We start from the raw sequence: 57,671 nt of genomic DNA, 5'->3' as shown, positions 1-57,671 counted from the left end.
GTCCCTGTCCTGGTGGCCCGAGAGCCTCTGACCAGGAGTTTTTCGCTCGTGACCCGAAGCAGGACTTCTGTCCCTGGCTCATCACTGTGCCCCTGCCGTCTTGGACTGGTCTTGGGACTCCTCAATGAGACCAATACCCACGTAGTGCCGCCGCCCGTTGCTCTTGACCATGTCCTTCGCGCTCTTCATCTTGGCCTGGCGCCTGATGGCGTTGCCGAACTCACGGACAGGAACGGGGCGCATGCCTGCGTTGGCGCACCAAGCCTCGTATGCCCGTCGCAGCTGAGCCTGCTCGGCCCTATAGGTTGTGTGCGGGCCCACCACACAGCACTCGCGGACAAACTGGCCGACGCTGTCCTCACTCTCCTCGTAGTCCTGCGTAGCCAGCCGCACGGAGTCCGGGCCAGCCAGCTTGCGGTCATCGCTGTCGAAGTAGGCCACGGCCCCGTCGACGAGCCACTGGAGAATGCCCGGTCCCTCGTTGGTCACCATCTTGGCCGCGAGGTTCTCCACTACGTCCTCATCCCTGACCGTCCGCGCGAACAGGATGATCCTCATCCTGCGCCAGAAGGAGAAACCGCCGGTTTCCACCGTCGGCCGGTGATTACCGATGAGCCAGAGCTTGTGGGTCGGGCTGAAGGTGAAGAAGTTCTGCCGCATCCTCCGGGCCTTGATTTGATCTCCGCCTGTGAGGAGCTTCAGCTTCGCCTCGTCGAACTTGGCGCCCGGGTCGATCTCGCTGCAGAAGACCAGCCGACGCCCCTGCAGGTCCGCCATCTCCGTCGGGTGGTCGGGATACAGGGGGGCCATCAAGAAGTTCGGCGGAGCCGTATCTGCGTAGTCGCCCAACAGAGCCAGTAGAACGGCAACCAGCACGGACTTGCCGTTCTGCCCCTCACCGAACAAGAAGGGCATGATCTGCGCGTCGACATCGCCGGAGATGCTGTAGCCGCAGAGCCGCTGCAGATACGCGATCATCTCGCGGCCTTCTGCATCGTCGCCGAACGTGTCGATGAGGAATTTGTCCCAGATCGGAGTTGGCATCCGCCGAGGTCCCACCGTGGTGGAGCGTGTGTGGGCCTGATCCCGGCTCGGCTCGAGGAGTCCGCCCGTGCGCAGGTTGACAATGCCCGCCGGCGTGCACAGTGCGTACGGATCGGCGTCGAGCTCATCGGACTCGAGCTGGAGGTCGGGCAGGCTCTCTGCGGTCTGAATGAGTGCCCGCACGCCAGAGATGCTCAGTGACTTCTTCTTGTGCTTCTGCAGCTCTCTGTCGGGGAATCGAACCGAGGAGTTCTGTCGAGGGTCGGGATAGGGCATTCGCTCGGCCAGCTGAAAAACCGAGTTCTGAATGGCCTTTGACTTGGCATCGAGCTGCCAGCGGTGGCCGGCCCACTTGTACCAGCCGTGTTCGGGAACGTAGCGGTACTCGTCACCGAACACCTTGAGGAACAGGTGAGCCATGCCCCAGTCCGTCAGCGAGGACGGGAGAAGAACTTCGGTGGGCGCGCACTCGGCGGGCTCTCCGGCCCCGATGAGCGCCTGAGCCGAAGCGGTGGCGCTGTAGGACTCCGGAGCCCGACTCGTCGGCACAGAACTGCTCGTGGTGCTCATCAGCGGTCTTTCGGAGTGAGGGGCTGGCGCTGTCCCGCGACCAGTCCGGATTGGATGATGCTGCGTGCCTGCCGCTCGCGCCCTGGACGGGCGTGGAGAGCGGCCTGCAAGAGGGCGGCCTCGGCCTCGGTCTGGCTGGCGATGAACCCCGCAGCTACGAGCCCGCCGAGGGTATAAGCGGCCCGGTTCACCTTGGCGTTCCAGCCACTGCCCTCACTGAGTGATGCGCAGTCTGCCACGTCGCTCAAGGCCGTCGCTGTAACCTTCGCCGCCCATGCGGAACTTGTCGCAGGGGAAGTGGTGGCCATCCGTGCCCGGTTGGGAACCTGAGAGCGTCTCTGCGCCGGAGGCCTGGCCGTGAGAAGATGCCCGGTTTTCTCAAGCGCGCCCGCTAGCCACCCGGGCAGCCGAGCAGGCCGACGGCAAGATCCCACCGGCTCGTAGCTTCCGGCAGCGACCTGGGTGCCCGGCGCGATGATGTAGCCGCCGTGGGCGCGTACGTCCAACTGCCACCCCAGCGCTACCCCCTTGAGGTTGCCGCCTGTCGAGCACCGCCACGTCGTCTGCCGAGGTGCGCGAAAGTACAGATGCATCCCGCCGCTCGGCGTACGTACGGCCAGCGTGCGCTCCCCGTCAGTGAAGTCCTCGCCGTCGAGAGCCCGGCTCAGCACACGGAAGGCATCGAGCCCGTTGCGGATAGACCTGAGCATTTCTTCGGGTACGGAGAAGGCAGGCAACAGACATGAGAGTTCCGAAGGCGGTGTGGCCGCGTGACAGTCGAGGTCAACCACTAGGAGCTCAGCAGGCCCAGTGGAGATTCCAACGCCCATATGCGGGCTTCCGCCCCACCACCGGTCGATCAGCGAGGGTTCTCGCGTCGCCGCATGAAAGCCGTGACACCAAAGTCCCCGCCTCAGACAGCCACACTCCTCCACCGAGTGAGGAACGTGATCGGGATGACTGATGCGGCAGCGGGGGCACCCTGGCATCGGGATCTTTCCCATGGGCTGCAGCGGATGTACAGGCCAACCCTGGCGCGCGCACCAGCGGGCGATGTCGATGGAGTTGGCAGCCCTCATCGAAGTGAGAGTCCTGCCGTGCCCGGGAACCGGGGGCGGCTCGCAGCCGGCCTGCAGTCCCACTGGATGAAATGGGTTGCCGTCATGATCACCAGCTCTTGAGTGTTCGACGAAAGAGAGAAGGACAGAAGGTCGACCTGGCGAACCGGTCAGTCCGTGATCTGGCTGGTAACCTCGAAGGCACCAAGCGGAGGCCCAGCCTGCGTAGGCACCCTCACTGTTTCCGGCAGATGGGGGTGCCTTTTCTCATGCCACGAGCACCCCCTCGCTCGCTGCCTCGTCCGCAGCACCCGGAACCGCAAGCGCCCACTTCCCCAACGGCAGCAGCACCAGATGCTCGACAGCCTCCCCGGTGTGCATCCACTCGGAAACCGCCTCAAGAGCGGCGGTCGCCTCGCACTTGTCGGAATGCACGACGATCGTGGTCCGGGCATCGAACTCGCCTGAGTTCAGCAGGCGCCGCACCGTCTCGATCAACTTTCGATCCCGCTCCTGTGCTGCCGCGGTCCACTCACCAGCCTGAGCGCGGCGATTGGTCGAGCGCGTAGCGCCAAGAGCATGAGCGCATCGCGCCACCACCACGTCAGCGCCAGTGAGCTGCCGTGCCGGCGGCAACAGGCCGATCCGAGAGAGATTCCGAAGAGTCTGCCGACTGACGCCGGATTGCGCGGCAACCCAGTGCTGCGACCGGGGCTGCCGCAGCGCCGCCACATCGATCATCAACTATCCCTGGTACTCGAAAAGCCACCCGGCTCCCAGAAACGACTTCGGGGAACCCCTCACCAGCCCGCAGACAGGCGGGCCGCGGCCCCGAGTGGACGAGCCTCGACCACCGGAGTTGCGACCACACTTAACTCCAGTCCCAGCACCGTGGTCAAACACGCCCCACCCGACACGCCGCAGATGAGCAGATTAGTGACCGCCTCACAACATATCCGCAGGTCAGGCAGATAGCCTCAAGGCGCCCCCGAAGCCCCAGGCATGCGCCGACATCACCCGCCCCGATGCACCTGTCCTCCCAGCGTGGGTGACCCTCGTCCAGCACTACCCGGTCCAGCTCACGCCCGGCCTAGACTTCGGTCAACGATCACCGCTGCCGTACGTCACGGACGCCCGAGAACTCGGCATTGGAGTACCCCTTCAGCTGCGTCTCGGCCCGGGTCGGCCTCATCGCAAGGGGACACCTACCTGTGGACAAGCAGATATCACCCACTCCCCTCCAACGCTGTCTCATCGCAGTCGTGGTTGTGGGTGCCCTGCTTGTCGCCGGCATCGCATTCGTCGGCTCCTACAGTGCAGTTCACCATCTCGCGGACGACAAGGGCTTCGGCACGTTCTCGATCGTGTTCCCCATCGGCATCGATTGCGGAATCCTCGTCGTCCTTGCACTGGACGTCCTCCTAACCTGGCTTCGTTGTCCCTTCCCCCTGCTGCGCTACAGCGCATGGCTGCTGACCGGCGCGACCATCGCTTTCAACGCCGCCGTCCTATGGCCGGATCCGCTGGGGACCGCGATGCACGCAGTTCTCCCACTGATTTTCACGGTGTCGGTGGAAGCAGCCCGCCATGCCGTCGGCAGACTGGCCGACATCACCGACGCAAGACACATCGAAAGCATCCGCCTGGCCCGCTGGCTTCTCTCCCCCGTGCCCACGTTCAAGCTCTGGCGCGGAATGCAGCTGTGGAACCGCCGCTCCTACCAGGCGGCCCTGAAGGAGGAGCAGGACCGACTCGTCTACATCGCCAAACTCAAGCGTCGGCACGGCCTGTGGTGGCGCTTCAAGGCGCCAATCGAGGAACTCCTCCCCCTCCGTCTAGCAGCCCTCGGTGTGCCACTCCCACACCGCGGCGAATCGGCGAAGCCCAAGACTGTTCCCTCGGCCCCGCTGGAACGCCCTGCCCGGTCCCCGGCGTTTGGTCGGCTTCCTGTGATGGCGGGGCCTGAGCCTGCCGTCAGCACGCGGCAGGACACAGGCCGCCCTCGACGTCGGATAGACACTCGGCCGCTGAAGCCATCCCCGACCTCTGGTCACGTCACGGCCCTTGGTCCCCAGGTTTCCGAGCTCGGCGAAACGTCGTCTTTTGCGACCAGGGTGGCAGTGGATCCCCCGCCCACCACGCTCGAGGCTGGTGTCTTTTCCTTCATGCCAGCGCCCGAAGTGAGGCCGCAGCCCGCGCCGGAGCACGAGCTGGGGCTGCTGCCGGAGCGCGAGCCGGAACAGGAGCCGAGGGCACGGCCCGAACCTGGGCCCGAGCGGGAGCCGGAACCCGAGCCGGAACCCGAGCCGGAACCGAAGCCGAGGGCATGGCCCCAACCTGAAGCACCTCGAAGCAGCAGCATCATCGCCGGCACGGGCGCTACTCGGGCCGAGGCCATCTACGCCGTCTTCGCTGGACTCACAGACCAGTCCGGGAAGTACCCCAGCATGCCCCAGTTGTCGAAGTTCCTTTTCGAAGAGCACGGCATCACGGGGCAGAAAGGGCGCCCCATGAGCGCCGAGAGCTTGAGGCGCTACCGCAAAGAATGGGTCGCGCGCTACGAGCGTGAGACGCCGGGCACCGGCGCTGACCTCCCCGGCTAGCCAGGTGCGGGCACTTCGTGCTTTTGTGAATTGAGCGCGACAGTGCGCAGGCGCCCGTCGCAGATGCAGGGACAGGCTTGTGTCCCGCCTCACTGGGCCGAGTCAGAAACTCAACCGAGGTCTCGGACAGGACCTGATGCAGAGGTGCCCGATGCGCGAGGGACTGCAGGCCTCGCTTCTTAGAACTCTGAGGAGACTTGCTTCGGCGGTCTGTCAAGACCTGCCTGGGTCTCCCGGCGCGGCCAGAGTATTCGCGAGCACATAGTGCCTTTGTGAAGTGCAAGCAGGGCACGTATGGGGCTCCGTCTACGTCGGCTGGCTCACGGACAGCGTTACGGGCCGCCGCGAATGAACGTGCAGACAGCAGGTGGCCCAGGGTGTTCCGAAAAGCCTGCTGGGCCTGCCCGACGTGGGATCGGTGCAGGCCCAGTACATCCCCGGGGGGGTTTCGCCGACGAAACTCCTATGCAGCAAGACGCAGATCGCGTGCGATGACCGCGCCGATCGCGTCGAACTGCTCCATGATCAGCGGATCCTGCCCCTGCATGTAGTAGTGGACGGGCTCCTGCTCCTTGACGCTCTCCGCTACTTGCACGTTCTCAGAGACGTAGGGCAGGAGCATGTCGCCATAGAAGGCCTTGAGCTCCTCGTACATCTCGACGTAGAACTTGCCGCGGTTCTTCACGTATCCGTTGAAGAGGATGTAGCGCAGGTCGGCAGCCCCGCCTGAGAACTCAAACTGCTCCTGTGCCGTACTGATCAGCGCCTTCAGCCCGTGCAGGGTGTCGTCGTCCTTGGTGTCTGGCTTGACACAGCCGACGACGTAGTCGGATGCACCAAGCTCAGTGAGCTCGAGGGTGTCGAAGGTTCCCCGGCTGTCGATCAGGAGGACATCGAGAGTGCCCGTGGGCAGTGCCTCGATGGACCTCCGAAGCCAGTGGAGCCCCGCCTTCGAGCGCGAGCCAGGACGGCCAGCATTGCGAATGTCTTCAGAGGCGATTGCCATGTCACGAGATCCCAGGATCAAGCTGACGTTGGGGATGGCTTCGAAGCACTTGTCGGTGTCCCAGCGCTCGTCATCCAGGAATTCGCCCTCCTCGCCCCGCGTGACGGGAACGACTCGGGTGCGCGCAGGAACCATGGCTTCCTTGAGGTCGCATTCACCCGTGAGGACGCTATAGATGTTGGGCATCTGCGCCAGACGCGAATAGATCAGCTCAGTGCGCTGAGGGTAGTACTTCCTGTTGGTGACGCCGTATCCGAGGTAAGTAGAGGCTGCCATCGTCTGGTCACAGTCAGCGATACCCACCTTGAGCCCCATGTTGCCAAGGCTGACCGCAGTGTTCACGATGCCAGTGGTCTTCCTCGTTCCACCTCCCTCGTTGGCATAGTCCACAACGAGCGGACCGTCCGGGTACAGACGCCGAGTGAGTGGGAGCTGCAGGGGCAGGGTGATCGATGGGCGGGACGGTTGAGTCACGGAGGCTCCAGAGCTCAAAGTTTCGTTGACGAAATTGCCTCAAGGGCTGACTGGTATCCCGTGATGTCGTAACCAGCACCGTCGTGAAGGTGCTTCAGGTAGCCGGCGGCACGGGCGTCAAGGCGATCCCCGACGCTGCGCAAGTGCAGCTCGTCGGTTGCGAGCGCGACCGCGTACGCCATGGTAAAGACGCCGCCGTCGTCTGCCGCTTCAAGAGCTGCAACATACCTGAATCGGCTGCCGTCCGTCAGCCCGACCCGCTCCGCAATTTGCACAGCAAGGTCAAATGCCTGCCGCGGTGCCTCTACAAGCGCGTGCACAGCGACCCTTCGCATGGCGGCATCCGGCATCGTCCATGTGGCAGAAGACAACACCTTCGTGCACGCCAGCAGCCGAGCGTTGACATCGGGCCCATCGCTCGAATCAGCCCTCTCCGTGGACCTCTCGGATCCTGCTGGTGCGGAGGAAGCCTGGGCAGGCGAGAGATCGGAGCCAGAGCTCTGCTGAGCCGGCACCTTGACGTCGCTGGTACCGACAGTCGCCTCGTCGGAACCCCGTGCGGAGACAGCGGGTTCGAGAGAGTCGTGCGGTGTCGGCGTGGCCTCGGGATTCCCTGCCTCCTGTCCCTCACCACCGCCCGGTACGGCCTCATCCTGCTGCTCGGCAACCTTCTCCGGAATCCCACCATCGTCACCAGAGGCTGGTGCAGTGGGACCCCCTTCAGGCAGCTCATGTGCCAGGTCCGAGGTCCCCGTGTTCGAGTCGGCATCACTCGCGTCCTGGGCGGGCACCCGCGTCTTGCCCAGCAGGGAGTCACAGGCAACCTTCGCCGTGACCTCGTCCTCTTGCATCAAGGCCCAGCCCTGCTCGATCAGCTCGGGCTCCTTCAAGCGGCTGACCAACGTGTATGCCGGCTCCAAGCCGATCTTGCCCTGACGGATCGCGCGCCGCAGGGGGCCGTCCTGCAGCTCAAGGAGCTTCATGCGCTTGGAGATGTCAGAACGCCGCTTGATAGCACTCTGCTCTCCGCCGAGCTTCTCCAAGATCTCGTCGTAGGTAAGGCCTTCCTCCCGCCGGATCCGATCCAGAAGCATGGCCTCCTGAATCGGGTCCCAACCCTTCCGGAAGTTGTTCTCGCTGAGAAGGACAAAATCCCCCTTCTCCAGGAGTCTGTCGCGCAGCACGACAGGCACGCTCTCCGTGAGGGCCTTCTTGCCAAGCAGCGCCCTGTAGCGCCGCTCACCAGCCAAGAGGACCCACTCCACTGTCGGACCGAAGTCGTTCGCGTGCTCCGGGTACTTCGCGACGAAGGCGTCGACTGAGCAGACCGCAGGGTCCTGAATCAGTTCGGTGTTCTCAACGTTGTTCGAGAACTCTTCAAATTCCTCAGTCTGGTACTCCCACTCCTCACGTAGGTTGCGAGGGTTGGGGGCAATCGACTGGAGGGGGGTGAGGAAGCGCTGGCCTTCCTGTCGTCGGTTGAACTGGCCGCGAGGAGCCATGGAGGGATTGCCCGCGCCCGCTGCTCCCGCCGAAGCCGCTGCTGGCGGTGGGGGCGGGGGCGCTGCTGGGGTCCTGCTCTTGTTCCTGTCGCGTGGCATCCAGACTCCAAACTCGACGTGATGCGGATCGCCAGCACCATAGCGTGTTGATCACGACGTCGGCGGCAGACTGCCCTGGCTCCGCATCGCAGAGCTTCACATAACGGTCTTACGAGCTCAGGTCAGACACGCATTCCGGCACTGCGGGTTTCGTTGACGAAACCAGGTGCGGAGCGCAGCGCAGACGCTCGCTTCCCTGGCTCGCTCAGGTAGCCGCTGTCTCAACGAGGTTGTCACCGTCAGTCGACCCTTCGGATGCGACTGGATTCTGAGGTGGGACAGCACAAGTGCGGCAGGGGGTTACTGACACGCGCCCGTTGGTTTCGCCGACGAAACTACAACCGGGTTGGATCCGTAACGCCCGTAGCGCCTCAACGCCTACGCTCATAGGGATCCCGGGGGAGGGACGGACAACAGCGTCCGAGGTCCATCAAGGCTTCATTGACGAAGCTGCTCTTATCGGTCGCAGGCTTGAACGAATGCTCCGCCGGGTGGCCGACCGCCAGGGTAAGTGTCCGCGGGTGTGTGACGTGCCTCCTCGATACCTACGCTGCTGGCCTGCCCTGGCTACAGGGGCGAATCCATCTTGGGCTGCCCTGGGCCATCATTGCCATCCGTTCTCCCTCCACCGGTCCACACTGCTCTCCGCTAGCAGTACTACGTCGATGCTTCCGCTGACGGTGGCTGTGCAGGCCTCGCTAGATGCCGTCGGGCCGCAGGCTGGACCAGGTCCTGGTCATGGACTGAATCGACCTCCTACCGACCCAGCGCAGTAGCCTGCAACCGCGGCGCCGAAGAGAAGTGCCTTCGAGAGGCCTTCTAGTGCCTGTCGTTGACTGTCCTGTCTCTACGAAGCCAGACGCCCCAGAGATGCTGCCCAGGACGGGTGAACCTCGATGAGACCGATGCCCTGGAGCGAAGACACTCATTGAGGGGCGTCGGCCCTGCGACGACTGGATTCGATGAGACGAATCGGCGGACGACTCGGTTCGCTGAGACAGGACACTGAGGCTGGTCAACGCAAAGGCTCCCGCCATGCAGGCGAGGGTGAGTTTCGTCAACGAAACTCCGGTCTCATCACGCGCCAACCTTGTGAAGCAGCAAAGGAGCCCTTTCATGCGGTTTCGCCACATATAGACAAGATGCGATGCTCGCCCTCTTGGCTGGTGTGAGGGAGGTTGGTTTCGCCGGCGAAATTCGCTGGCGAGGCGAGCGTCTGCCTTCGTGGAACACCGGCGGTGGGCGACGGAGATATGCCCCAGCTCCACACGAGCGTGGCCACGAAAGGCGCGTATGACCTGCCGCTTTATCGTGTGGGAAAGAGAAGAGTGGGAGAAGATTGACGGGCCAACCAGAGCCCCCCGGCAACAGAGTGTTGCCCATTCTCTAGGACCCTCATGGAGCAAAAGAGGCCCCCCAAGCCGCTTCGGCCTACGCCCGCGGACACCAGGCGCATCATGGCACGGTTCGAGAAGCGGCACACGACAGCCGACAATCCCCGCCGGGACGAGTTCCCAGATCCCGAGGCCCCAGGAGCCGAACTAGCTGTCGTGATCTTCGCACGCAACCATAAGAGGGCCCTCCCGCGCCTTGCCCGGCGTGCAGAGGCCATTGACCGCCTGGTCCTCATCCAACAGCTTCGCCTCCTACTCGATCGCGAGGAACTGGCTGCGCTTCAGGACGGAAACGAAGCCGGAGCCACGTGGAGGCAGTTGGGGGATCCACTCGGAATCACCACGAAGAACGGCACGGTCCAACGGAAGCAACGACTTCAGGTCGCCGTGGAGCTTGGACCCTCGGCCCTGCGAGCACCACACGTACTGAGGGCACACGAGAGAGGGGAGGCCGCCGAAGAGGACAGCCGCAGCAACTGGGTCCAGCGGAACTACGAACGGGTCCGCCGAACCTCCGCCGAACTCCTCCTCCACCGGGCCGCACTGACCACTGACGAGGATGCCGTTGAATGGCTCGATGACCTGGCGGACCTACTCGAAGAACCAGTGAGCCCAACCTGCGAGGCCAGCATCATCACCCATCTCCGGTTCGCCGTGGAGGAGATCGACCGAGCCGCCGAGGAGAACGGCCAAGCGCCTGCGCACTCACCCGAAGCGGCGGAGGCGCTGAAGGCCGTGCGAAGCCTAATCGGGGGATACAGACGCCGCAGCGCCCCGTAAAGCGGCATCACGTGGCCATGTTCTTCTCCTGGCGCTCGGCCCGGGCACGGGCCAGAGCGAGTCGATGCGTCCGTTCCGCCTGCCGCCGCCGCAGCACCTCTACGCTCGGCTGAGGCGGCTCCGCCGGCTCGGGCGCCCGGAGCGTATTGCGTGTCGCAGCGAATGGATCAGCTCCCTCACTCTCTTCGGCCACCTGAGGCAGACGTAGAGCACGCAGTGCTTCCCGGGTGCGGCGGTACTCCTCGGAACCTGGCCGCCGCACGGGCGCAGCCGCAGGGGTGCGCAGTGCCTCAGGAACCAACCCTGACAGGGACGGCTCCACACTGGACGCCGCCCGCACGTCCGGCGAAAGCACCTTCAGGCCTCGCACCTGATCACCCGAGGCGTCGGCGAGAACTGAAAGCAACTGCCGCTCATGAAGTCGAATGTGTGCCGCAGCCGCCCGGGTCAGGGGCTGCAGTACGAGAAGGCGCTCATCTGTGTCGAAGCCGGCAGCAACGGCGTGCTCCTGGAGCGCGGGGAAGAGCTCTGCCCAGAGATCCCGGACCCGCTCGCCAGCGAGGTCGTCCAGCCAGCCGTGGCTGGTTGCCAGGGCACCCACGGCGACGCCCAGTCCGACGGGGTCACGTCCGCTATCGGCTTGCGACGAACGCGGAGGTCGCCTGCGCGTAGCGGCTGGGGGAGCAGACCGGGAGGCGGCAGCCCATTGACGCAACGCTATTCGGGCCAGATCGGGGCCGCTGGTGGAGGCGGTGCTCGGCTCATGGTCCGGTGCTTCTGTCAAGCCTGCGATGGACTGCGAGGCTGCGTCGTTCCCGAGGGCAAGTGGCGAGGCCGCGGTGCCAGTCATGAGACCCCTGCTCCGCTGGTGGTTGCCAGTGCCGCCTCGAACGCAAGAGCGGTGGCGTCCCAGTCACCTTCGGGGACCGGAAGGCTCAGGTCCGGGGACCGGGGGGCCGCAGGGTCGAGTACGTCCAACCCGCGATGGGTCTGCTGCAGGACGAGCTTGGCACGGCCGCGGCGAATGCCGTCGGCAACGAGTGACACGAGGGTGCTCGGCAGGTGCTGTCTGTCGCTCAGGAAGCCGTAGTCGGCCTGACGGTTGCGCCTGGACCTTGCAGAGTCGCGATCGGCCTCGACGGCACCCCGGCGACCGGCCTCCGTCGGCCAGATGACAGTGGCGCCCTGCAGCCGACGGGCGAGGAATCCGGAAGGGCGCGTAACGCGTTCCGGCGGGGCCTGGAGATTGAGCCACGCCATGACCTCGTCGACCGTCCAGCCGGCATCTGCAACCTCACCGACAACCCAGGCGACGCGGGGGAGAGGGGCACGGTGGAGCCAAGGGATGCGCTCGATGAGCTGAGCTGCCAGTCGGAATCGTCGGCGCACGGGAGAGCCCGAGGAGCGTGAAGAGTTCTTGGGTGCTGTGGGGCTGGCTCCCTTCAGAGGGCTACTAGTAAGTCCCGCAGAAGAAGATCTTCCAGTAGTACCTCCCATTGGGGTGCACGGCCTGCGGCGACGACGGAGCCAGCGCTTTGCCTTCGTTCCCAGCTTGCCCAGGAGCTCGCGACCAGGCTCCGAGCAGCCGGTCACACGCCGCTCGAACCCGCGGCCCGTCGTCATGACACCTACTGCGTGATCGAAGGCAGGAGGGATGGACCAGCGGAACTCCGACGCCAAGGGAGACATTCCTCGCCGACGGGTCCCCTTGACGACATAGACCAGCAGACCGGTCTCTCGAAGGCAGTTGAGGTGGTATTGGACGCAGCGACGTGAGCGGTTCAGTCGGCGCATCAGGTACTCCACGCCGGGTCGGCAAGGAGTCAGCTCGGCGAGTACTGCGGCAAGTTGCACGGTGAGGTCGTTGAAGCGGGGGTGGAGACGCGCGGTCCGGGCCCACAGAACGGCCTGCATCCACGAGTAGGGCGAGCGGGCATCTCGACAGGGACTCTGCGCGAGCCACTGGGAAGGCTCAGCGATGCCGTGATCAAGGCTGGTCGGGGGAACTGTGACACCTGGCGTCCCAGTTGCCCGCTGGATTTCATGAAGTTGGGCAGGGAAAGGGTGACAAGGGGCAGCACTCTGCTGCATAGTGATGTTCACCTGATTCGAGTCGGGATCAGGGCAGCACGAAGCCCCGCCGGGCGCGTACTGCATTTGAGGTGATGTTCGCCTGTTAGTCCGGTTCGCACCCGGACATCAGGACTCGCACGGTCGGCAAACCGGGCGATTGCACGGGGTCTGCGATCTCACAAGAGGTGCTCGCAACACCGAAGTGAGGTGCAGGCCGGCGGCATGAGCGTCTCGCAAACGCCCGCCGCCACGCAGCGGTTACATGCAACACCTCCCAACGACCACGTGGATGAATCCCGTGAACCCCGCACCAGACGGGGACATCTCGTTGCCTAGCCCCAGGGGCATTAACGGGCAGGTCTGGAAGCCGAGCCCAGATATCAGTCGACTCATGCGCACACCAGCTCCAGGTGACTTTGAGGGGAGACCGGACCAAGGGACTGGATGGCCTCACGCAGAAGCCGCCCGTAGGAAACGTTCCGCGGGCTGTTCGCGGGCACCAAGAGGCTGACCGCACCGCTGATGGGGCTCACAGCCTCAGGGGTCGTTCCAGACTGGGGAGGGACCGCGGCAGAGACCCAGTTCCAGCCCGGTAGCGGTGCGGCAGACCGTGCAATACCGGTCTGCCGGATCACCTTGAACTCGGGCTGGTCGGCATCGGGCCCAGCCATGTGAGCCAGGATGACGCGGCCGGGCGCATCCGAGTGGAGTGGCGCCTCTCGCAGTGCGGAAGCCCCGGCAGGATCGCGCAAGACGGCGCGGCGAAGCGCCAGGGACTCGCCCACCAGGTCTGTGCAGACCCGGGTCGCGCCGAGCGACAAGAACGCGTGGAACATGACCACTTCGCCGGTTTCCGCGTGGAGGGACTCCAGAACGCTCTGGACCTCGGCAGCGCCTGAGACCGGCGCGATCAGGCTCTGCCCACGATGGATGTGCAGAGCGAGTGGCACCAGTTCGTAGTGGCCGTACAGACCGGGGGAACGGCGGACGAGACCAGCCTCAATGAGCTGCTGCAGGCGTCGGTACACCAGCCGGCGCGGCAGACCACATACCTCCACGATGTCTCGTGGCTGATGTGGGCCGTGCCCAAGCCGGATCATGGCACGCAGAACCCCGTAAGTCCGCTCGACGGCGCTGTGTTGAGAGGAAGCCAGCTGGCCGACGGACATCGAATGCAACCCCCTGACACTAGATCCTGTGGCGGTGCGGAGGTTGTGCCCGTCATACCTCGTAACAGCCTGAGAACTGATCAGTACCTGACGTCATTGGGACCTGACCAGGAAGTTCAACTTCCGGTGGAGCCCGTCGACCTCTTGTCACAGAGGCAAAGTTACGGCCAGTGCAGGTCTGACCTGCAGAAATAACGGTCAAGCGTTGATGTGTACCAACTTGAAATTTTCCTGAATGAATGTCGACACATCGTCACGAGTCGAGGCGCCCTTACGAACCCTTCACCTGAGAGACCTCGCAGGTCAGGAGCAGATCGGGCGGCAGCGATGTGGCCGCGCGACACAAGGATCGCTTGTGATCAGGGGTCTAGCCCACTGATGACGTGGTAGTCGGGGTCCATGGCACCTTTCTCGTGCTGGCTCACCAAGTCCGATATATATCGCAGTACGTGAAATTCCCCCTACACCAGCATCCGGAAGTTCCGGAAGCGGACGGTAGAAAGATCATGGCGGGTGAGTAAGGCTCAGAGGGCCAGACGGCTCCAGGCTCAGGCCAGGAGTTGGTCAGCAGCCGTCAGGCGGTGAGGCGCAAGGTCAGTGCCCGGACTGCGCGCCTCACCTCCAATGTCGGACCGCCGGTCCTGCTAACGCGCCTGGGCGACGATCGGCCCTCGTGCCTGGACGAGCTCGACGGCTCAAAGAGCGTTAGCTTCGTGTGCCTCTTGATGTCTCAGATGGACTACTTCTTTCTCAGCACACCGACGGGGCCCTGACCAAGGAGAACCTGGCCCGGGAGGCGAAGGTCAGCCACGCGACCGTCCACCGGGCCGAGGCCGTCCTGGCCGAGTGGGACGCCAAGGTCGCGCGCCCAGTCCTCCGCACACGGGCGAAGTGCAGCGAGACGAGACGATCGCCGAGCTCCGCAAGTAGCTGCGGGAGACCAAGGCCCAGGTCACCGAGACCCGGGGCAAGTTGGACGTGCTGGCCACGGTGACCGCCAGTCTCCACTACGAGAACCTCGCGCTGAAGAGGAAGCCCGACAGCAGCCGGCGCTCAGCCGTCATCCCGGCCCAGGACACTGACGCGCCACCGGTTCGAACAGACGGCTGATCACACAAGTCCGTACGCGATGGTGCACGAAGAGGTCGGACACGACCGGACAACGTCCGCCGGTACTTCCCCCTCCTCGAGGAGGGGGAAGTACCGGCTTAGGCGGCGATGCCGAGTTCGGTGCGGGTGCGGTGGAGGTACTCGCGGACGGTCGGCTCCCTGCGCCAGGGGGCGAGGGCGGTGTTGAATTCACGGACGTAGTCCTTTGCCCGGGAGGACTGGACCCGGCCGAGGATGTCGACGGACCGGTTGCCGAGCTCCAGGCCCTGCTCGAGGTCGCGGGCCTGGAGGTGGGCGGTCCCCACGATTGCCAGCCGCATCCCGACCGAGCGGGTGAACACCCCGGTGGGCATGGCTGCGGCCTGCTGGTTCCAGGCCAGGGCGGCCTTGGGGTTCTTGAGGTCGCGGAAGACCTCGGCGGCGTCCGCGGACGGCGGGCATGGTGATAGAAGTCGATCCAGGCGGGCTCCAAGCCGCTGGAACCCTCCGCCTGACTCAGGAGGTCCTCGGAGGCGGCCAGGGCCAGGGAGGCGGCCCTGGAGTCCCTGTCACGGGCATGGGCCCGGGCCTCGATCAGCTTGGTGAACGCCAGCACTCTGGGGGCAGACTGGCCCTTGGCCCGCTCGAAGGCGCCCTGGGCCATGTCGACGGCCTCGGAGGCGAAGCCCCGCAGCAGGGACTGCATCGCTATCGTGGTCAGCACAAAGCAGCCCAGCTGCACGTCCCCGCCCGCGCGGGCCAAGCGGAGGGCCTGGATTAAGTGCCGCTGGGCGATGTCGTGCTGGCCGACGTCGAACGCCGTCCACCCCGCGAGGCGGGACAGTTCCGCGGTCACGGAGAACAGCTCGCGGCCGACGGCGTCGGTGAAGGAGCCCCGCAGCAGTGGGGCGGCCCGTTCGGTCAGGCAGGTGGTGACGGAGTTGGCCTTCCAGTTCCCGCCGCCGTATTTGGAATCCCAGCGGCGGGCGTCGTCGGCCGCGTCGCGGAGTTCGTCGAGGTCGGCCCGGCCGACCTGCTTGCCGCCGGTGTGGGCGGCGGCCTCGTCGGCGGGGGTGACCAGCCAGCGGGTCATGGGGGTGGTGAAGGCGGACACGCCGAAGCCGGATCCGGTCAGGAAGTCACGGCGGTTCACGGAACTCAAGAACGAAGTGGCCACTTGGACCGCCTCGGCACGGTCTCGCGGGAAATCCAACCCCACATTCGCGTCCGGTGTCTCCGCCTCCGCCATGCCGATCTCTGCCAGTGTCACCGGTCGGCCGAAGCGTTCGCCGAGGGCGGCGGCGATCAGCTTGGGCACCGGCCACTTCGGGGTCATTCCGCGCCGGCACCAGTTGGCGACGGAGGTATGCGAGTAGTCGGTTGTCGCCGAGCTCGCCGACGCCCTCGGCCACGACATCCGCATCGGCCGCCGCAGCATGCGGCCCGGCCTCGGCTTCGGCTTCGGCTTCGGCGGAGGCTGCCTGCCCAAGGACCTGCGTGGCTTCATCACCCGCGCCGACGAGCTCGACGCCGGCCAGGCCGTCGGGATCCTCCGCGAAGCCGACGCCGTCAACACCCGCCGCCGACAGCGCGTCGTCGATCTCGCCCGCGAGGAACTCGGCCCTGACCTGCGCGGCAAGCGGATCACCGTCCGGGGCGCCGCCTTCAAGCCCGAGACCGACGACATCCGCGACTCTCCCGCCCTCGCAGTCGCCCAGGCCCTGCACGACTTCGGCGCCACTGTCACCGTCACCGACCCCAAAGCCCTCGACAACGCCCGCAAGCTCCACCCCCAACTCGACTACATCGAAGACTCGATCGCCGCCGTCCAGGACGCCGACCTCCTCCTGCACCTGACCGAGTGGCCTCAGTTCACCCGCATCGATCCCAAGCGCCTCGTCCACCGGACTGCCAGGTCATCGACGCCCGCGGCACCCTCAACACAGACCAGTGGCGCGACGCCGGCTGGATCAGCCGAGCACTCGGACGCGCCTGACCACCGACGCCTCTCACGCGGAAGGGACCGGCCTCAAGGGCCGGTCCCTTCCGGTCGTCCACCGACGGACCCGCCTCACCCCTGAGCCCTTCGTTCTGCAAGGGATCTGCCAGCGAACCTGTCGAGCCGCACGTACGCGCCAAATGTCGGAGGGGCAGCTACCAGCGGGCAGGTAGTTCCTGCAGTCCTCGCTTGTGGAATGACGGCCACCACCTGAGCTCGTCCGGCTGCACGGCCAGGGTCAGGTCGGGTCGCCTGTGCACGAGAGTGGTGAGGGCGATCTCTGCCTCAAGACGCGCCAGGGACGCCCCAAGGCAGTAGTGAGCACCATGCCCGAAGCTGAGATGACCCGGGTTGCGATGTGGGTTGAAGACGTCCGGAGCTTCGAATTGGGCTTCGTCACGGTTCGCGGAGATCAGCGCAATCCAGACACGTCCCCCGGTAGGGATGTCGGTCCCGCCGATCGTGACGTCCTGGAGAGCGAAACGCCGCACTCCAAGCGCGGAGGGCGGGTTCCAGCGCAGTGTCTCTTCGATGACGAGGCGCGATGGAAGGTGCCCGTCGGCCAGACTCTTCAGGTGGTCGGGATACAGAAGCAGGCCTAGGACGCCGTTCCCGATCAGGTGTACGGCGTTGTCGTAGCCGGCGAAGAGGAGGAGGAAGCTGAGCGAGACGAGTTCGGCTGCGGTGAGCCGGTCGTGCTCGTCGTGGGACTCAAGGAGGTCGGACAGGAGGTCATCTGTCGGGTGGCGTCGCTTGTCCTCCAGGATGCTTGCGAGGAACTGGTACATGTTTTTCATGGCGGCTCGCGACTCGGACGCGGCGCCAGGACGCGGGGACATGAGCGAACTGGTCCAGGCGCGAAAGTCGCTCCTGTCACCCGCGGGGATGCCAAGTAGGTCGCAAATCACACCCATAGGCAGCGGTTCGGCCAGAGCGGCAATCAGGTCGACCTCAGGACCTTGTGCTGCGTCGAGGAGATCGTCCACGTGCCTCTGGATGTGGGGCCGTAGCGCTTCTACTCGCCGTGGCGTGAAAGCCCTTGAGACTAGGCGGCGAAGGCGCGTGTGATCAGGGGCGTCCATGTTGAGAAGATGAGCGTCGAGTTCCGGAGGCATGGACGACTGGTACTCGCCTCGTGTACGCGCGTTGGCTTTATTCAGCGACAGCCGTGAGTCGGCAAGCGCGTCCCGCGCTTCCGCATAGCGCGTGACGACCCACACTGCCTCGCCGTCCGGGGTGACACTCTCATGGACGGCCCCGGCGGCGCGCAGATGCCTGAAGCCCTCATGGGGGTCCGTCATAAGGGCTTCGCTGAACAAGTTGGACGTCTTCATGCCGCAACAGAGTCCGTTGGCTGGCCGTCTGCGACGGGCTGATAGTCCTTGACGATGGGGGAGGAGTGGTAGGCCCGCGCGACGCGAGTGAGCCACGCCTGCTCCTCTTCGATGTCCCCGTCAGCAGGATCGTGAGGAGCTTCGACTGCTGCCTCGGGCAGCGTGCGCCCGGAGACCAGCGCCTGCAATGCGGCCGCGATCTGAGCGGCCTCTACAACGGCCTCTTCATCGGTGACGCTTAGCCCAGCCGCCTTCGCGCGGGTTCGAGCCTCGGCAGCGATCTGCGGCTGGTAATAGGGAAGGAGGAGGAGTTGCCCATCGCGGATTTCAGTGACCTGGCGACTGACTAGGAACTTCAAGTCTCTCCCAGTGTGTTGAACTTCGGGGTCGCGGTGTGAACGCAGGGCCATGCGTCCGTCACGGACCTCGATGACCAGACGACCGAACAGCCGGTGCAAGTTGCGGGCGCTCCAGTGTTCCTTACGGGCGGTTGGCGGCTCGATCAGCACAATTTGCGGAAACGCTTGGGCAACCGCGCTCCACAGCGGGTGGAGGGTGCGGTAAGCCCTGGCATCGGCGATGAACTGGCGTGCGCGGTCAAGCCCTACACCCCAGGCCGGCATGGTGAACCCGACGGCGAACAGGCCTGCTGAGATGCTGGCCGACATGGGGGCCACATAGCTGTTGACAATGTCCGTGAGATGAGTCTCCCAACGCAGGGAGACCATCTTCGGTACTGCGTAACCAAGGCCGAAGCCCGCTCCCACCGCGACCACACGAAGACCCCGGCGGAGCCAGGGCTTGTCCACCGCCTTGGAGTACCGCCAGCACAGGCGCATCAACGCGGACATGCTGACCGCGAACAGCAGCGCGTACACGAGGAGGAACTCTGATATGTACGGGGTGTGCGCGTAGTAGGCGTCGAAGTCCACCGGGTGCTCGGCATCGCTCACATCGCCCATCAGGAAGAGGACGACCATGGCGATGACTGAAATGACCGCATACCCGACGATGAGCCTGTGCCGAAGCCGAACCTTTGACTGGGCGGAGGACCAACTGACCAGCAGCGCCAGGAAGGACGAGAGGCAGGTCGCCACGGACAGGTAGACCGGAAGGGTCACTAGGTTGTGGTAGCCGAAGAGAGCGTCGAGCCGCACATAGAGCCAGGGGGCGGCGAGAACGAAGGGAGCGGCAAAGGAGGCGATGGCCAGACTCAGCAGCCGTAGTTCCGGGTTCCGCCAGTCCTTGATGAGGTCCTTGGCCTTGTAGAAGAAGGCGCCCCAGGTGACGACTGACAAGATGCCATAGACGACGTTGTGGAGCACCTAGAATCCCCCCGCGTTGCGCTCAAGTGATCGTTCAAGATGGTTCACCAGCCTCTGCTCACCCTCGGAAAGCGGGCGGCGGCGGGTGGCCTGAGCCGCGGCCCTGCGAGCGTGCATGGGCAGAAGCGACGCCACGATCTCCGCTCCGCGCTCTTCCACCGAGGTGTACACCGTGCGCCCGAGGACGGTTTGGACCAGTGCTGGGTTCAAGTTGGGCATCAGGAGCTGGGTGACCTCGTGTTCCTGAGCGGGGACGGAATTGTGTCCGAGGAGCATGTGGCCGCCCTCGTGGCGGACGATGTGAGCCTGATGAGCCCTGCTGGTGTGCTTCTGGTACAGGATGTAGTCAACGTCGTCTGTGGCGACCCAGAGCCCGCAGGGGCTGCCAGGCCGAGTCGGCATGGCCATGGGCACCAGCGAGATTTCCCGTTGCCTGATCTGTTCGAGGGCGTCGCACAAGGCATTCGTGTCGTACGGCGCGGGGATCTCGACCTGTTCAACCACCCCCGCGCAGTGACGCAGAAGTGTCCTGTCGTCCATCCCCGCTCCCTCCCCCGGGTGCATCGCCGGCCAGTGCCAGCGCACGTATTCCATTGGCGTCCCCGTCGTCGTCCGGCTGTGGCCCTGGCGCATCGGAAGGCGCGAACTAGCAGCCTACTTCAGCCGAGTTGGCAGAAAATCGCCGAGCGGTACAGAGGCCGCCCAGCCTGTTGGATCTGTCACATCCGCTGCCGTCGGCCAGCCTCACCTAGATGCTTGATCATCGGCACGAGAACCTGGCAGTCCTCTTCGTCGAGGTCAGCCATGGCGCGCATGGCGACCTTGCGGGCTCCGACGCTCTTCAGCGCGCTGAGCAGCTCCAGGTCTTCGGACACCTTCTTGCTGGTTGCCGGGTCTTTGAAGTAGCCAACTGGGACCATGAAGAAGTCTGCGATGCAGGCAAGCAGGTCGTGAGAGGGATCGGCCGTGCCCTGGCCGGTCCGCAGGTCGCGGATGTCGGACTCTGCGATGGTGCAGCCGCGTTCGGAGATGGCGTCCGCGACTTCCGCCTCCGTGTAGGGGCCTCGGCCATCGGGGATCACTACCTTGAAGAGGTAGTCCAGCTGCGTAGCGAGGCGATCGAGGGCCACGCCACCACTCCCGTCCTCCGCGGCTGGCTCGTCCGTCTCGCCGAGGATGTAGCTCACCTTCACGCGGAAGACACGGGCCAGGGTCGTCAGCGTCTGGACTCCCGGGTTTTTTACCTTGCCTGAAGCGATGTTCAGCACTGTCTGGGGGCTGATGCCCTTCTCTCCTCCCTCCTTGCCGAGGGCGGGCAACTCCCTGCTGCGGCTCGCGATCTCCTCATACGTCGAAGGGCCGGTGCCGTTTGGGTACCGGTTCTTGATTAGCCACGTCAGGCGGTCGGCGACCGTCCCGCGGCTGGTGGGTGCTTCACCCATCTCGTCGGATCACTACTCCTAGCCAGGGACAGCAGCCGTTGTGTCCCACCCGAATCTACTTGGTTGGATAGTGGATCATCAATGCCATCCGACCATCCAATCTACTTGACAAGATCGGGATGGGTCCGCATAAGGTCAAAGTCGCTCATCCAACGGACTTGATGGGATGCGCCTTCGCCTGGCGTCATCTCCAACGCAGTAGAGGACTGAAGGACGCGATACAGGTGGCACGGAGCTCCCGAAGCGGCTGGAGCAGTCGAGTGAGCCAACAGGCTCATCGGCGGATGGTCTCCGCCGTCACGAGGGAGCGCTGGAGTGTGGGTGCCGGGACAGTCAACCGGGCGGACGCCCGTCGACGCGGCGTTCGTTGCTTCGGCTGCCGAGCGACTGCCCGGCCTGTGCCCAGGGGCGCCGGTGCCAGGATCACCACGGCATCGCGCTCGGGAGAACGAACCGCCATGGTCAGCCAGCCATTGCCGGCCGCAGGAGACGGAACAGTCTCCGACAGCCGCGCGGTCGCCCTGAGTGTTCTGGTGCATCTCGGCCTCGCACTGCCCGCGTGGATGGAGCAAACGCCGACAGCGGCGCTTGACGTACGTGGTGCGCCCGGGCCGCGATGCCGCCGCAATGCGGCACCAGTACAGGGGGATGCATGTCTAGAGGTTCGATTCTCTTTAAAAGCCAATCACCGCGCGCCGCATCGGCGTTGCGTGTCCCGATGATGCGCCCCACGGCCGACCGGTGCACGCCTCGCAGCTCCGACGAGCGACGGGAGGAACGCCGTGATCTGCCGCTGGCTCCAGGTCTCACCGCGTTCTTGGTAAATGCGCGGGACGCACGAGGCATGGGTCAGGAGGAAACTGCCCTCGAACTGGGCATGAGCGACCGCCAGTACAGGGTCTGGGAGAGTGCGCGGCAGGCGATCCCGCGGACACGCCTGGATGATCTGGCCCGAGCTCTGCACCTTGACGAGGTCGGCCGTCGGCAGCTCTACCGGCTGACTGGTCACCTGGTACCCCTGCCCGGCGCCCTCTCGGGCAATGCCCGCCTTCTGGAACTGACTGAGCGTTGGGCCAACGTTCACATCCACCGTCAGAGCGACCCGGCCTGCCTCACCGATGGTGCGTGGAACGTGGTGGCCGCCAACGACGCGTACTTCCGGCTGTTCGAGGCAGTCTCACCACACCCGCTCAACCACCCGACGGTGAACACCCTGCGATGGACACTGTTCCACCCGGATGCTCCGCACATGCTGGGTAAGTGGCGAGACTCATGGATGCTGCCGGCTCTCTCGCAGTTCGCCCTGGTCTTCCAGAACACTCAGACCGATCCGCAGCTGCGACGCATCCGCGAGGAGATCGCACGCCACCCGGATCTCGAGGAGGCATACCTGCGCAAGGTCCCTGACCTGCTGGCACAGCCGACTGAGTATCCAGACGACGAGGACGGCGTGGTGCGGGAGATCCTCGTGGGGGCGGAGGGCTACGCGTCCGCCCTACTGACCACTGCCATTCCCTCCCATGCGCGTGACCATGGCTTCAGGGCTGTGACCATGTCAGTCATCGAACGGGAAGGTGCTGCCGATCCCGAGTCCGAGGAGCCCACGGCGGCGCGCCAACACGCCCATCACGGCTGGTGACCGACAGTCCGTTTGCGCCTCGGACCTGTCGGAGACACCGCCGCCGGCCGTTCTCCCCTCAGGCGACCGGAGCAAGCTGCGAGGACGAGCGGACGGGCCGCAGCGCGTTCTCCGAGCGCCGGCTGACCCGGGCGGCTGTACGCAGGACCTCGTAGGAGAAGCGGGTCTTTTCCGAAAACATCCTGGGGTGCTGGCCGAGCAGGGCCAGCGCCCCTTCGACGTGGCCAGCCCGCCCGTACACCGGAGCGGCGATCATCGACCAGCCCGGCAGCGGGGACCGGGTGAAGCACGTACCCAGTTCCTGGATCTCCCGGAACCGGCTGCTGACGGTCTCGTCCTCGCTGTGCGCGCTGATCACAAGCCCGGCGGCGTCCGCCGACAGAGGAGAGAGCTCGAGGGCCGCACTGTCCTCGGAGGTGAGTGCCTCCACGAAGTCGTAGCGCCGACCGTACACAGTGTCCACCCACAGGCGGCGTGCCAGTGGGACAGTGACGAACAGCAGAACGACCTGAGCGGTCTGCCGCTGCAGCTGGGTCAGGTCAGGATCGGCGCCCTGCGAGGCAACCTGCGGCAGTCGCAGGCCCCGAAGCGCGCCACTGTGCGGGGTGATGCTGTACAGGCCCTGGCCGCGTAGCTCGATCTGTCCCTCCTCTACCCCGCAGGCAAGGATGCGCTGGACGGTGGAGCGGGGAAGGCCTGACTTGGACGTGATCCGGCGCAACTCGTGAGCCCCGGGACCGAGTTCCTCCAGAGCTGTGAGGACCCGGAACACCTTCGCATGCGCCGAGGCACCTGTTGCGCGATCGACCGCTTCCTTCACTGTCAGCCTCCCCGAGAAAACGGCCACCGACATATGCGAGCGGCTCGCTGTATGCCCTCCATCGTTGTCGCATCTCGGCCGCGGATCTAGAAGAAATGGGCACCGGAGGTCAAACTTCCGGACACGTTCCGTAGCTGAATGGCCCGCGGAACTTTCCTCGGGTTAGGGACCGTTGACCGTTCCCGCACGTCAGCTGGCAGAGATGACTTCTGCGTGGATACGGAGCGCCACGAACGCCACCTGACGCTGCTCGAAGATTCGACGAGGAAGTTACCGCCTGGCGGTTAACCTCCCCCCAGCTTCCCGCCAGAAGGGAAGCGAGCAGACGCCACACGCCCACACACATACGCCGAAGGCCCGGTGGGCGGGATACACACCACCCTCTTCCCACCCTGGGACCATCATTGCCGCTCACCGTCGGCCAGCACACCTAATCACGTCCCCTCCGGCGCCCGGCCACATGGCGACGGGATCGCCATGCCTGCTCGGTGACGCGTCGTCCCGTCCAGCGAGACACCGAGAAACTCGCTGCTCGCCAGGCGGGAAGTCAGCACGAATCACCCCGCACACGGTTGCTCACCGTTCACGCGCTGAAGACGGTGAAACCGCCCAGCCCCGCCGCAGGTGTCGCTGACCCCAGGAGGCAAACCCACATGAGCGCCGGCCGATGGTTCTACACGTCCGCCTTCGGACACACCGCCACCCCCAAGAGGGCTGCCGCCACGAAGGCGCCGACCGCAACTAGCACGCCTCCTCCTCCCATCACGGCAGCCGAACACGCACCCCACACACTCAGAGAAGTCCGCGAGCACCGAACCGGCTGACGCCGACTGCTCGCACTCTCGGCGTCTGCAGCCCTCCCCGTCCACAGAAAGGGACGAGCGTGCGCCCGTCCCGGCCGTACGCGTCACATCATGCGTGAACTCCACCGCACGAACCTGCTCCGCGCCACGGACGCGCTCAGCACCGCCATCGCCCAATACGCGCTGCCCCTGATCGTCCTCGCCATCACCGGCAGCGTGAGCCACTCCGGCATCGCATTCATCGCCGAGTGGCTGCCCCGCATCGCGATACTCCCCATGGCCGGCGCCCTAGTCGACCGCATCGGAGGACGCACCATCCTCCTTGCCGCCTCACTGCTCCGGGCCGTCCTCACCCTGGCGGTCATAGGGCTCCTCCTACTGCACCCACAGCAGTGGTGGACCGTGATCGTCTTCGGAGCGGTCGGGGGAGTCCTTGCCGAGTTCTCCTTCCTCTCCTGCGAGGTCATCGGCACCCAGGTGCAGTCTGGCCACGACGTCCACCGCATCCAGGCACGCCAGATGCAGATCGACCAGGCAGCCCTGCTCATAGGCCCCCTCTGTGCCGCCGCACTCGTCACCCAGCACCCAGTGGCTGCCCTTGCGGCCGTCGCCCTCCTCTCCATGGCCACCACATGCGGAGCGCCCCTGCTCAGGGTCGGCCGTCCCCAGCCCAACGAGGAACACCTACCGCAGAGCCCGCTGAAGTCGATGGCCGTGGGGTGGCGCATGCTACGCACCCCCGTCATCGCCTGGATCGCAGTCGTCATGGGCGCCGTCCAGATCCTGGTCGCCATCCTGCTCGCCTCCGCACCCGGAATCGCCCTTCACCAGTACCAGAAGGCCGAAACCGACCTGGGCACCATGTGGACTGCGGCAGCAGTGGTAACCCTCTTGACCACCTCCATCACCCGCCGAGGAATCGACCGCTGGGGAATGGCACCGCTCCTCATACCCAGTGGCATCCTCCTCGCCGCAGCCTCCGTCGTGGCTGGCACGGTCGGGACCTTCGCCGCCTTCGCGGTAGCCGCTACCGCCATCGTGGCGGGGGAGTGCGCGGCCAATGTCGTCCTGCGCACGATGAGAACGCTGGTCATACCCGGTCATGCCCTGGGCGCCACCGTCAGCGTCCTGTGGGTCATTGGCCTGCTTCCCTACCCGCTGGCTGGCCTGGTCGTGGCTCTTGTCCCGCTGCACGTCCTCCCCGCCGTACTCGCCGTCTGCGGCATCACTATGGGCCTGGCCATCGTGTGCGGCGGCCGACAACTTGCCCGGTTCTGGCACCAGCACCCCGTCCCGGCCAGCCACTCCGCACCGGCACTGAAGCTCTCGGCCACCACTCCCACGACCGCACGGGACACGAAACAGGCCCGCGCTGCCGAACCCGTGTGACCCGCCCCGACAGCCGCGCAGCCAGGCGCCCTTCCCGTCTGGCGACCCACTCAGAAGAAAAAACCGCGCTCCTCCCGCCCCACGGGAAGCACCCGGGAATCAGATGCCAAACCCTGACACCCTCGCATCACCACGGAGCCCAGAGGAGCCACAGCCGTGACCAACTACGCACTCGAAGCCCAGGCCTACTGGCGCCGCTGGCTCCCGCGCACCCACGCCAACCTCGCCCACCCCGACTCCTTCTACCAGCAGCTCGGCGAAGACGTACAGGACCGCGTCATCGCCGTCTGGGACGCCCTCGCCGAAATCCACCTCACCCCGGACATCACCAACCACTCCAAGCGAGCCGGCCTGCTCCAACTCCTGCGCCGACAAGCCGAGCACACCGTGATGCAGGACCTGATCCAGCTGCCCCCCGAAACCGACACCGCCCAGCCCCACACCGAGCCGGCCGCACACCAGGCACGCCTGAGCGACTTCGACACCCGCCTCTCGCAGCGGCAGCAAACCATCCGCACCCTGCTCGACGGCGACCGCACCGTCAGCGAGACCAGCGACGCCGAACTCCTCCAGGCCCTCCAGCTCATGCCCGAACTCCTCGCCCCGCTCGGCACCTCCCTGGACGAACTCCGCGCCCTCGGCCGTGCCCTCTGACAACTCTCTGGAAAGGAGCGCAGGGTTGCCCACCAACTCCACCCCCGACAATCAGCCCCAGGGCACCCCACACCGCCCCCTCCAGCAGCCGGTCCCGGCGCATCTGCGCATCGCCCGCAACCTGGACGCACTGCGTCTGCTCTCTCAGCTCCCCGACGATCAGCCACTGACCGAGGAACAGCAGCAGGTCCTTGAGGGATACACCTCCTGGGGCGCGACCGGCGTCTCGGAGGTCTTCAACGAAGCCAAGCCCGAGCACCAAGCAACCCGTACTGAACTGCGCAAGCTGCTCAGCGCGGCCGAGTACGACGCCGCGGCCGCATCCACCCCTAACGCGCACTTCACCGATCCCGCGATCGCCGACGCGATACGCGCCGCGGCCACGGCCCTCGGCGTACCCGCCGGTGCCCGCCTCCTCGAACTCGGCTGTGGCACTGGCACCTTCCTGGCCCCCGGCATGATCGGCATCGAGCTCGAACCCGCCAGCGCACGCATCGCCCAGCGCCTGAACCCGGAAGCCACCGTCCACCCCTCCTCCTTCGTGGACGTCCAGCTGCCCCGCGACTACGCAGACGGCGCGCTCGGCAACCTGCCCTTCGGCGACTACACACTGACCGACCCGGCCCACAACCCCCTCGGCCTGTCGATCCATAACCACGCCCTGAACTGGCTGCTCGCCCACGTCCGTCCCAGCGGCATCATCGCCGTCATCACCTCGCGGTGGACTCTCGACAGCCTCAAGGACGAAGCCCGGCGCGAGATGACCCAGCACGCCGACTTCCTGGGCGCCATCCGGCTTCCCGCCGGGGCCTTCGCCGGCAGCGCAGGCACCCGGGCCGTTGGCGACATCGTCTTCCTCCGCGTCCGCGAACCCGGCAAGGAACCGGCCGGCTGGGACCCCATACCGACACAGATCGTGCCCCTAGAGGGCGGAAGCGCCAGGATCAGCAGCTACTTCGCCCGGCATCCCGAGCAAGTCCTGGGCACCCACGCTATGGTCTCGGGCCAGCACGGCCCTGAACTCAGTGTCATCCCCGACGACCTTGCCCACACAGCCCGCCAGGTCACTGAGGCTGCCCAGCGCATCATCGAACAGGCCCAGGCATCCCAGCTGACCTACCAGCCCGCCGACCCAGCCCAGCGGGCAGCCGTCGACGCCGAAGCCGAGCGGATCCAGCAGGCCATCGAACGGTTCGGCACCGACCTCAGCGCCCACGAAGGCTCCATCATCCAGGAGAACGACGCTTTCCTGACGTTGCGCAGCGGACAACTGGTGCCCTTCGAGCACGACCTGGCCGAGCGCGCCGAGCTCAACGACCTCCTCGCACTGCGCGACCAGTACCGCACCCTCGTCGACCTCCAGGCCACCGACGAAGCTCCGCCCGAGGCAGTGGAAGCAGCCAGGGCGCAGCTCAACGATGTCTACGACCACTACGCCACCTCCCACGGCCCGCTCAACCGGGCGATGAAGCCTCGCAGCGCCCGCTGGCACTTCCGGCTCGACCCGCTCGGCCCGGCCGTCATGGCACTGGAGGTCTACGACCGCAAGACGGGCACAGCCAGCAAGAGCAGCATCTTCGAGCACGAGGACCGGCCGAGCGACACACCCACCCGCGCGAGCACACCGGCCGAGGCCCTGGCCATCAGCCTGAACCAGCGCGGAACCGCCAACCTCGCCTACATCGCCGAGCTCCTCGACATCCCCGCGGACCAGGCCCGGACCCAGCTCGGAACACTGGTCTTCGACGACCCCAAGACGGGCGACGTCATCCCGGCTGACCGCTACCTGTCCGGTCACGTCCGCGGCAAGCTCCATGTCGCCGAGAGCGCCAACCGGGACGCGGGCGACGACCGTTTCCGGGCGAACATCGAGGCCCTCAAGGCAGTCATCCCCTCCGATGCCGAAGCCGGCGACATCGACGTCGAACTCGGCGACCCCATGCTGCGGCCCGAATGGGTCGAAGGCTTCCTGCGCACGCTCATCGGCCACCGGGAGATCTACGTCAGCCGGGCCATCGGCGGGGACTGGCGCATCGAGGCATCCCCCGATGCCCGCAAGCTCAGCACCAACCGCGACACCTATGGCACGCCGCGGTGGGACGCCGTCACCATCGTCGAACGGATGCTGCGTCGCGCGAGCCTCCTCGTGCCACCCGCCAAGGACGAAGAGGAAACCCCCACCAAGACCGGCGACGGCAAAACCCCCAGCGCATCTGCGACCGAGGACGTCCAGGCCCGCGCCGATGAGATCAACAGGCTTTTCGCCGACTACATGTGGGAAGAACCGTCACGCGCCGAGGAGCTGGTTCGCCTTTACAACTGGTACTACCGGTCGCACGTCACCTACCGGCCAAGCGGCGCCCACCTGACCTTCCCCGGTCTCAACCCTGACGTCACCCCCCGCGACTACCAGAAGGACGCCGTCGCCCGGGGCCTGGTCGAGTCCTTCCTGATGGAGCACGACGGCGGCTTCGGAAAAACGCTGTCGATCCTTCTGACCGTCATGAAGCGCAAGCAGCTCGGTCTGTCGCGCAAACCCATGATCGTCGTACCCAACAACGCTCTGGGACAGTGGGAACGGGCAGCCCGCTGGGCGTACAAGGACGCCAAGATCCTCGTCTGCTCCCAGGAAGACTTCAACAGCCAAGGTGGCGCCGCCGAGACCCGGGCCCGCCGCCAGGCGTTCATTGGAAAGATCGCCAATGGCAGCTTCGACGCGGTCATCGTCCCGTACACCGTCTTTGAGCGGATTCCGCTCTCCGCCGAGTCCCAGCAGCTCTATCTGGAAGCGGTCTCCGCGCGCCTGAGGGCCTTTGTCGAACTGCAAAGTCGTGGCCGCAGCCCCGAGCGCGACATCCTCGAGCAGGAACTCCTCAACGACCTGCGCGACCCCCTCGTCGCTGAGATCCTCGGGGACGACCTCGCCCTGGCCGGCATGGGCGACATCACCGACGATCGCCCCAGCGCCCGCACGGTCAAGCGGCTGCGAACCATGCTCACCAAGCTCGTGGAGCAGCTCCGCAAGAACGCCCTCATCCACCGGGACGTGGGCCTGCCCTTCGAACGCATCGGCATTGACGCGCTCTTTGTTGACGAAGTGCAGAACTTCCTCGGCATCGCCTACCCCACGCGCCTGCCGGATCTCGCTCTCGCGCCCGCCGCACGCGCCTACGACCTTGACATGAAGGCATGGATCATCCGGCGTGCCTTCCCGGACGCCGTGATCGTCGGGGCCTCCGGAACACCCGCCCGGAACAAGATGTCGCAGTTCTACCGACTGTTCGACCTCATCAGGCCCGACCTGCTGCCGCAGGTGGCCATCAATGACCTTGACAGCTTCAACGGCATGTTCATTGAGACGGTCCTCGAGCCCGAGATCGCGCCCAACGGTCAGATCCGGTTCAAGGAACGCCCCGGCGCCTTTCGTGAGACGAACCTCAATACCTACGTCCGTCTGCACCACGTCATGGCCGACGTGCGGACCCAGCACGACGTGACGATCAAAGGCCGGCCCGCCATCGCAGGTGGAAAGCCACAGATCCACGTCCTCCCGCGCACTGAGGGCGAATCCGAATGGATGAGCACTAACTGGCTTGGTCGCATCGAGCGCTTCGAGGCAGGCGAGCCCGACGAGGGCGACATCATGCCGAGCATCATCAGCGACGCGGTGATGCACGCCATCCACCCCAAGCTGGTCGGGGAGGAAGCCGACGGGCCTACCGTCCTGGACGCCGTCGTCGACAACGTCCTGCGCATCGACCACGCCTACAAGGACCGCCGCTACCGTACCGACAGCAGTGACCCGGACTCGCCCCTCCACCCCAACCCCGGGGCCGGCCAGTTCATCTTCTGCAGTCTCGGCGTCAGCAACGTCGAAAACCGACGCAAGGGCAAGTGGAGCGCCTACGACTACATGCGCGATCGCCTCATCGCCGGAGGCATTCCGGCCGAGAAGATCGCCTACATGCAGGACGCTGGCGACAGCGCGGCAAAGAAGGAAGAACTCCTCAGGAAGTTCCGTACCGGCGAGATCCGCGTCCTGATCGGCTCCAGCGGAACCGCCGGCGTCGCGGTTGACGCACCCGACCGGGCCATCGCCGCGCACCAGGTCACCTTCGGATGGCGTCCAGACGAGATCGAGCAAGAACAGTGGCGGATCTGGCGTCCCGGCAACCAGCACCGAGTCATCCAGATCCACCAATACATCAAGCACATGTCGGCGATGGCTCTGCGCCTGCAGCACTGCGAGCGTAAGGCCCGCATGATCGCCCAGTACAAGACGGGCCACATCGATCTGAGCCAGGTCGACGAGATGGAGCTCGATCTCAACAAGAGCACCTTCGACATCGCCGAGCTGAAGGCCATCGGGTCTGGCAAGGAGATGCTCCTCGAGAAGCACAAGATCGACAAAAAGGTTCGCCGCCTAGAAGCGGCCGAGTCCCGGTGGCGTCGCACCCGCGAGCACAACCGCAGCATCATCGCCAACGCGGACGATGTCATCGATGCTGGCAAGCGCAGCGTTGACCACCTGAGTGACCTGCTCAACCGTCGGGAGGACAGCACCCGGCGCGGTCTGCGTCTCAGGGACAGCGAGGCACCTGCTACTGAGGCACAGCTGCGTGATCTCCTGCTCGACGTGGGCGGCCTGGAGCGTCGCAGCATCGCCACCCTCGACGGGGTGCCGCTTAACGTCAGCCTGTTTCCCGAGGCCGGCACCGCGGTGTTCACCATGGAGGGCGTCCCCGGCGAAGAGGTCCTTGTGACCATCGGCACGAAGGAACACCCTGCACCGACCGGAAACTGGGTCGCACGGCTAACCAAGATGCTGGGCAAGCTAGATGGCGCACTGGAGGCCGCACGTGACGAGCTGGCCGGACGTCAGACGAGCGTCGAGCGAGCCCACCGACTGATAGATCTCCCGTTTGACCAGGCGGAGGCGCTCACCTCCGCCCGCGCCGAGCAGGCGCACCTGGCCGACCTGATCGCCGCTGAGGCCGCTGCGAACACCCCCGACCGCGACGACGACCCCCGAGACACCAAGGAAGCGACCGACCAGGAGATGCAGGACCTGGTCGACTCCCTGCTAGCCGACGATGACGAGCAGGAGACTTCCAGCGGCCGGGAAAGCTCCCGCCCAGGTGGGGGAGGGCGGCCAAGGACCGGCGAGCCAGCCCAAGGCGCCGACGAGTACGAGCTCGGGATCCCCAGGGATGAGGACATCATCGTCCCCGAACTGCCCCGGCCGCCTGCTTTGGCTGAACTCGGCGCCAATCTCGTCTACAAGCTCACGCGCGCCGGCCAGCACATTGGCCAGAGCACCGGCCGGGAGATCGCGGATCAGCTGGATCGGGGCTACCAGGAGGCCAGCGCCGCCGTCAGCAGGGACGTCCAAAACTTCGCCCAGTACTCCTCTCAGTGGGCGCACCAGGCTGCGGCGATGCGCGATGCCCTGCTGATCGCCGAGCGCGGTGCCGATGGCGGATGGACCATCACCGGATCCAGCGGTACCCGCACCACCCTCACGCCGCAGCCGGACGTGCCCGCACGCGTACTGCCGTACGACAGCCTCGCTGATACCTACCTCGGTGAAGACGCGGTCCTGATCCGCTACGCCCAGTGGAAGCTCGCAGCCACGCGCACCGGCAGCGCGGAGGACCAGGCCTTGCATGCCTGGACGACGACGCTCACCACGCTCGTCACCGAGCGATACGACCTCCGTGACAGCGGCCCGACTCTCGAGCAGGTCACGGCCCGCGCGACCCACTTTCAGGAACTCGCCCGCCTTGCCCGCGCGGCTGCCGAGAACTCGGCCCCGGAAACCGCAGAACTCGCCGGGCACATCCTCGACGAGGCACAGACGCACCTGGAACGCCTCGGCCGCCTGGTGAGCGACGCGACCCTGCACGAGTCCTGGAATAGAAGCCGACCCAGCCGCCTGGCCGGCCTGCCCGAGCCGATGCGCGGCAACCCGTGGGACGGTGACACCGACAAGATTCACCAGGGCTATGTCCTGACCGGAGTCACCGACACCCAGGCGCTGACCGGCGCCGAACTGCACTACGCCCTCCTTGCCCTCAAAGAGGCCGGCGGCCGCACCCGGCGCCACGATGCCGACAACCCCCGCGTCCGCGCTCTGACGCCTACATCGCACACCTGGACCCGGCTCAATGCTGAGCTCACACCGAGTCAGATTGAGCAACTCCAAGTCGCTCGACGGGCCACCCACGAGGTCGCGCAACGGATGGCCGACGACGCCAACCTACGGCGTGCCGCCCACCTCGCAAGTCACACGGACTTCCGGCGCGAGGCAGCGGCCTGGCTCGCCGTCCACCCTGATGCCTTCGACGTCCTCGCCGACCTGCGGACGGACGAGTCCACCACCACGATGTCCGCGGCGGTCGAGCTGATCACCCAGCAGGCCTTCCACCGTGCCCGCGCAAGCATGCGGCCCCGCGAAGCAGGCCGCATCCTGCACCAGCTCGTCAGCCAGTGGGACATCGAACCCACCAGCACTCTGAGGCACACCGCCGAATACCGATCCCTGCACCAGGCCCTCGACCAGCTCGCCACCAACGACATCGAGCAGAGCGGCACCAGCGACCTGCTGCGCCGCGCATTCTTCCGGATCAAACAACTGGCCGATGCCACTGATGGCCGCGACCGCGGCCGGGCCGAACGGATCCTCACCGACTACGGCTGGATGCTCCCGGCCTCCACCGGCCCGCGCCCGGCCGGCATCGAGCAAAACATCTGGGCTCGTCAACACGAGATGGCCGAGAATCTGTCGCCCTATCCCTTTGATGCGAACCGCTGGTACGAGCACACGAAGGCGAACGGCGGTGTGGCCGACATGCTCGGCTCAGACCTCAACAATCTGCTCGCCATGGCGAAGCACGCCGCCCAGAACAGTCCCAAGCGGGTCGTTGTGCGCAACGAGCCGGACGGCGGCATCCGCATAACCGGTGCCCGCACCATCGTGGCCAGCCCCCTCGCCGAACGGTTCCCAGCCGAGATCGAGCCGCACATCGACGAAGTCAGAGACCTGCTCAACACCGCGCTTCAGGAAGGCAACTCTGTCGGCTTCGGGGACAAGGAAACGATCAACAACTGGCTGTCCAACCAACTTGAGCAGGCATCCGAAGGTCTTCGTACGGCCGTTGCAACCAGCACCCGCACGGAGACGACCTTCCGCCAAGCCTTCAGAGTCCATGTCTACGAGGCCATGATCCGTGCTGGCCAAGAGCCAAGGCTGGGCGACATTACCTCGCACCTGTCGGTGCAACAGGCGCCCGCAAGTCCAGTTCAAGATCCCCGCGAGGCCGCAGTTGCTGAGCTCTATGAGAAAGCCGTAGCCAAAGCAGAGGGCGACAGGTTTCTCCATGCGGCAGTCCAAGAAGGTATGGCTGCTTCAGACCTAAGCGCTCCACATCAGGCACTGATCAGCACAGGAATCTTCGACTGGCTGGTCGCCGGGGCGGACCTCCCGGCCAACGAGGGTGGACAGGCGATCCGGGAGCACGTCCTACACACGCTGGACTCTGGCACCGTCGGCTCCGTCCTCACTGACCTGCTCCAACGGATTTGGGACGCGGCGCTCGCAGCTGACACTGGGACCCTTCGCCGCCCTGGGATGCGTGAGCACTGGGGAGTGCGGCACACACGCGGACGTGCTCTGGACTTGCTGATCAGCGTCATCGACCGTACAAACGTCTGCGATGACTGGCGCAAGAGCTCAACGCCCAAAGAAGAAGGGGCATGGAAGTCTGCCTTCCGCAATGCTCATCCGCTGGAATGGACCTGCCTACACAGCGCCGACAAAGCGTTGCTGCGAGCAAAGCGCGCCGCGGCAAGGCCGCAGGATCTGCTGTTGCAGTGTGAGAGCGCACTGCACGCAGCGCGCACCCTGCAGGAGTTCACGGCCGCAAGTCAGTGGGCCGACGAGTACACGGCTACCGTCGATCAAGCGGTGGCCGGGTTCCAGTATTTGAGCCGATACCTCCAAGTACTCAGCCGCCAGCCCGACGCCTGGGAACCAATGCGCCGCCAGGCTAGGGAACTGTCGCCGGTACAGCAGCAAGACCTGGAGAAGCAAACTGGACGATTCGCCAGGGCCGGTGATCGAGCTCGAGCCCTGTGGTTCGATCCATGGACCGCCTACCAGCTCAGTCGTGGCGAGATCCTCACTGGAGACCAGGTCACGCGTCGGCTGCGAGGCCTGGTCGCGGCTGGGGACCTGGTCATCGAAGACGGCGACGGTTCCCTCATCCTTCATACGAAGTCGGACCCGTACCCCATCGTACTCAACCGTCTCCGTGGGGAAGAAGCCCTCGCCCACTTCTCGGAACTGCCGCATTACAAGGCCGTCGCTCACTCCGGCGCTCAGGTGCCACGCTTCCCCGACACCGAAGCCGTGATCACCCACCTGACGTCCAACTCCACGGAACTCGCAGCTCCCGAAGACCACGGGGAGATGACCGAGCGACGCCGGCGCAGCATCGAGGAACTCGTTGCCGCCGACGACCTGGTCATACAAGGGCGCCTACTGCTCGCACGCGCCCCCCGAAGCACGCAGTGGCACCTGTACTTCCCAGGCACATGCACCCCCATCCCAGGCCAACACCCGGACGGGTTCTCAAGCCTTCAGGCCGCCAGCGTCGCCGCCGAAGCCGTCCAACAGATCACTGACCGGTCCGGGAATCCCTTCCCCTGGGACGCTCCTCTGGCAGGACCCATGTCCCGCTTCTGGCGCTCGCACGATCACCGCGCCCTGGACGATGCCGTCGAGACAGCCCTTGCGGCGGATCCCCGATGCGACACCGAAGGACTCCACCGCCTTGCCAGCGAGAAGCGTGCCGAACGCACCGCCCACGACATGGCTGTTCGCCAACAAGATCTGATCGACGGTTACGCGCTGGAACCCACCCGGCGAGCCGTCTACGACTCGGACCAAGGACGCAGCCTAGAAGTATCCCTCCGGCTAAGGGCCACTCGTGAAATGGCTGATGCGATGGGCCCGGGAAACGCGGACCTGCACGGCCAATTGATCACCGTCCGCGGTGCCGCACACAGCCTGAGCGAAGGCGCCTACAACATCCGCGAATGGCCGCTCGGCGACGATCAAGCGCCAACGCTGGTGCACCCGATCAGTGTGCGCTTGTACAGCTGGAAGGCCGATGACGGGCGCAGCGGTGAGGTCCCCGCCGAGGTGTTCCTGAGCCATCCTCTGCCTGCCAACTATCGCGTCCGTCCCGACGTGCCCCCGAACGCTCGGGACCTGGCCCGGGCCTTCTACTACAACGAGGCATGGCCCAAGCCACCCGGCGGCGTCGACACGGGCCGTCCCCCAGGGGAACCTCGAGCTGCAGCCATCTACAAACGGGCCCGCACTGCAATGAAGTTGCTCCAGGACGGGCAGTGCCAAAGCGGCAGCGTGCGTGAGGATTTCCTCCGGATCGCCGGCGATCTGCAACTGCTCGCCACCGCCTACGATCGCGGCGAGGACCACCCGAACAGCGCCGCGTTCGCCGATGCCTCGGCAAGAGCCCGGATTTTGCGCGAGAAGCTGCTGCAGAGCCTCCGTTCGTCGCATCATCACTCGGCTATCGCGGAGCATCGCCTGGATCCGGATGAGGATATTCCTCCCTCACCGCTTGCCACGGGGCCCCTTGGCGGAGTCCGCCTCTACCCCTGGCAGGCGGAGGTCGGCAGTGTCGTGGCAGCTACCGGCAGCCACCCGGACGGCGACGACCTGCTTGCAGCGACGGGAATCCTGCGCAGGGCGGCCTACCACGTGCGCACGCTGGGCAGCACGGAACAACGGGGCACCCTCATCTACCTCGACACCCCAGAGGGGCCCGCTGAACTCTTCCTCCCTGAGCGGCATCTCGTCGAGCAGCTTCCGGCGACATTGGACCCAGCCCTTGCTTTCTCAGGTATTGCCCAGGGCGCCCCCGCCGAGCCACCGCCCCCGACCGTCGGGTCGTCCGCCGGAGCACAGCGGAAGGTCATACGCGCCTTTCATGCCGAAGGAGCACGCGGTGCCGGCCGCACCCTCGCTCCGTCGTCGGTCTTCCGCTTCGCGCAGGAAGCCCTGCTGTCAGGCTTCGAGGGACGACTGAACGGGCTCGACAACCGATACAGGTGGGACGAAGACGGCACGCTGGAAGTGCACTTCGCACGAGCGCTGGCCGGCGACCGCGACCCGAACGTCTTCCGCCCCGACTATGTGGAACCGAGCCAGGACACCGAGATCGACCCGGGCAAGTGGTTGCGGCACGGCAACGCAGAAAGCGTCGCACGGGCCGCCAACATGCAGTCCCTGGTCCGACTCGCTGCTTCCGAAGCAGAAGTGCGTAGTCATGTCGTGCAGGGCGGAGCAGCCCCGTTCGCCACCTGGCTCGCCCGCCAAGCCCGCCTCGGCCATCCCTACATGCATCCGGACCTCCGCGCTGAGTGGCTCGCTCACCCCCGCTATCGTCGGGAGTTCATCGCACTCGGAGAGCAGGAACTCCTCACCCTGCTCGATCAGCCTCTGCCTCAGTCACCCCCAGATCACCTCGCCTACAGCAGCCACCAGGCCGTTGCTGACGCTCGCGCTCATCTCGATGCCCTGGCCAACCGGTGGAATCAGCAGGCCAAGGGCTTCGTCAGCGAACGATCGACCACGTGGAACAAGTTCAAGAAGGCCTGGAAGACAGCCCGTACGGCACCCTGGCACGCCACCGACCCCGACGGGGGCGCCCTCCACGTTCAGTACACCCAGCTGGTCGACCGGGTCGAAGCCATGCGGCGTTGGCTGAACAACCAGGAAGGTCCCGAACCCCGCCACAGCGAGCTGCTGCAGGGCATCGACGTCCTTCACCTCCACCTCACCCGGCACGTTCAGCGACTGGAGGCCTCCCACGGGGCCGATCTCAACCTGAACACCGAACTGGCAGCCATCACCTCGCAGGCGGCACACGATCGGGCCGCAGTGTCCGAGGAAGACCTATCGACCGCCCTGGAAGCCTGCCGTCAGGCGCTGGCCCACCCCGACGCTGATGCCGACCTGCGCCTTGACCTCGACTTGGCAAGCTGGGCTCTCACGCAGCCCCGCTCCACGCCAGAGCACCTCAACCGGCTGGCCTCCCTGACGCACACGGCGCACCGAATCGCCCACCACCACGCCACGGAAGGGAGCCAGCCCCATCACGACATCGAGACCGCGGCCGTCGCCCTCGCCAGCGTCGCCCAGGACTACACCGCCCACCTGATACGAGCAGTCCGTGACGAAACGGCCGGCCCCGCCCCCTCACGGGAGATGCTCGCTTCGATCCAGAAACTTGCTCTGGCCGAGCCCAATCTGCGAAGCGCCCGCGACAGCGAGACCTGGGACGAAACCCTCGATACATGGCTGGCCAGCTCGATCCAAATGCCCAGCCCACTCGTGCCGGCGACCAGTCTCGCGGCGCGGATCGGCGAAGCTCTCCCCGCCCCCGTTGCTGCACTACGGGCCGGGATCCACCACACCCTGAATGCCTCCAGCGAGCCGTACCGCAGCTACGCCGAACACCAAGCGGCGACCGAGTTTTTGCAGGGTGCGGCCCGTAGCGTGCTGCGCGCACGCGACCCGAAGAGCCGTGAATGGGACTACCGAGACTTCTCGAAGAAGTGGTCCGCCTTCACGCCCTATGCCTCAAGCAAGCGGCCTGAAGACACCCAGGCCTTGTCCGCGGCAATTCGAGCGACGCAGAGACTACACGGCACGCTGTCCACGAACGTGCGCCCGACCAACCGCCAGATCTGGGCAGACCTCAAGATCCTCGAAGGTCTGGCCGTACATCATCAGAAGCGGTTGGCAGCCAGCGAAAACACGTTCCCGGCCGACGCGTCGACCCTGACGAAGACCTCGCTCGAGGGCATCGCGCCCTACCGGCTGGCAAGCGAAATGCGCAACGCGCTGGCCGAGTTGCACGCTAGCTGGAACCAGCTCCATCACGCAGCCACACAGCCCGGCGCGCTTGACCACACTGTGCACGCGGACCTCTTCATCGAGGTGATCGCCGCCTACGCCCACTCCCGTGACATCCTCCTCAGGCCCGCCGGGCTCATCGGCGCTCTGTCGCACCTGCATGTCGCGGCCGAGCGCCTCGCAGTCCACCACGTAGGACTTGCGGACGAAGCCGCCTCACTCGCCCAGCACGCCCGACACCACGCTCTGCGGACCCTTGCCACCGTGCGCGACCCCGCCGACGACGCCCCGCCCCTTGACACACTGCTCAGCGAGCTTCACAAGTCCACACTCGCCGAGGCGCCCGGCGCCGCCGTCGACATAGCAACCCTGCGCGCCCAGATTCCGTCGCTCGTCGCCGATGAAGACCTCAACCGCCTGCTGCAGCGCCTGCCATTCACCCACCCCGCGCGATTGCGGGCCGAGAACTTCCTGGCCTCCTGGACCGGCGACAGCCTCAGTGCTTCCGAAGATCTCACGCTGCCCCTCGCTCGACAGCAGTACTTCTACCCGATGGTGCGCCTCGCCCAGATCTGCATCGACTTGCGGGCCAGCCTGCCCGCAGACGTCGACACAACCGGCCTGGACGCACTGGAAAGCCACATCGGCAGCTACCACCGGACGGTGACCGGCAAGCGAGACAGCCCTCGCAGCCTTGCCCCCAATACCCCTCGAGCCGAAAACGCCGCCGCCACTGACACACAACAAGAGCTCCCCCCGGCCGCCGCACCGTCCCAGCCAGCGACGGAGCCGAACGCAGCCCGCACGTCTCCCAGCAGCACTCCGCACACCCAGCAAGGCTCCGACCGCCTGAGCGCCGAGCCGCCCGAGCACGCCGACACTCACGCGGAAACTCCCGCCCGCCTGCCTGAGACACACTCAGCGGCCGGCCCCCAGCCTGGCGCGCCCACCGTCCCGGCCGACGCCGATCGAGAGATCAACGACGACGAGGCTGCCCAATCCCCGCACGCCTCCGACGCACCACGCACTCCACAGCCCACAGCGGCGCCCGCGGCCAGCACAGCCAAGCTCGGCACCGGTGCCGTGGACCTTCCGCGGTGGAATCAGCCTCCGAACCTGCCCGCACAGCCCGTCGACGCTTCCTCGATCGATGGCCTACCCGGCTACCTCTGGCACCTCAGCGACGACACGGTCATCGTCCACCACGAAGGCCAGCCCATCGGGCACGCCGAGCGATACACCACGTCCCGCGACAAGACTCGATTCCGCTGCTACCTCGGTGACGACCAACTCACCCAGAAATGGTCCGACAACGCGGCTGCCAGTCACATCGCCACCGTCCACCACCACCTGACCCGGCCAGCCCAGCCGCCTGCTACCGACACCCTGCGTTTCGAGCACACTCCCGAACACACTCGCCTGTACGGGACCAGCCAAGACGATCTCGAGGCACGCAGCGCCATCGAGGTCGCCGGCCAAGGCCGACCGGTCTACGGCCGCCCAGCCAGTGGCAAACGAGGCCGCGGGCGCAAGGGACCATTCCTGTACTGGGAATTCCCCGGCACCGAGGAGGAGCGCCAGACCACTGCTGAAAGGCTGACCGCACTGCTGGCCAGCCGAGGACGGCACATTCCGTCTGATGCCGCAACGCCTTCCCAGCCGACCACTCTTGGTCAACAGCAGGCTTCCGACCAGCCATCCGATTCTCTTACGGCTGACCTGATGGAGGGGGCTCCCGAGGGCGCCGAAGCAGTCGACGGGATGCCGGGCTTCTGGTGGACCACCCATGTAACGAGCAATGACGACCCAGGCGCAGACTACTCCTGGAGGCGCGAGACACTCACGGTCGGCTTCCAGAGCACCGTCATCGCGACCGGGAACCGGGGCGACCGATCCTGGGCGATCCACGTGGGCAACGCCACCCTGACCGGGCCGACGCCTGAAGCCGCTGCACGCCGTGTCGCCCGCCACTGGCAGGACCTGCAGACCCAGCCCAACCAGAACGGCGGCCGCGAACCGCTATGGGTCGAGCACAACCAACAGAGCACCCGCATCCACGGGCCGACCTCCTCTGACCCGCAGGCCAAGGCCGCACTGACGACAGCAGGATTCGTCAACAAGAGCAAGACAGGCACGACGGAACCCCGGGCGGGCGGCCTAGGCGCCCGCGAGCAGGCCGTCAACATCCTGGTGCGGACCCTGGCCGCCCAGGGCCGCATCGTCGAAGTCCACGCCAACACTGTCGACCGTGAAGCGGACCCGGTACCGAATCGCCAGGACCTCACTGCACAGGACTTTGAGTGGCAAGCACAGAGCCACCTTCGGATCGACGAGGGCCGGTGGTCCGTCGCCGACTTCGAGCCCGGTGACGAGATCTGCCTGCGCGGCGACAGCTACTGGCGTCGCGTTACCGCGGTCGACGGCCTCAACCTGACCACGGCGGACGGCGCGAGTCGCATGGTCACCTCCGTATACGGCCGGCGGCGCGCTGGCGTCGTCACCCGTTGGACAGATCCGGTCGTCGAGACCGGGTACGCGCGGCCGCTCCTTGCGGCCGCCCAGAACCGCACCGATAGCGAGATCGCCGCTGAACTGGCAAACCTCGAACTGCCGGCGCGCAGCCCTGAGCACGAGACAGCGATCCGCCGTCGACGTGAAACGCTGATCACCGTGGTGGACCGGCGCCGGGCTGCCGCGCAGCGCCAGGAGGCCGAACGGCAGACAGCTACCGCCCTGCTCGACATGCCGAATGCCCTGGAGCAGCGCGGCGGCGAACTCCTTCACGACGAAGCCGGCCGACTGCTCGGCGCGATCATCCGGATGAAGCCCAAGGCCTTCGTCTACCTGTCCGCTGACGGACACACAACGCCGGTGGCAGACAATGCCGACCAGGTCCGCCAGTGGGCCTTCAACGATCTCGAAGCGCGGCAGGAAGCATCACCGGACGGCTGGCGACCCAGCTTCCTGCGAGACGTAGAACCCGGCGCCCTCATCCGTGTGCCGGGACTGCGTCGAACGCCGGGCACCCTGCGCTACACACTGGATGCGGACCTCGTCGGCGAACCGTTCATCTTCACTCGCCTTGAGCGATCCGACACCGGCACCGTCACCCTCCACGGGGAACGAGATGGCCAACCCACACACCAGACCATCCACCACGGCCACATTCAGTACGGCATCCTCCGGGAGGCGACGGGAGCATGGGCCTTCACCCCCGACGAAGTGGCGCTCACCGCGCTACGCCGACGGATCCGCACGGCCGTCGACACGGTCGGCGGTGCCCCCATCATGCCGGTCAACCATGTACCCGCCCTGGAGGCTCTCAAGCACCGTGCTCTGGCCGCCGTCCGCAGGCCGCTGCACTCAGAAAACGTGGCGAGCGCCCTCGCTGACACACTGAATAAGGCTGACGCTCTGATCGGCTCCCTGTCCGCGGCCGACAATGACTTCCGCAGCAGGGTGTCTGCCCTTCGGTCTGTGCTTGCCGCCGCCCGCGAAAGCCTGTCCGCCCCCGCAAGTGCCGATACCCGGTTCACCCCCGAGTCGGCAGTAGCTCCGCCGACCGCGGCCGCCGCCGCGCCGGAGCAGAGCGCCTCCCGAGCGCCAGAGGCACCCGAAGAGAAGAGCTCCCCGGCTCCGGTACTGACAAGCGGTGGCGGCCTGGACTGGCTTCAAATGGAACCGCCCGCGTTCGGCATAGATCGACGCACCACTGCCCCCGCCCTGCCGCCTGTCAGCCCTGTTCCCGGACAGGTCGAGCTTCCAGATTCCGATGGCATGCCGGAAGCGCCGGCCGAGCCCATGGACCCGAGGGACGACGAGGGCGACGCCGCCACGCGCAAGAAGGAGGTCGCAGTCCCCATGCCCGATCCCCAGTCCAGGGCGACCCCCGACACTCAGGCTCAGGAGCAACCCTCGCGCACGGAGGCCTTGCCGGCGCTTCCTGAGCAGGCCCCGCAGGATCTGGAAGAACTGCGCGCCTACTACCGGCTGCGGGCTCAGCACACCAGCAACGGCCCCCTGAAACTGGCGTGGAACCACCGGGCAGCCGACGCGTCCATGGAGGTCATGGATGGGGGACTGATCCGTTTCGGCAGGACCCGCGACTGGCGTCTCGCACCGTCCGGTGCAGGAATGCCGTTCGACAGCACTGCGGACAGCCTCAGCTTCGCCAGCAAGACGGAGGCGGAGGCCTTCGCCAAGCACCTGGCCGACGTTACTGGCGCGGACGCTGCGCCGCTTCCTTGGGCCGCAACCGACTTCCGTCCGGCCTTCGACAGCTGGCGCAGCGACCGGGGGGAGCCGCTCGAGCTGGCCCTGGCACGCCTGAGGGTCGAGTTCGACCGCAGCCGCGGCCGCGAACCCTTCTACGCTGCCGTTCGGACCTATCAGCCCTACGAGGACCAGGGCGATTCCCGCGGCAAGGCGCCGCACGGTCACGTCTGGCCCGACGAGATCCCCGATAACAGCTGGGTCCACGTGCCAGCACAGGACGGACAGCCGTCCCGTGACGTCCTCGTCACGTCCCTCACAGTGCTGCCACGCGGTGAGGTAGAGCTGACCCTGCACGGCGGCCAGACGGTCGCCGTCCCGCGCAACATGGCCCTTCCTGTCGCGGAGCAGACGGATGCGGTCGACACGTCAGGGCACACCATAGGTCGACGAGTCGAGTCCACGCTTCTGCAGCCAGGCCAGTGGATCCAAATTGAAGCGCACGCAGGGGTCCAGCACACTCGACGGGAACGCGAACTGCCCGAGATGGAATATGGGCAGAGCTACCAACTGCGCGGCCGCATCCGTCAGCTCACCACCACACCTGAGGGACAACTCCAAGCACACGTGGAGGGCGTCACCGCCCTGTCCGGGGACACATGGGGCAACCACACCCCCGACCGCAAGGGGTCCTACGGAGAAGTGGACCCGGTCATATGGCGCCTCGGCCAGCGCACGGTCCAGATCACAGCAGACCATGCCGCATTCGACGCCATGCTGGACCGTCCACTCACCGTTTTCGAGATTGAGCAAGCCAACAAGGCCCGGCAACCCTCAACAACCGACATCGTCTTGATGGCCAGGGTCGTCCACCAGGCCGCCTCCCTCATCGCCGCAACCGACACCACCTACCCGCAGCACGATCGCATTCAGCCGCTGGCTAGCGCCCTGCCCTCACTGCTCGCCGAGATTGACGAGGCGATCGAGACAGCCGACTTTGCGTTGCTCCTGCGTGCCACGCGCAGCATCTACGACCTGGTCGACGAGACGGCCGGCAGCATCGACGTCTACATGCCGCCGGGCCTCGAGCCGCTGTTCGCTGCCAGCAGCCACCTTCGCTCCCTACTCCTGCACCAGCACAGCAACCATGTAGAGCGCGCGATCACCGAGGTTCGTCAGCAGTGGACGCAACCTTCGCCCCTGCGTGAGATGAGTGACGAGCAACTCTTCGACACCGTGGAGGAGTGGGAGGCCCGAGCACCGCGCGATCAGTGGGCGCGCGAGGAAGAGAACTGGCCCGAAACCCACAAGACCATCACGAATGTGGCCAACATAGTCGTCGTCCACGACAACAGGCCAGGAACACGCTCACGCGTACAAGGCCTCGCCCGGTACGACCGGGAGGCAGCAGCTGTCCTACGCGATGCGTCCTTCCGGCCCATCACTGGCTCCAGCGGCGTCAATTGGGACACTGACGCCCGCATCGAGCCCGATGCACGACGCACACGTGCTGAGCAGGCTCTCGCTGGGCTGCGTGCCCTCGGCCGCAAGGTGGAACTGCGCACAGTCGAGCGGAACTCAGAGACGAGCCCCGAGCCTGTCCCTGCAGCAGGACCGCACGAAGCAACGTCGGCGGAGCCGTCCCCCGAGCCGCCAGGGCCCGCACCCGAAACCCAGAAGGGTAACCCCAGCGTCGACGAGGACGCTTTCAACGCCGTCTCCATCGAGGTCGTCCACCGCGGGCATCCACTGGAAAGCCTGGTCCGCGGTGTCGCGCCCGGCGATGCACGAGCTGAGGAGGTACTGCGTGCCGCCGGCTTCCGAAAGATTCGTGGCAGTGGCGGCCGCGGATGGGAGCCTCGCGCGCGGAAGTGGGAGACGCGACGCTCTGCTGCCCTCGGTGCGGTCCGCGGCCTGACGGAACTCGGTCGGAACGTTTCCTCCGATATCGAGGACGGTGGGCCACGCGCTGAGAACTACCGCGCACAGGAACACCGCGTACAAGAGGGCCCCTTCGCTACCCGCGAGGAACACCGTGCGAGCGAAGACCAGCTCCTCAAGAAGCTCCACAGCTGGATCATGTACATGGAAGGACACTCCCGCTCCACCCGCAGCGTGCACTACCTGCAGGAGCAGGTCGCCGTCGAGGCCGCCAAGGCGACGATCGTCCAGGCCCTGCAGAAGCAGCAGCACACCTATGAACACAACGGCCAGCCCGACAGGCATCTGACCGACGAGGAAACCTACGAGGTCCTCCTCGAACACCTCACAACTCTTGACCACGACAACTACCCCCGCCCACAGGAGGTCGCCGACCGGCGCCTGGAGGTCGTTTCGGAGATCCGCCGCCACCTCGATCAGTGCTGGCAGACGCAAGGCACCACCACCTACGCCGCGTTCCTCGCCAGCGATGCCCCGACACCTCGGGTGCTTGCCACAGATCTCCTGCCTGGTCGCAAGCTCAAGTACGGCAACCAGATCTGGACCGGTCCCGAAGCCGTCCTGTACTTCTCCCGCGAGGCGCACTTCTACGGCAAGCCCGTACGCCAACTGGCCCCAGACGAATGGCGAGTGTCGGTCGACCACGACGACGTCCGCCTCTTCAAGACCCCCACCGAGGCCGAAGAGCAGGCGCTGGCTCGATCAATCCGACACAGCGTCGACGCACTCACGGACTTCCCGACCCTGAACAGCGAGTCCTTCCAGCAGACCCTGAGCGAGCTCCGGCAGAGCATCGACACCTGGCGGCAGACCGCCAGCGCAGGCGTGGACCGCGACTTCAGCCTGCGCTACGCCCGCGAGAATCTCGACAAGAACCTCGATCACGTCTTCTGGCTCCTGGACAACCAGCGCCCACTGCGCCTTCTCACCGAAACCCTCCAGGAGGCCACCGACTGCGCGGTCCGAGTCGAACTGGCCCTCGAGCACTCCTATGAGGATCCGGCCGACCAGGAGGCGCTGCGGGCTATCGCACACCACTGCCATATCCTGCGCGAACGCCTAGAAACCACATCTCGGACCCCCAAGGAACTGCCGACCGAGCGACGGTTCACCAGCATCGATGAGGTCCGCGCGCACTGGAGGAACACCCCGGACCCCGCCAACGCTCCTCTCCACGCAGACAACGCCCGCAGGGCAGCCGACGACCTGGACGACACCGACCAGCTCACGCAGCGTGGCCATCTCGTGGTTGCGCGGCAGGACTCCCGCGGATCCTTCGTGATCAAGCACACCGGGAGCAGCCTTACCGTCACCGCGGCCGGCACGCGCCATGCGAACCGCGCCCTGAAGCTGGCGCAGGCGCTGGAGGACATGGCCGTAGGCCAGCGACCCTTTGACTGGTCCTCGCCCGGCATCGACCAGCGGCTCACAGCGCACCAAGCCCTGATCAATACCGTGACCGAACTCCAAGAGAAGACGTGGTACCTGGCGCTCGAGACGGCCGGACAACGGCGCACACTCCGCGACGTCGTCGAGTCCTGGCCCCGCAGCTGGATCACCCCCAACGACACCTTCGAGCTGACGGCAGGCGGTCTGGTCATCGGTCCCGACCGCGGCTACAACCCCGCCTGGCACATCCTCCCCGCCTCCTCCGCGCTCGACCTTGGCCTGCCACCGATGCCCGACCGCGACCAGGCGCACGCTCTGGCCCAGCACCTGGAACGCGAGCTCGTCGACCACACCGGCGCCCCCCTCGACTGGGACAGCCCCACTCTTGCCTCGCAACTCACCAGCTTCAGGAACCCCAGCGGCCTGAGCTTCCACGAGGCACTGGTCGAAGCCCGCCGCACCTTCACCGCACCTCCCACCCCCGCCGACACGCAGCCGCCCACCCCTCAGCCCGTCGCTGCCGCAGACCAGGCAACGGAGACCTCCCCGGAGCCCGAACGGCAGGAGGCCGAGCCCACGCCCCCGGCAGACGTAGACCACGAGCAGTTCCTCCTGGGCGAGTCCGTCACCCGAAGCGGGCAAGTCGTCAGCAACCGCAAGAAGACCTCGACTCAGGGTGACTACCACTGGATCACTATCCGCGCGCACGACAACACCATCCTCGCCGTGCGCATCGACGCCACCCCCTACGCCCCCACAGACCTGCAACCTGGCCAGGAAGTCACGATCACCGGCACCGTCGCCGAACCCGCACAGAGACGTAACGGCCGTACGCAGACCCTGCTGCGCAGCCCCGTCATCACCCCGGCCGACGCCCCGGCAAGCCCAGCCGAATCGCAGAACTGGCCCGACCTGACCCCCACCCAGCGAGACGTACTGCGTGCCCTTCCGTACGCGCAGCGGAGCATGGCCTGGACGCAGGCGTCCTTTGAGCCCTTCTTCGAGGTCCTCATAGGGGACCAGTGGAAGACCATCACCACGGTCAATGCCTTCACTCTGCACACTGGCCCGGACCTGCACGGCTTCCATGAAATCTTGGCTGTTCGCGGCAAGGACCACCAAGACCACCAAGTCGCGCTGGCCACCGTAGCCGACGCCATCGAGGAGCTGAGCGAGCCGACCGACGACGAACTCCAGACCCCGCTGCCCACGGCGCCGGTCATCGGGCCGCCCGAGGCGCTCACCGACGTCGAACTGCACCAGGCGATCACCCAGCTTTCAACTTGGCTGAGGGCTGCCTACCCCCACGCCCTGACCGAGATCGACCCCGAGGAGCCGATAACACGGCGCCTCATCGCAGTCCAGGAACTCCGCACCCGGCTCGATGCCGAGCGGGCCACGCGCAGCGGACTCTCCCAGGACCTGCACACCGTCGGGACGCTGACGCTGGAGCGCGCCCGGAACCACCTCCACCTCGGTGCCCGAGACGTACACGGCCGCATCGCAGTCCTCGACCAGAACGACACCGCCGTCGCGCACATCGTCCATGACACCGACGGCATGCCGGAAGCCGAAGGCGCGCCACTCGACGATCCGCGGCGGACGCGCAAGCGCGGATATCGCGTTCACCACAGCGATGGGAGCACACAAAAGCGCGCCTACCAAAGCCCTTACGGGGCGATGGCGGCCTACTTCCGCGACCACCACCCCGCCGCTAAAACCCCTCAGGCCAAGCCGGCCGCGCCGCGCTTCGCGAACAGCGTGGCCTTCCGTACCTACCTGCGCACCCTGCCCGATGCCGCAACCACGGCTGAACAGCGGATCGTCGAGTACTGCCGCCGTGCCGCTGGCAAGGAGGCGCAGGACGAGAAGGGCAGGCCCATCGACCTGGCCCCGGTGCGCCTCTCTCCCGGCAAGCGGATTGCCCTGCACCGCGGCGACACGAAGACCCGGACCCGTGCCGACCTCGAGACCTCCCTCAAGCTGAATCGGGCCAAGCTCTGGGACTCCGGCGACAGCGCGCCCCGGATCATCTCCAACTGGGTGTTGCAGTCCCCTCATCGCCTCCAGACCATTGCCGGTGTCTTCCCCGTCCGCACCCTGCGCGAGGCGGAAACTCTGGCCACTGCGCTCGAGGCGCTACGGGACCACGAGGGGAAGCCGCTCGACTTCGATCAGCCGGGTCTCACGGACCGCCTGCGTAGATTCCGCGACGCCGAGGGCAGGAACTGGCCCACAGCCGTCGCGGTAATCCGCACCCTCACACCGGGGCTCGACCCCGACGGCACCCACGCCCGCTGGCTCCTCAAGAACGCCCCCGAGCACGCTCCGGCTACCCTCGGAGCAGGCACCCGGGCATCGGAGAACCAGGCCACCAGTCCGTCGCCTACCATCCCCGAGTCAGCGACGCCTGCCGAGGACCCCGCAAATCCTCGCTCCGCCACCCCGCAGGCCGCGGAGCGGACCCCACCGCATCCCGCCGAACCGGACGAGCCAACCCCCCAGCAGCGCGCCGAAACCCGCCAAGAGGCCATCGACCACCTCACCACCCTGCAGCCACCATTCCTAGCCAACCTCGACCTGGCGCGCGCACACGTCACCGACCGCGGCTCATTCCTCGTCGCCAAGTCCACAGCCAAGAACAAGCCGCTGTACCGAAAGGGCAAGTGGTACACCGTCCACACCGCCAGCGGAACCCTCATCTCCTCCGCAGACGGCGACGACACCAAGCGCGACGCGACCGAATTCGCCGACCTCCTGGAACAAGCCACCACCACCGACGGCAACCCCATCAACTGGGCACAGTTCACCACCAGCGACGAGCTGCGCTACACCCAGACCATCCCCGGCTACGCCTACGACGAGATCTACAACCAGACCGGACTCCGCTTCCAGGCTCAGCGAGCCGCCGCAGACGACGCAGCCCTCGAGGCCCAGCGGCCCGCTAACCCCGACCCGCACACCGGCCCCTTCCGCCGCCGCGACGATCTGCTGGCCTACTGGGCTCAAGGCGCCGACCCGGCGCTGCCCGAAGACCACCGCAACGCGCTGCGGAACATCGCCACCCAGAACCCCGAGACCGTCCACCTCTCCGCAGACGGACAGTTCGCGCTCATCTCGGCACCCCTTGGGTGGCTCGTTCTGACCGCCCGAAGCGGCAACAGCCTCATCCCGGCCACCGACCCCAACCACCAGGCACGCACCAATCACCCCACCCGCAAAGCAGCCGAGGGCTGGGCCGCGCTCGTCGCCACCCTGCACGACGCCGACGGCAACCCACTCAACTGGGCAGCCCCCGACGTCCGCCCCGACGATCGCGGCAGTGACCGGGGGGAGAGCTGGAAGCTCGCCTTCCTGCGCATCGACGCCGAACATGCCGCTCAGTTCGGCGACCAACACCGCAACGCCCAACGACGCTACGACCTCGAACGCGAGCGAACGGACAACGACGGAGCCGGAACCGGACGCATCTGGGGCCGGGAGATCCAGCACGGCACGGAACTGCGGCATGAGGCAGACCCCACGCTGCCGGAGCGGGTGCTGTCCATTACCCGCCGCACGGACGACCAGATCACGCTGCTGACCACCGCAGGCCAACGCACCGTAGGCCCCGACGAGCGCGTAGCCCTGGCCACGGGTGAACCGCAGCGGTCCGCAGTGGACGACGAGGGACAGGCCCTCGGCACCCGCGTCCTGCCATTCGAACTCGAGGCAGGGCAACGTGTCCAGCTGCAGACGCCGGCCAGCACGCTGTACGGCCGAGTCCTCCTCTCCGAAGCGCTCGGAGCCTCTCACCTCATCACTTGCCGGGCGACCGTCACCTCGGTGTCTCCGGACAGCGGAGACATCCGCCTCGAAGGGGTCCGCCTGTGGGACGAAGGGGGACGCCCCCTCGCCCGGACCGACCACAGCACCATTGGACGGCGACGGTACGACAGCAACGGCCGCCTCCTCGTTCAGACCAGTGACAGCATCACGTTCACCCTCAGCGACCTGGACGCGCTCGGCCAGTTCGTACAGCTCGACGACGAGGCGCCCGAACCCCGCGATAAGTACGCGCAAGAGGCGGAATCGCGGCCAGATACGCCAGAGCCTCACGAGATCACGCCGAAGCAGATGCAGCCCGGCGACCACGTGACCTTCACCGTCGGCCGAGGCGGTCTCGAGTGGCCGGACAGCACCCGGGGCCTAGACACCAAACCTGAGGAAATCAGGGTGCAGGGCCTGGTGTATCCGTCCTACGACGGGCAGCTCTGGGGCTCTGTCGCCCTGCTCGAGGCCACCCTCACAGACCCTGGGACCGGGGAGGTACTGGCTGCGGACGAACCGCACGTCCTCATCACACGACTGCCGTCCAGCGTAGTCGTCGACCCCAGCAAATACCGCGACGACCTGCGGCCCGAGCCACGCCGGGCCGACCAAGTCCGCGTCGGTGACCTTGTGGCCCGCGGGCGTACCGGCGTCGCGGTGACGGACATCTTCCACGTCACCAACCGGACACTGCACATCGGCCTTCGCTTCGGCGAGGACGAGTATCCCTACCTTCCGGAAGCCAGCGAGGAACTGCCGGTCGTTCCCCGCGAACGACGCCGTCCCGAGGACCTGGCACGGTTGCTCGGGCCGCATCGCTCCCTCAGCGCGATGCAGCTCGACATGAACCGCATAGCCGGCCCCAACTCCTTGCTCACCCGGCTCAAGACGGAAGCCGAGCGCCGCTCGGAAACCCTGCCCGGACTCAGCGCAGCGTTGGACGAGATCGAGCAGGCGCTCGCACCGCTGCAAACCGCGGGTAACGGCACCGAAGGCTGCCGTGAACGCGCCGCAGCACTGCGCGCAGCGCTGCCCATGGTCCAGGAGATCAACGCCGAACTGCCGCTCTCTGTACGGACACAGTCCGGCATTGGCGAAGACATCCTCAACCTGTGTACCGCCCTTGATGTCCAGGCCCAGCACCTCGATGCGGACGTCGCCAGCTTGGAGCGGCGGGCCGCCGAGCGCGCTGCTGCCAAGGCGAGGGAAACCATCGAGGCCACAGCGGCACAGCAGACAGCCCCGCCGACCACGCCCACGACCGCACCCAGCCAGATCCGAGCCGAACAGCTGGCGCCTGAGCCAATGGACGAAGACGCACTCTTCGCCATCGAAGAGGTCTCCACCCCAACGCGGCGACGCAGCATCGTGGAAGATCTCGCGGACGAACCGGCCGAGGCAGTCCACGGCGTAAACCAGTCCCCCTCACCCCTCTCAACCGAGCAGGCAGGAACGACTGAACCCGCAACCGCCAGCGACGATGCCCCGGCAAGGCCGCCCCAGCGGCGCCGCCGGAACACGCCCACACGCCAAAAGCCGAACACAGAGGCGCTTTTCGGGATGGCCGCGGCCGAGGGCGCAGAAGGCAGCGCCGCAGTACCCACCACCTCGGCGCCTGCGGTACTGGCCGACGTCGTCTCGGACCCCGGCGGCCTCGATACCTGGGACGCCGACGGGGGACGCTCGGCGGAAGAACCCGTAGAGGAACCGGATAGGGCCGGGCTCTCCGGAGACCACAGCAACACACCGGTCGAAATCACCGTCACCCAGGCAGCAACGCCCACTCAACGCATGGACCAGGACATCGAGGCTGCGGAGGACACCAGGACCGAGCAAGCCACACCCTCCACGCAGACGGAACCGGCCAGGCAGACGCCCACCACCGACTCCGGCGCTGCCCCGACACTCCCGTCACCAGCCGAAGAGGAGATGCCGGCCCACTTCCGTATCGCCAAATGGCCGCAGATCGGCCGCATGGGAGGAAGGCGGCTACAGGCATGGCGCAGTCGCGGCGCCGACCTGACGCCGGGCACCAACCCCCACACCGATCCGCTGTCGGAGGCAACGCGACAGATCACGGACCCGAAGGTTCGAAGCGACGCCCGGGCCCTGTTCCAACAGCTCAACCCCTTGGCAGAGTTCGACGCCGCACTTGCCAATGCGCTCAGCAGAACGCGCAACTCCTCCGTACGCGCCTTGGCCTCCCAAGCTGGCCAGGCACTCCGTGAGGAACTCGTCGTCTGCGCCGAAGAAGCGCAAGAGCAGTTCCAGACGGCCATGATCGCGCCCGGCATCCTGCACTATGCGCGCGGATACGGGCGCGACGTGCCCACCGAACAGGCCTACCGGCGCAGCCACAGTGCATTCATCCACGTTGTTGAGCAGGCCGAAGCAGAAGCACAGCGACGTGGAATCGACGCGGGCGCAGTCACTGAGGTGCTGGCCGACGCCGCTGGCTGGGACGGCAGCATCAACGACGGCCGCCTGATGAACACACGCCGACTCAACGTACCTGTCCACGCCGCCTACCGCTCCGCCCACGACCGCCTCGCATGGATGCTCCAGCGCGTGGGTTGGCTGGACAAGCACAACAAGGCCCGAGCAGCACTGGGCTTGCCCGCCCTCCAGGCACCTCATGCCACACCTGCGAGCACCGCCGAGACCAGCTTCTGGCCCTCCCTCAGCAGCGCACAGCGCCGCTACACGCGGACCCCGCGCCGAGACCTCTCGGCACTGGCCGCCGCCTATCTCTCAGACGCTGGAGATCAGGTCATCGGCCAGGCCGCCTGGGAGGAGGCCTATCCACTGGCTCAGTTCGAGGAGAATGCCCGCTCGGTCCTCGACCAGATCACCGACACCGAAGAGCACCGCCTGGTCGGCGAAGTCCAACGCGCGCTCCACGCCGAGCTCACGACCCTGCTCCAGGACAACACCCAGGCGCCCCCCACCATCAGCCGGCTTGCCGCGACCGTTGCCGGGCACCGCTCCCGCGCTGCGGACGAGGCCGAGATGCTCGGACTGGACCCCGGCCAAATCTGCAGTCACCTCGACTACATCGCCGGCTGGGACGGGTCGATAGCGATCACCCCCGAGGGAAGCGCCGTCGCCAACTACACGACGGCCTTCACAATCCACACCGCCCGGACAGCGCCCGGCACGCCAGAACAGCGCCGCCGCCGACGCGAGCTGGTGGCACAACTACCGGACCCCAACGCGCTGCTCAAGGTGCTCACTGCACTCCGGCAGCCGAGCGATGCCGCATCGGCTGCCCAGCCTCAAGTCACCCTCGACCCCACCGTTCCTGAACTCCCTGCCAAACAGGAAGACGCCGCCTCAGGCACCGCAGATCCGGAGCCGCCCACAGCCGCGCCGGAAGCGACCCAGCCCACCACCGAGCCGATGGAGAAGCCCATGGCTGCACCCCCTCCGGCTGCCCAGCCCGCAAGGGCGGCGCAGCCCCGCACAGCCGCCACCCCCCAGCCCACCGCCAGCCAGGTGGTCGTGCTCACCGTGAACGGCGACGCGTACTCCTTCCAGAACCTGGCCTCGGAACGTCTCGCGGCAGACGTGCGCAACGCCCTGCACCATGACGGCGCCCCCGCCTCGCGCACGATGTACGGGCGCATCGGAAAGCGGCAGTTGCCGCTCTTCTGGGAGGCAACGCCCGCAGGCATCGTCTTCAGCCTCGAAGACGACCCGGAGCCCGTCCTGACGGTGGCACCAACCGACATGACGCCGTTCAACCCCGGCGTGCGCCCGCCGCGGGAAGAATCCCCCTACCCACGACTGGTGACCGCCATCGCGGCACGCCTGGAGGCCAGCGGCCAGACAGCGCCGTCCGGACCGAAGCTCGTCCCGCAGGCACCCATTGGCTCGAACCAGGTCGCCCGAGCCAACGCGCAGCGGTTGAGTGACGACGCGAGCCAGGCGGTCGACCGAGCCGCTCTGGAACAGATGACCGCCCATGCCGAGGAGCAGGGCCTGAGCGAAGTTCCAGTGGACACGCATGGCCCCCTAGGTGTGATGCAGTTGGGCGTGTGGCTGCAGACCCAGCTCAACCGCGTCGATGCGGAAACGACTACTCAGACGGACGTCGGCGCGCCCGCAGGTTCGGCGGCCGAGGCGACGCCGGCACCCAGCGGAGAAGCCTCACCCGAGCCCCAGGATGGCGGCCCTGAGGCGGTGAATGAGCCCGCCCCTTCCGCCCCCGCCTCCACCGCTCCACGCGGGGCGACCCAAGCGGCGTCCTCGGCGGAGGCAGGCCCACGCTCCCGGCGCACCGCCGTACCGCCTGCCGCCACTGCCAGCGAGCCGCAGCAGGAGCCGGTCGCCGAGGAGCGGATCTACGCTGCTCTCGAAGCCGCCCTTCCCCTCTTTGAGCAGGCACTGGCCGCCCCTGAAGCGGCGACTGCCCAAACCCACCTCGCTGAGAAGCGCGGCATCACCGAGCCGGCAGAAGCCCGGCGCTGGAGCCTGGGGTACGCGCCTGCTGGGCCACGTACTCGAAAGTGGCGCGCGATCACCAACGAACTGCGCAGCCAGGGATTCAGTAAGGAGGAACTGGTCGCCGCGGGCCTGCTGAATATCACAGAGAAGGGGAAGGAGGTCGACCAGTTCATCGACAGCGTGGTGCTCCCCATCCGCGACGAGCAGGGCCGCGTCATCTCCTTCATCGGCCGTGCCCTCGACCCGAAGGCGGTCGAGGACTACGGCAAGTACCGCTCGAAGAACACCCCCGTCTTCAAAAAGGGCGAGCAGCTGTACGGGCCGGATGGTTGGCAGGCCACCGCTGCACGCGGCGGCCCGATCTACCTCAGCGAGGGGCCATTCGACGCCAACGCGAATACCGCTGCACTGGACGCCGTCGGGCACCCGGACCCTGAGCGTCCCGGCGTGTCCGTCGCCCCCTGCGGCACCGCGCTCACCACCAATCACATCGCCGAACTCGCGGCCCTTCACGACGGCCCGCAGCCTCTGGTGTTCGTCCTCGACAACGACCGCGGCGGCCAGGACGCTCTGCTGCGGCAGGCGGCCTTGGCCGCCGAATGGGACGGCCCTGTCCATGCCGTGTTCATCGACGGCGCCAAGGACCCCGATGAGCTACGCCTGACCCAAGGTGATGAGGCCCTGCACCGGGCCCTGACGGAAGCGCCCGTTCCCCTGGATGAAGCCCTTGCACGGGTCGTTGAACTCAGGGCCACCGAGACGCTCAAGAAGATGGAGGACGAGAAGAGCCTTCTGCCTCCGGTCGACGCCGCTCAGGCGATCGGCGTGATGCTTGGCGCTGCCCGGCTGCCCGAGGCAACCGTGATCAAGCTGGCGGTGCACCTCCAAGACACCCTGGGGATGGGAGCCGAGCACACCACCTACGCGGCCTTCGCCGAACGTAACCAACACGAAAGCGCCGACTCGGCCTTTCGGCGGGCAACTGAAGCCATCCACCAGGTCATGGAGGAGCGCCAACGCGCCCAGCAGGAGACACACGCCCAGGAGGAACTCCCGATCATGGCAGCGACCGATACCGCCGAGCCAGCGCAGAATCTGCCCACGGAGCAACTGGCCGCCGATCTTGAACCCGTCATCCAGGCTGCCGAAGCCGCTGGCACGGAGCCGGGCGTCAGCGCGGCCCGGGAGGCTGTGCCTGCCACGTCTCCGGCACGTCTCCGAGAGCAACTGATCACTGACGCCCAGGAGGCTGACGCCACGCTGGCAGCGGCAGGGGAACGAGTCACCCTCACGGTCCCGCTCGACCTGCACCCCCTGACGCGGGAGCTGGAGACGCTCGCCGCCATGGACGATGTGGCAATCATCAAGTTCCCTCCGCTACGGGAAGATCCGCGGTATCAGCAGATCCAGCGCCTCGTCGCGGCGGCCAACGCCTCGCTGACCGCAATCCGCACGGACACCGACATCAGCGAGCACGCACGCCAACGGCGTCAGGCGGCGCTCACCTCGGCAGTAGCCCGTGCCATCGCCATCAACAGCACTGCCATAACGGAGGAGATGTTCAACGAAGGCATCTGGGCGCACCCGCGGCGACGGGCCCTCAGTGCACTCGCGAGCGTCGCCAGTGACACTGCCGACCAGGCGGCCGGAGTCCTTGAGGCCGGTACAAGTCTCGCCGGCTTCCTTGCCGTGACACGCGAAATGGACAAGCTCGTCACTGCCCTGGAGGCACTTGCCCCGCCCAGCCAGCGTCACATCCCCCTCCCCAGCTGGCCAGAAGCCCTCACCTGGGACGCGCTGCGTAACTCTCTCCCCAGCATTCGCCGCTCGCCGGCCGCTGCAGCTGTTGCCGACCTCACCCGCCGCTGGACCCGCCTGGATGTCGCACTGGAACGCTTCCAGGACGACCGGAAGCTCAATGGTCTCGGGCGGACGCTGAAGATCCGAAGCGCCGAAACGATCGCAACCCTCGCCCGCTACCTGGCCGCGAAATCCGAGAGCAAGGGGCACCGCCTCAGCACGGCACTCTGGGAAGCCGTCCACCACTGGGCCAGGGAGACCGTTGACCTCCTCCGCGGCAGGATCAGCGAAGGGGAGATGAGGGAACCCGGCTACTACACGGGCAAGAAGCTAAACGGCGTGTACGAAACGGCCATCCAGCAGGCGCACCTGGCATGGAAGGAACTCGAAGCGCTCGACCCGGACGACCCAGAGTCGCCCACCCTCCGGGCCAGCATCCACGCCCGGGCGCTACTGGCCCGGCTGGACTACACCGCGCAGCGCGGTGAGAGCAACGGCCTCGACGCAGCCCTCGATCCCTCCGAACGGATCGGCTTCCTACTCAAGGACGTAGAGGGCCCCGCGCGGATCGGGGAGTGGAGCCGCATTCGGACAGCCGTCCTCGAGCTTGCGGAAACCTTGTCGGAACGCAACCCGCGGCGCCAGCTGCTCGAGGCCTGGGCCGAGCGCATTCACCTCACCATCAGCGGAGACACCACACCCGACCCGGCCGCCGCGGCGCGGCTGACTGTGACGGACATCCAGGAGTTCGCACAGCGAGCCCTCGCCACTCAGGAGCCTTCGCCGCTAGCTCTCGCCGACGACCCGGAGGCCTTCGAACGAGCCCAGCATGCGCTGGTAGTCATGGAGCGACTGGGTATCGTCTCAGGGGCGGACGCCACGCGTCCCGAGGGTCCCTCTCGCCGAGCCATGCTCATCACTGACCCGGGCGAACTGCAGCACGCACTCCTGCGCGCCGAGCCCGAACTCGCTGCCTACCGCGCCAGCTTGCCAGCGCAATCCGCGCCGCAGGACCCGACCTCCGCATCGGCCGAAGCCAGCCCCGTTGAGGTCGGTGCTGCTGAGGCCAGCGCGGCACCGACCCCGGATGGGCCCGCAGCCGAGCCCCCCGCGAGCGCGGGTCCCGCGGCGGGAGACGACATGCCCCGAGCCGTGCCGGCGTCCGCTGAGTCCCAGCCAGAATCCGGGCCCGCAGCACCGTCCGGCGGTCCAGAGGAGCCCGCGAGTGCACCCGAGCCCGAGCGGCGCGTGCGCCCCTCCAACCAGGCCCGGGTGGCGAGCTTCCTCAAGGACAGTGGAGAGCGAGTCAAGGCACTCAAGACGGAGCGGCCGCAGGAGCCGGCGACGCAGGGGGCGAGCCCTGCCGTCACACCGATACGCCCGCAGGACCAGGCCGCGCGGCAGGCTCAGCAGCCACTTGCGCGGACAGCAGGTGCCGGCCGTAACTGAACAGAGGACTCACCGAGAAACCCCAAGAAGGGAGAGGACCGCACTCATGGCTCAGGAGGCAGAAGCCGGCGACGCAGCAACCCAGAGACAGGAACGGGCCCGGCGCCACATCCAGGTCGTCACCGAGACACAGATGCGTCTTCGACAACTGGAAGCCGACCAACGGGCCGCCCGTGCGGCTCCGCTGCCACCCAAGCCTGCGCGAGCGCAGCACTACTATGCCGAGCTCCAGTCGCCGACGATGGCAGCCAGAACACGCTGACAGACGGCGTCATGCAGGTGGGCCTGCCGACCCCAGAACATCTGGGGTCGATACGACGTCTCCGTTCCCTTCCACACGGCGGTCACGGCCGAGCAGATCCGGGAGGCGTTCGCCGAGCACCCCGAGGTCGACTTCGTGTCCCTCGT

Annotated in this window: 20 protein-coding genes and 1 pseudogene; 7 read left to right on the top strand and 14 right to left on the bottom strand. The window is 66.5% G+C overall.

Annotation, left to right across the window (positions count from 1 at the left end; genetic code table 11):
* Positions 1-81: 81 nt before the first annotated feature.
* The 4 genes and pseudogenes from ACWC0C_RS19205 to ACWC0C_RS19190 all read right to left on the bottom strand — a co-directional run bounded on the left by ACWC0C_RS19205 (position 82) and on the right by ACWC0C_RS19190 (position 3,413).
* On the bottom strand, positions 82-1,614 hold the full coding sequence (locus ACWC0C_RS19205) for a DNA primase family protein (protein WP_450864952.1): 1,533 nt from the start codon (positions 1,612-1,614) through the stop codon (positions 82-84).
* Complete coding sequence (locus ACWC0C_RS19200; RefSeq protein WP_450865107.1) at positions 1,614-1,862, bottom strand: hypothetical protein; 249 nt, start codon at positions 1,860-1,862, stop codon at positions 1,614-1,616. The genes ACWC0C_RS19205 and ACWC0C_RS19200 overlap by 1 nt, the downstream gene beginning before the upstream one ends.
* Positions 1,863-2,021: 159 nt before the next feature.
* Positions 2,022-2,693, bottom strand: a pseudogene (locus ACWC0C_RS19195) (bifunctional DNA primase/polymerase); the annotation flags it as partial.
* 246 nt (positions 2,694-2,939) lie between these two features.
* Positions 2,940-3,413: a hypothetical protein gene (locus ACWC0C_RS19190; RefSeq protein ID WP_450864951.1), complete on the bottom strand. Its 474-nt coding sequence runs from the start codon at positions 3,411-3,413 to the stop codon at positions 2,940-2,942.
* 470 nt (positions 3,414-3,883) lie between these two features.
* Between ACWC0C_RS19190 and ACWC0C_RS19185 the strand changes: the two genes are divergently transcribed.
* Positions 3,884-5,275 carry a DUF2637 domain-containing protein gene (locus ACWC0C_RS19185; RefSeq protein ID WP_450864950.1) on the top strand — a complete coding sequence of 464 codons (1,392 nt, stop codon included), beginning with the start codon at positions 3,884-3,886 and terminating at the stop codon, positions 5,273-5,275.
* Between the two features lie 463 nt (positions 5,276-5,738).
* Here ACWC0C_RS19185 and ACWC0C_RS19180 read toward each other — a convergent pair whose 3' ends face one another.
* Positions 5,739-6,671 (bottom strand): ParA family protein, encoded by a 933-nt coding sequence (locus ACWC0C_RS19180; protein ID WP_450864949.1) that lies wholly within the window; start codon positions 6,669-6,671, stop codon positions 5,739-5,741.
* Positions 6,672-6,769: 98 nt separating this feature from the next.
* Entirely contained in the window at positions 6,770-8,257 is a 1,488-nt protein-coding gene (locus tag ACWC0C_RS19175) for a ParB/RepB/Spo0J family partition protein (RefSeq protein WP_450864948.1), read from the bottom strand.
* 1,556 nt (positions 8,258-9,813) lie between these two features.
* On the opposite strand from ACWC0C_RS19175, the gene ACWC0C_RS19170 reads away from it, so the two are divergent.
* The gene (locus tag ACWC0C_RS19170; RefSeq protein WP_450864947.1) at positions 9,814-10,530 is read left to right on the top strand and encodes a hypothetical protein; all 717 of its coding nucleotides are present in this window, start codon (positions 9,814-9,816) and stop codon (positions 10,528-10,530) included.
* 2,462 nt (positions 10,531-12,992) lie between these two features.
* Here the strand turns inward: ACWC0C_RS19170 and ACWC0C_RS19165 are convergent.
* Positions 12,993-13,772 carry a helix-turn-helix domain-containing protein gene (locus ACWC0C_RS19165; RefSeq protein WP_450864946.1) on the bottom strand — a complete coding sequence of 260 codons (780 nt, stop codon included), beginning with the start codon at positions 13,770-13,772 and terminating at the stop codon, positions 12,993-12,995.
* A gap of 1,208 nt (positions 13,773-14,980) precedes the next feature.
* Positions 14,981-15,235, bottom strand: coding sequence for a hypothetical protein (locus ACWC0C_RS19160; protein WP_450864945.1), 255 nt, complete (start codon positions 15,233-15,235; stop codon positions 14,981-14,983).
* A gap of 1,062 nt (positions 15,236-16,297) precedes the next feature.
* On the opposite strand from ACWC0C_RS19160, the gene ACWC0C_RS19155 reads away from it, so the two are divergent.
* The gene (locus tag ACWC0C_RS19155; protein ID WP_450864944.1) at positions 16,298-16,942 is read left to right on the top strand and encodes a UDP binding domain-containing protein; all 645 of its coding nucleotides are present in this window, start codon (positions 16,298-16,300) and stop codon (positions 16,940-16,942) included.
* A 73-nt stretch (positions 16,943-17,015) separates the two neighbouring features.
* On the opposite strand, the gene ACWC0C_RS19150 is transcribed toward ACWC0C_RS19155, so the two are convergent.
* The 4 genes from ACWC0C_RS19150 to ACWC0C_RS19135 all read right to left on the bottom strand — a co-directional run bounded on the left by ACWC0C_RS19150 (position 17,016) and on the right by ACWC0C_RS19135 (position 20,961).
* Positions 17,016-18,194: a cytochrome P450 family protein gene (locus ACWC0C_RS19150; RefSeq protein ID WP_450864943.1), complete on the bottom strand. Its 1,179-nt coding sequence runs from the start codon at positions 18,192-18,194 to the stop codon at positions 17,016-17,018.
* Positions 18,191-19,519 (bottom strand): MAB_1171c family putative transporter, encoded by a 1,329-nt coding sequence (locus tag ACWC0C_RS19145; protein WP_450864942.1) that lies wholly within the window; start codon positions 19,517-19,519, stop codon positions 18,191-18,193. Before ACWC0C_RS19145 ends, ACWC0C_RS19150 begins: the two co-directional genes overlap by 4 nt.
* Entirely contained in the window at positions 19,520-20,059 is a 540-nt protein-coding gene (locus tag ACWC0C_RS19140) for a hypothetical protein (protein WP_450864941.1), read from the bottom strand. It lies immediately after the preceding gene.
* A 179-nt stretch (positions 20,060-20,238) separates the two neighbouring features.
* Positions 20,239-20,961, bottom strand: coding sequence for a hypothetical protein (locus ACWC0C_RS19135; RefSeq protein ID WP_450864940.1), 723 nt, complete (start codon positions 20,959-20,961; stop codon positions 20,239-20,241).
* A gap of 616 nt (positions 20,962-21,577) precedes the next feature.
* On the opposite strand from ACWC0C_RS19135, the gene ACWC0C_RS19130 reads away from it, so the two are divergent.
* Entirely contained in the window at positions 21,578-22,600 is a 1,023-nt protein-coding gene (locus tag ACWC0C_RS19130) for an MmyB family transcriptional regulator (protein ID WP_450864939.1), read from the top strand.
* A 58-nt stretch (positions 22,601-22,658) separates the two neighbouring features.
* On the opposite strand, the gene ACWC0C_RS19125 is transcribed toward ACWC0C_RS19130, so the two are convergent.
* Complete coding sequence (locus tag ACWC0C_RS19125; protein WP_450864938.1) at positions 22,659-23,420, bottom strand: helix-turn-helix domain-containing protein; 762 nt, start codon at positions 23,418-23,420, stop codon at positions 22,659-22,661.
* A gap of 914 nt (positions 23,421-24,334) precedes the next feature.
* Here ACWC0C_RS19125 and ACWC0C_RS19120 point away from each other — a divergent pair.
* From ACWC0C_RS19120 to ACWC0C_RS19110, 3 genes are all read left to right on the top strand, one after another.
* Positions 24,335-25,612 carry an MFS transporter gene (locus ACWC0C_RS19120; RefSeq protein WP_450864937.1) on the top strand — a complete coding sequence of 426 codons (1,278 nt, stop codon included), beginning with the start codon at positions 24,335-24,337 and terminating at the stop codon, positions 25,610-25,612.
* 156 nt (positions 25,613-25,768) lie between these two features.
* Entirely contained in the window at positions 25,769-26,266 is a 498-nt protein-coding gene (locus ACWC0C_RS19115; RefSeq protein WP_450864936.1) for a hypothetical protein, read from the top strand.
* A 25-nt stretch (positions 26,267-26,291) separates the two neighbouring features.
* Complete coding sequence (locus ACWC0C_RS19110) at positions 26,292-57,263, top strand: hypothetical protein (RefSeq protein WP_450864935.1); 30,972 nt, start codon at positions 26,292-26,294, stop codon at positions 57,261-57,263.
* A gap of 216 nt (positions 57,264-57,479) precedes the next feature.
* Here ACWC0C_RS19110 and ACWC0C_RS19105 read toward each other — a convergent pair.
* A partial coding sequence (locus tag ACWC0C_RS19105) for a hypothetical protein (protein WP_450864934.1) occupies positions 57,480-57,671 on the bottom strand: 192 nt, incomplete at its 5' end.

This window comes from Streptomyces sp. NPDC001709 (assembly GCF_053596375.1).
The sequence above is the reverse complement of the archived record's forward strand: the minus strand, read 5'-3'. Positions and strand labels throughout refer to the sequence as shown.

What these genes read in the sequence shown, in the direction of transcription:
- ACWC0C_RS19205 (WP_450864952.1), bottom strand. Translation starts at nt 1,614, where the DNA reads ATGAGCACCACGAGCAGTTCTGTGCCGACGAGTCGGGCTCCGGAGTCC.
- ACWC0C_RS19190 (WP_450864951.1), bottom strand. Translation starts at nt 3,413, where the DNA reads ATGATCGATGTGGCGGCGCTGCGGCAGCCCCGGTCGCAGCACTGGGTT.
- ACWC0C_RS19175 (WP_450864948.1), bottom strand. Translation starts at nt 8,257, where the DNA reads ATGGCTCCTCGCGGCCAGTTCAACCGACGACAGGAAGGCCAGCGCTTC.
- ACWC0C_RS19170 (WP_450864947.1), top strand. Translation starts at nt 9,814, where the DNA reads ATGGCACGGTTCGAGAAGCGGCACACGACAGCCGACAATCCCCGCCGG.
- ACWC0C_RS19165 (WP_450864946.1), bottom strand. Translation starts at nt 13,772, where the DNA reads ATGTCCGTCGGCCAGCTGGCTTCCTCTCAACACAGCGCCGTCGAGCGG.
- ACWC0C_RS19160 (WP_450864945.1), bottom strand. Translation starts at nt 15,235, where the DNA reads ATGCCCACCGGGGTGTTCACCCGCTCGGTCGGGATGCGGCTGGCAATC.
- ACWC0C_RS19155 (WP_450864944.1), top strand. Translation starts at nt 16,298, where the DNA reads ATGCGGCCCGGCCTCGGCTTCGGCTTCGGCTTCGGCGGAGGCTGCCTG.
- ACWC0C_RS19150 (WP_450864943.1), bottom strand. Translation starts at nt 18,194, where the DNA reads ATGAAGACGTCCAACTTGTTCAGCGAAGCCCTTATGACGGACCCCCAT.
- ACWC0C_RS19140 (WP_450864941.1), bottom strand. Translation starts at nt 20,059, where the DNA reads ATGGACGACAGGACACTTCTGCGTCACTGCGCGGGGGTGGTTGAACAG.
- ACWC0C_RS19135 (WP_450864940.1), bottom strand. Translation starts at nt 20,961, where the DNA reads ATGGGTGAAGCACCCACCAGCCGCGGGACGGTCGCCGACCGCCTGACG.
- ACWC0C_RS19130 (WP_450864939.1), top strand. Translation starts at nt 21,578, where the DNA reads ATGCCGCCGCAATGCGGCACCAGTACAGGGGGATGCATGTCTAGAGGT.
- ACWC0C_RS19120 (WP_450864937.1), top strand. Translation starts at nt 24,335, where the DNA reads ATGCGTGAACTCCACCGCACGAACCTGCTCCGCGCCACGGACGCGCTC.